42 protein-coding genes, 1 pseudogene and 1 riboswitch are annotated in these 49,303 nt (G+C 34.8%); of the genes and pseudogenes, 27 read left to right on the top strand and 16 right to left on the bottom strand.

The window, feature by feature from the left end:
- Together MRY82_00385 and MRY82_00380 are read left to right on the top strand one after the other, a co-directional pair.
- Window positions 1–262: hypothetical protein (locus tag MRY82_00385; protein ID MCI5071386.1), on the top strand; the 262-nt coding region annotated here is incomplete at its 5' end.
- Between the two features lie 21 nt (window positions 263–283).
- Window positions 284–844: an FHA domain-containing protein gene (locus tag MRY82_00380; protein MCI5071385.1), complete on the top strand. Its 561-nt coding sequence runs from the start codon at window positions 284–286 to the stop codon at window positions 842–844.
- Window positions 845–907: 63 nt separating this feature from the next.
- Here the strand turns inward: MRY82_00380 and MRY82_00375 are convergent, their stop codons facing one another.
- Window positions 908–1,984: a hypothetical protein gene (locus MRY82_00375; GenBank protein MCI5071384.1), complete on the bottom strand. Its 1,077-nt coding sequence runs from the start codon at window positions 1,982–1,984 to the stop codon at window positions 908–910.
- Window positions 1,985–2,154: 170 nt separating this feature from the next.
- On the opposite strand from MRY82_00375, the gene nadC reads away from it, so the two are divergent.
- The 10 genes from nadC to MRY82_00325 all read left to right on the top strand — a co-directional run bounded on the left by nadC (window position 2,155) and on the right by MRY82_00325 (window position 15,498).
- Window positions 2,155–2,988, top strand: a complete 834-nt coding sequence (gene nadC / locus MRY82_00370; protein MCI5071383.1) for a carboxylating nicotinate-nucleotide diphosphorylase — start codon at window positions 2,155–2,157, stop codon at window positions 2,986–2,988.
- Window positions 2,989–2,996: 8 nt separating this feature from the next.
- Window positions 2,997–4,583, top strand: a complete 1,587-nt coding sequence (gene nadB / locus MRY82_00365) for an L-aspartate oxidase (GenBank protein ID MCI5071382.1) — start codon at window positions 2,997–2,999, stop codon at window positions 4,581–4,583.
- Between the two features lie 67 nt (window positions 4,584–4,650).
- Entirely contained in the window at window positions 4,651–5,697 is a 1,047-nt protein-coding gene (locus MRY82_00360) for a glutamine synthetase beta-grasp domain-containing protein (protein MCI5071381.1), read from the top strand.
- Window positions 5,698–5,831: 134 nt separating this feature from the next.
- The gene (locus MRY82_00355) at window positions 5,832–7,961 is read left to right on the top strand and encodes a hypothetical protein (GenBank protein MCI5071380.1); all 2,130 of its coding nucleotides are present in this window, start codon (window positions 5,832–5,834) and stop codon (window positions 7,959–7,961) included.
- A 131-nt stretch (window positions 7,962–8,092) separates the two neighbouring features.
- A complete protein-coding gene (locus MRY82_00350) occupies window positions 8,093–9,805 on the top strand; it encodes a VCBS repeat-containing protein (GenBank protein MCI5071379.1) in 1,713 nt (570 codons plus the stop codon).
- Window positions 9,798–10,307: a hypothetical protein gene (locus MRY82_00345; GenBank protein ID MCI5071378.1), complete on the top strand. Its 510-nt coding sequence runs from the start codon at window positions 9,798–9,800 to the stop codon at window positions 10,305–10,307. Before MRY82_00350 ends, MRY82_00345 begins: the two co-directional genes overlap by 8 nt.
- 2 nt (window positions 10,308–10,309) lie before the next feature.
- Window positions 10,310–11,032: a hypothetical protein gene (locus tag MRY82_00340; GenBank protein ID MCI5071377.1), complete on the top strand. Its 723-nt coding sequence runs from the start codon at window positions 10,310–10,312 to the stop codon at window positions 11,030–11,032.
- Between the two features lie 148 nt (window positions 11,033–11,180).
- Entirely contained in the window at window positions 11,181–11,720 is a 540-nt protein-coding gene (locus MRY82_00335; GenBank protein MCI5071376.1) for a hypothetical protein, read from the top strand.
- A gap of 206 nt (window positions 11,721–11,926) precedes the next feature.
- A riboswitch (adenosylcobalamin (AdoCbl) riboswitch) is annotated at window positions 11,927–12,051 on the top strand.
- 62 nt (window positions 12,052–12,113) lie between these two features.
- A complete protein-coding gene (locus tag MRY82_00330) occupies window positions 12,114–14,459 on the top strand; it encodes a ribonucleoside-diphosphate reductase subunit alpha (protein MCI5071375.1) in 2,346 nt (781 codons plus the stop codon).
- Window positions 14,460–14,490: 31 nt separating this feature from the next.
- Window positions 14,491–15,498, top strand: coding sequence for a ribonucleotide-diphosphate reductase subunit beta (locus MRY82_00325; protein MCI5071374.1), 1,008 nt, complete (start codon window positions 14,491–14,493; stop codon window positions 15,496–15,498).
- 27 nt (window positions 15,499–15,525) lie between these two features.
- Here MRY82_00325 and MRY82_00320 read toward each other — a convergent pair whose 3' ends face one another.
- Window positions 15,526–16,272: a 3'-5' exonuclease gene (locus tag MRY82_00320; protein ID MCI5071373.1), complete on the bottom strand. Its 747-nt coding sequence runs from the start codon at window positions 16,270–16,272 to the stop codon at window positions 15,526–15,528.
- 49 nt (window positions 16,273–16,321) lie between these two features.
- Between MRY82_00320 and MRY82_00315 the strand changes: the two genes are divergently transcribed.
- Window positions 16,322–17,179 carry an EamA family transporter gene (locus MRY82_00315; protein ID MCI5071372.1) on the top strand — a complete coding sequence of 286 codons (858 nt, stop codon included), beginning with the start codon at window positions 16,322–16,324 and terminating at the stop codon, window positions 17,177–17,179.
- A 23-nt stretch (window positions 17,180–17,202) separates the two neighbouring features.
- On the opposite strand, the gene MRY82_00310 is transcribed toward MRY82_00315, so the two are convergent.
- The gene (locus tag MRY82_00310; protein ID MCI5071371.1) at window positions 17,203–17,805 is read right to left on the bottom strand and encodes a tRNA (guanine-N(7)-)-methyltransferase; all 603 of its coding nucleotides are present in this window, start codon (window positions 17,803–17,805) and stop codon (window positions 17,203–17,205) included.
- A gap of 14 nt (window positions 17,806–17,819) precedes the next feature.
- Entirely contained in the window at window positions 17,820–18,485 is a 666-nt protein-coding gene (locus tag MRY82_00305; protein MCI5071370.1) for a hypothetical protein, read from the bottom strand.
- Window positions 18,486–18,543: 58 nt separating this feature from the next.
- Here MRY82_00305 and MRY82_00300 point away from each other — a divergent pair, with 58 nt between their 5' ends.
- Both MRY82_00300 and MRY82_00295 read left to right on the top strand, forming a co-directional pair.
- Complete coding sequence (locus tag MRY82_00300; protein MCI5071369.1) at window positions 18,544–19,593, top strand: hypothetical protein; 1,050 nt, start codon at window positions 18,544–18,546, stop codon at window positions 19,591–19,593.
- A gap of 72 nt (window positions 19,594–19,665) precedes the next feature.
- Window positions 19,666–20,064, top strand: a complete 399-nt coding sequence (locus MRY82_00295; GenBank protein MCI5071368.1) for a hypothetical protein — start codon at window positions 19,666–19,668, stop codon at window positions 20,062–20,064.
- On the opposite strand, the gene MRY82_00290 is transcribed toward MRY82_00295, so the two are convergent.
- From MRY82_00290 to MRY82_00270, 5 genes are read right to left on the bottom strand one after another with little or no spacing between them, the layout of a single operon-like run.
- The gene (locus MRY82_00290; protein ID MCI5071367.1) at window positions 20,034–20,588 is read right to left on the bottom strand and encodes a GNAT family N-acetyltransferase; all 555 of its coding nucleotides are present in this window, start codon (window positions 20,586–20,588) and stop codon (window positions 20,034–20,036) included. The genes MRY82_00295 and MRY82_00290 overlap by 31 nt on opposite strands.
- A gap of 13 nt (window positions 20,589–20,601) precedes the next feature.
- Window positions 20,602–21,183, bottom strand: a complete 582-nt coding sequence (locus MRY82_00285; protein MCI5071366.1) for a hypothetical protein — start codon at window positions 21,181–21,183, stop codon at window positions 20,602–20,604.
- Window positions 21,173–21,520 (bottom strand): hypothetical protein, encoded by a 348-nt coding sequence (locus MRY82_00280; protein ID MCI5071365.1) that lies wholly within the window; start codon window positions 21,518–21,520, stop codon window positions 21,173–21,175. Before MRY82_00280 ends, MRY82_00285 begins: the two co-directional genes overlap by 11 nt.
- Window positions 21,521–21,538: 18 nt before the next feature.
- A complete protein-coding gene (locus MRY82_00275) occupies window positions 21,539–22,759 on the bottom strand; it encodes a hypothetical protein (protein MCI5071364.1) in 1,221 nt (406 codons plus the stop codon).
- Between the two features lie 11 nt (window positions 22,760–22,770).
- Window positions 22,771–24,243 (bottom strand): hypothetical protein, encoded by a 1,473-nt coding sequence (locus MRY82_00270; protein MCI5071363.1) that lies wholly within the window; start codon window positions 24,241–24,243, stop codon window positions 22,771–22,773.
- A gap of 461 nt (window positions 24,244–24,704) precedes the next feature.
- Between MRY82_00270 and MRY82_00265 the strand changes: the two are divergent.
- Window positions 24,705–24,788 (top strand): annotated as a pseudogene (locus MRY82_00265) (histidine biosynthesis protein HisIE).
- Window positions 24,789–25,052: 264 nt separating this feature from the next.
- On the opposite strand, the gene MRY82_00260 reads toward MRY82_00265, so the two are convergent.
- Window positions 25,053–25,385, bottom strand: a complete 333-nt coding sequence (locus MRY82_00260) for an integration host factor subunit alpha (GenBank protein ID MCI5071362.1) — start codon at window positions 25,383–25,385, stop codon at window positions 25,053–25,055.
- A 244-nt stretch (window positions 25,386–25,629) separates the two neighbouring features.
- Here MRY82_00260 and MRY82_00255 point away from each other — a divergent pair, with 244 nt between their 5' ends.
- Entirely contained in the window at window positions 25,630–26,316 is a 687-nt protein-coding gene (locus MRY82_00255) for a DUF255 domain-containing protein (protein MCI5071361.1), read from the top strand.
- A 1-nt stretch (window position 26,317) separates the two neighbouring features.
- Here the strand turns inward: MRY82_00255 and ligA are convergent, their stop codons facing one another.
- A complete protein-coding gene (ligA, locus tag MRY82_00250; GenBank protein MCI5071360.1) occupies window positions 26,318–28,366 on the bottom strand; it encodes an NAD-dependent DNA ligase LigA in 2,049 nt (682 codons plus the stop codon).
- Between the two features lie 147 nt (window positions 28,367–28,513).
- Between ligA and lat the strand changes: the two genes are divergently transcribed.
- The 3 genes from lat to MRY82_00235 are packed head-to-tail and all read left to right on the top strand — an operon-like array spanning window position 28,514 to window position 32,019.
- Entirely contained in the window at window positions 28,514–29,872 is a 1,359-nt protein-coding gene (gene lat / locus MRY82_00245; protein MCI5071359.1) for an L-lysine 6-transaminase, read from the top strand.
- 32 nt (window positions 29,873–29,904) lie between these two features.
- A complete protein-coding gene (locus MRY82_00240) occupies window positions 29,905–31,518 on the top strand; it encodes an aldehyde dehydrogenase family protein (protein MCI5071358.1) in 1,614 nt (537 codons plus the stop codon).
- A 9-nt stretch (window positions 31,519–31,527) separates the two neighbouring features.
- On the top strand, window positions 31,528–32,019 hold the full coding sequence (locus tag MRY82_00235) for a CAP domain-containing protein (GenBank protein MCI5071357.1): 492 nt from the start codon (window positions 31,528–31,530) through the stop codon (window positions 32,017–32,019).
- 206 nt (window positions 32,020–32,225) lie between these two features.
- On the opposite strand, the gene MRY82_00230 is transcribed toward MRY82_00235, so the two are convergent.
- Window positions 32,226–33,386 (bottom strand): deoxyguanosinetriphosphate triphosphohydrolase, encoded by a 1,161-nt coding sequence (locus MRY82_00230; protein MCI5071356.1) that lies wholly within the window; start codon window positions 33,384–33,386, stop codon window positions 32,226–32,228.
- A 52-nt stretch (window positions 33,387–33,438) separates the two neighbouring features.
- On the opposite strand from MRY82_00230, the gene MRY82_00225 reads away from it, so the two are divergent.
- The 4 genes from MRY82_00225 (at window position 33,439) to MRY82_00210 (ending at window position 37,888) form a co-directional block, all read left to right on the top strand.
- Window positions 33,439–34,671: an OmpA family protein gene (locus MRY82_00225; protein MCI5071355.1), complete on the top strand. Its 1,233-nt coding sequence runs from the start codon at window positions 33,439–33,441 to the stop codon at window positions 34,669–34,671.
- A 72-nt stretch (window positions 34,672–34,743) separates the two neighbouring features.
- The gene (locus MRY82_00220; GenBank protein ID MCI5071354.1) at window positions 34,744–35,238 is read left to right on the top strand and encodes a hypothetical protein; all 495 of its coding nucleotides are present in this window, start codon (window positions 34,744–34,746) and stop codon (window positions 35,236–35,238) included.
- A 44-nt stretch (window positions 35,239–35,282) separates the two neighbouring features.
- Entirely contained in the window at window positions 35,283–36,569 is a 1,287-nt protein-coding gene (locus tag MRY82_00215) for an insulinase family protein (GenBank protein ID MCI5071353.1), read from the top strand.
- Window positions 36,570–36,571: 2 nt separating this feature from the next.
- Complete coding sequence (locus MRY82_00210) at window positions 36,572–37,888, top strand: insulinase family protein (protein ID MCI5071352.1); 1,317 nt, start codon at window positions 36,572–36,574, stop codon at window positions 37,886–37,888.
- A gap of 8 nt (window positions 37,889–37,896) precedes the next feature.
- Here MRY82_00210 and speA read toward each other — a convergent pair whose 3' ends face one another.
- Window positions 37,897–39,768: a biosynthetic arginine decarboxylase gene (speA, locus tag MRY82_00205; GenBank protein MCI5071351.1), complete on the bottom strand. Its 1,872-nt coding sequence runs from the start codon at window positions 39,766–39,768 to the stop codon at window positions 37,897–37,899.
- Between the two features lie 66 nt (window positions 39,769–39,834).
- Here speA and speB point away from each other — a divergent pair, with 66 nt between their 5' ends.
- Window positions 39,835–40,737, top strand: coding sequence for an agmatinase (speB, locus tag MRY82_00200; GenBank protein ID MCI5071350.1), 903 nt, complete (start codon window positions 39,835–39,837; stop codon window positions 40,735–40,737).
- 10 nt (window positions 40,738–40,747) lie between these two features.
- Here speB and MRY82_00195 read toward each other — a convergent pair whose 3' ends face one another.
- From MRY82_00195 to MRY82_00185, 3 genes are read right to left on the bottom strand one after another with little or no spacing between them, the layout of a single operon-like run.
- On the bottom strand, window positions 40,748–42,568 hold the full coding sequence (locus MRY82_00195) for a tetratricopeptide repeat protein (GenBank protein ID MCI5071349.1): 1,821 nt from the start codon (window positions 42,566–42,568) through the stop codon (window positions 40,748–40,750).
- Entirely contained in the window at window positions 42,568–42,969 is a 402-nt protein-coding gene (gene mce / locus MRY82_00190; GenBank protein MCI5071348.1) for a methylmalonyl-CoA epimerase, read from the bottom strand. The genes MRY82_00195 and mce overlap by 1 nt, the downstream gene beginning before the upstream one ends.
- Window positions 42,966–46,415: a hypothetical protein gene (locus MRY82_00185; protein MCI5071347.1), complete on the bottom strand. Its 3,450-nt coding sequence runs from the start codon at window positions 46,413–46,415 to the stop codon at window positions 42,966–42,968. The genes mce and MRY82_00185 overlap by 4 nt, the downstream gene beginning before the upstream one ends.
- Window positions 46,416–46,536: 121 nt before the next feature.
- Here MRY82_00185 and MRY82_00180 point away from each other — a divergent pair, with 121 nt between their 5' ends.
- Window positions 46,537–47,928 (top strand): hypothetical protein, encoded by a 1,392-nt coding sequence (locus MRY82_00180; GenBank protein MCI5071346.1) that lies wholly within the window; start codon window positions 46,537–46,539, stop codon window positions 47,926–47,928.
- Between the two features lie 60 nt (window positions 47,929–47,988).
- A partial coding sequence (locus tag MRY82_00175; GenBank protein ID MCI5071345.1) for a cyclic nucleotide-binding domain-containing protein occupies window positions 47,989–49,303 on the top strand: 1,315 nt, incomplete at its 3' end.

Below are 49,303 nucleotides of genomic sequence, written 5' to 3'. Positions count from 1 at the left end.
CAAAATCATTGAAATGCAATTGGTGCAAAAGCGTTTGGCCGATATCACAATAGACTTATACCTGATGGTGGCCTGTGTTTCACGCTGCTCAAAGCAAATCAAACAAGAGGGGAAAGATATTAAACAAACTTTGCAAATGACACAGATCTTTTGTGAGCAAGCACATCAAAGAATAAAAATTAACTTTAAGCATATGGACATCAATATGGATGAAACCATAAAAGATTTAGCAAATGTAAGCCAAAATCTTGAAATTGTTTAAAGTTTAGCTGATACTAAAATTATGTCGCAATCACTAGCCATAGAAATCCAGCTTGAAGGTAAAGTCATTGAAAATATTTTGTTAGAACCTAACATCACCTATGTTGGACGTTTGGCAGAGAATCATATAGTTTTAGATGATCCTGAGGTGTCGAGGTCACATATGTGCATTATCTATGATGAACTTAGAGGCTATAGAATAGAAGATCAAGCCAGTGAAAATGGAACTTATCTTAACGGTCAAAAAGTTAGTAAAGCGCCTATCGCTTTGGGTGATAGAATTGAGTTGGGACGATACATATTAAGGTTGATAGAAAATACACAGGCTAAAAGAGCTGTTCGCATAGAAGAAGATGATGAGGAAAATACCATGAACCTCAACACAACCATGAATATCAATGAAGCTAACTTAGGCGCTGTAACGGGCAGTTACAACCCAAAAGTGCAAATGTTTTTTGAGATGGGTTCGCGTATGATTGAAAAAGAAGTAAGTTTTGAAGAAGAAGTCAACGGTATGCCCAATTACGTAGAAGTAGAAATGGTGTTTGGTAGCAAACGTATTCGTAAAAGAATTAGTATTTAACAAACAATCAAACCAGTGTGTCGCTTCGGTTTAACACTGGTTCGATTGCTTTTTTATATTATATTAAAAGCATTTTGGCTTTTGAACAACATAATCTGAAAGCTTACTGTTGTTAAGCAAAGTTCTTAAACCTCTAACATGGTTTGCACCTAAAATAACATGCAAGTTTTGGTCATTGTCAAGGCACTCCCATATAGATTCAATATTTTGTACAAAACTGTGATTTCGTAAATCAACATTGATAGTGTTTTCAAAAGATAACCAGAAATAATCAGAATACGAGTTTCCTAATGTGATTTGAATTTGATCATTGCTTTGCATAGCCTTGGCCCATGCATCGATTTTTTTTATGTTTGTATGTCCTAATAGCATGTTTAATTTGCTGATGACAGAGTTCATCTCATTTTCATGAACAAGTTGGATATAATCATACAATGCAAAAAACAATCTTTCATAAAATGGTTTAAGTTGCATAATCCATGAATAGCTTTGATTTAAATTACCAACTTGTCCGTTTTGGTAAATATCATTGTAAATATCATCAACATGATCAGAAAATTGATTCAAATGGTAGGTTGAATAAAGAGCATTGAATTCAGGAGAAGCGCTTTTTAGGCTTTTTAAATTGATATAAAGACCTAAAAAGTTTGCAAAATAATTTTTAAGAAAATGACTTAAGTTTGGATCATTTTGAATGTTTTTGAAACCATAATTTCTGATATCCATAGTAATAATTTGAGCATCAGAAGCACCATGAATACTGCTTGATAGCATCTGAACCAACTTATCTTCAAGACCAAAGAGTTTTGATTTTTGAAGATCATTTAAAATATCTTTTGCTGCAAAGTCTTCTAAAGGTGTGTTTTTTTGCAAAGTCCGTAAAAACGATAAATGGAATGTATTTTTAATGGATTCATATTCTCTACTGAGTAAGTCCATGCCATAATTGGAATCAAAAAAAGCACCTTCGATGACAGTAAAGTCTTTTTTTGACTCCATGGATTGCTCAAATAAAGATTCCCTTTGTAAAATACATGCTTGCGAATCATGTTTTTCTGGATAGATATATATTGTTTGTGAAAATACAGAGTTGACTGCAGTTATTAAAACTAGCAGTGCCGTTAAAGTTATCTTATTCATTTTTTTCCCCCATAGGTACCAATTAATTTGTATAATTTTGTTATTTAAAAAGCTATTGCTTTTTTAAATACGGATACTCTATTGAGATGAACCTAACATGAATGAAACTTTAAAACAAGTGGGTCGGATAGTTGACCTAAGATCTAAACTAGCATAACTCAGTACGTGTTTTGAATTTTAGCGAATTTATCCATTATGCTTTAGAAGAAGATTGCCCTGAAGGGGATGTTACTTCTGAGTCTATTATCCCTAAAGAGCAATTTGCAAAAGCAAGACTATTATGTAAACAAGATTTAGTTTTGGCGGGCATAAAGCATGCGCAACAGGTCTTTCATGCCGTAGACAGTGCTGTTGAATGCTGCAAGCTTGCGAGTGATGGCCAATTGTACAAAAAAGGTGCGTATATCTTAGAAGTTACAGGTAAAGCACAGAGCTTGTTAAAAGCTGAGCGGCTGGCTTTAAATATTCTGCAGCGCATGTGCGCAATTGCTACCCAAACCAAAGAATATGTTGATGCTTGCCAGGGTACGCAAACAAAAATCTTAGATACCCGCAAAACCACGCCATTAATGCGGAATCTTGAAAAATATGCTGTTTTACAAGGGGGAGCTTGCAATCACAGACTTAGTTTATCGGATGAAATCATGATCAAAGACAACCATTTGGAAGTTCTTAACTATGATTTTAAGCAAGCTGTGGGCAAGGCTCATGAAAAATACCCAGATAAAACACTGGTGCTGGAAGTTACTCAGCTGGAACATGTAAAATCCATATTGCCTTTAGCCAACAAAATTTCACGTGTCATGTTGGATAATATGAGTAATGAATTGATTAAAGAATCTTTATCGATCTTGAATGGCAAGATTAAAGTTGAAGTGTCCGGTGGCATTACATTGGAAAGAATTCCAAGTTTGTGTCGATTGGGCGTTGACTACATATCCGTGGGAGCATTGACCCATACGGTCAAAGCTGCTGACATCAGTATGGAAATGCAATACACTTAAAGGCTGTTATGAGTGACTTTATCCATAAAACAGATGTCCTTATTGTGGGCAGTGGGTTATCCGCATGCACAACGGCTTTTGCTTTGTTGAAAGAAAATCCTAAAGTTCAAATTACCATTCTTAGCAGTGCCAAAGACTTAGAGTACAGTGCCAGTGCTTGGGCGCAAGGGGGTATTGTCTATAAAAATCCAGATGAGCAAGCCAATGATTTGGTCAATGATATTTTAAATGCCGGTGCAGGTCTTTCTAATCCTAAAGCGGCAGAGATTGTTGCCAAAGAAGGTCCTACATTAATCAAAGATATTTTATTGGATGTGCTAAAGGTACCTTTTGAAAAAAATGAAGAAGGCTATAAATTAACAGAAGAAGCAGCCCATTCTTATCCAAGAGTATTGTATTGTGCAGATCAAACGGGATTAAGCATCCAAAATCATTTTCTTCATTATCTTAAAGAGCAGAAAAACATAGCCTTTTTAAGTTCGCATACAGCCATTGATTTACTGACGCCTTCGCATCATTCTACCAATCAGCTGGATCGTTATGCGCCACAAAAGTGTGTGGGCGCCTATGTTTTTGATGAACAAAAACAATGTGTGAAAACTATTCTTGCTCATCACACAGTTCTGGCTACAGGAGGCCTTGGGAGGTTATTTCTAAACACAACCAATCCCAAACTTTCTCGGGGTGATGGCATTGCCATGGCATACCGTTTGGGTGCAAGGATAATGAATTTAGAGTTTATTCAATTTCACCCCACAGCCTTTTACAAAAAAGGCAGTAAAAAGTTTTTAATCAGTGAAACCCTTAGAGGCGAAGGGGGTGTGTTGATTGATCACTCTGGTCATGCTTTTATGAATGCTTATCATCCTTTATCTGATCTTGCGCCAAGAGATATTGTAGCAAGAAGCATTCATAATGAAATGCTAAAGCAAAATGTTAGCAATGTATATCTTGATATCAGCCACAAAAAAGAAGCCTGGCTGAAACAGCGTTTTCCTTATATTTATAAACAATGCTTAAAGCAGGGCGTTGATATCAGTAAGGATCCTATTCCTGTCGTGCCTGCAGCCCACTATTCTTGTGGCGGTGTTTATACCAATGAATATGCTCAAACCAGTATTGAGCAATTATGGGCCGTTGGAGAAACAGCTTGCACTGGTCTGCATGGCGCAAATCGATTGGCAAGCACCTCTTTGCTGGAAAATATTGTTTTTGGTTATCGTGGTGGACAAGCCATTGCTAAATCTTTGAAACAATCACCTTCTCCTCATTTTGTGGATATTTCACATTGGAAAAACGGTGAAGTGGATATTGAAGACGAATTGCTTGTTCAAGATTGGATCAGTATCCAGCACACCATGTGGAATTATGTAGGCTTGGTTCGAACCCCGCAACGTTTGGATAGAGCGCAAGGGATTATCAGAACATTAAGTGAAGATGTTTCTAAGTTTTATGCTAACGGTAAGTTGTCACAAAATCTTTTAGGTTTAAGAAATGCCGTCACCGTAGCCCAGCTCATTGTCACAGCCGCACAAAGAAATAAACATAGCCAAGGCAGCCATTATTTAAAAGTCAAAGTCGAGACAAAAAAATAAAGACAATTTCATCAAGTCTGTATATAGATAATCTATAGGGTATTATTTCAATCAAGGAGGCGTTTTTATGTTGGCAATGGCAGAGTATATTTGGATGGATGGAGCAAAACCAACACAAAAGCTACGTTCAAAAACGCGTGTTATTGATATCCCGGTTGATGAAGAGTTCAGCATCGAAGTTTTTCCTGAATGGGGGTTTGATGGTTCCAGTACTTATCAAGCAAAAGGTAACAACTCTGACCTTGTTTTAAAACCTGTAAACTTTGTTCATGATCCATTTAGAGGAGAAGGCAGTTTTTTGGTGATGTGTGAGGTTTTTAATGTTGACGGTAGCCCACATGCAAGCAACACAAGAGCTGCATTGAGAGAAGTTTTGTTGGCTGGCGCTCAAGATGAAGAACCTTGGATTGGATTTGAACAAGAGTACACTTTATTTAAAGGCAGTACCCCTTTGGGCTGGCCTGAAAGAGGTTATCCCGCTCCACAAGGACCGTTTTATTGTGGTGTGGGTGCCAATGAAGTATTTGGCAGAAGTTTGGTTGAAGATCATGCTGCGGCTTGTTTAGAAGCCGGAGTGATGTTGTATGGTATCAATGCTGAAGTAATGCCCGGCCAATGGGAGTTCCAAATTGGTTACCGTGGGGTAGAGGGTGAGTCGGCTGACCCGCTAACTGTATGTGACCATGCTTGGTTTGCGCGTTGGATATTGTACAGAACGGGTGAAAACTATGACGTTACGGCCACATTGGACAACAAACCGGTAAGAGGTGATTGGAACGGTGCTGGCCAGCACACCAATTTTTCTACCAAAGCTATGCGTGATGCTAAAACAGGTAAAGAAACCATTGCCAAAGTCATTGAACGTTTGTCAAAAAAACATTCTGAACATATTGACGTTTATGGACATGGTTTGTCCAGCAGGTTAACGGGTGAACATGAAACCTGTCATATCGATGAGTTTAGATCAGGTGAGTCAGATAGAGGAGCATCCATTCGTATTCCTGTAAAAGTGATTAAAGATGGTTGCGGATACTTGGAAGACAGACGTCCAGGAGCCAATGCTGATCCATATCAAATTGCTTCAAGAATTTTAAAGACCATTTGTGACTTATAGAAGTATACATTAAATACGCTGGCTTTATTACGCAAAATTTGCAGACTAGCTGTTGATCTCCACAGATGGACCCAGATAACTAGCTGTTTTTATTTAAAAAATAAATGGTTTGGATTTTGCTTTAATTATGTTTAATGATTTTAGCCAAACATAAAAAATTCAAACAATTATTACTTTTAATAAGTTTTCTACTTTTTAATGCTTGTAGCAGCTTAAAATCACAAAATGCTAATGAAATTCTTGATCCTTCTTATCAAGATAATGTTACTGAAAGCGCTAAATCCAACGCTTCCCAGTTTCAACAACATCGCTTTTTACAACAAGGTTCAAGTTTTTCTTATGAAGGTCCTATTCAGGTTTTAATTTCAGATAATTTTGCTGAGCATACGCATGAAAAAAAATTCAGAATTTTAGATCCAGATACTCAAAAACATAAAGAGGTAATATTTGCTGATCATATTGATAAAGAATTATTAAATTCAACCATGCATATTCAGGCTGAAGGTAAAGTTGAAAACAATGCTCTGATGATTAACAACTTAAATATTGATGAGCAAAGCTTGATGAATCAGTTTATGGTGGCTTCCACAGTCAATGTGAGAAATATTGTGTATGTTAGAGTTAATTTTTCAAATGGTCAACAGAGTCAATTGTCTGAATCAGGAGTTACAGCACATCATAATCGTACCAATCAACAGTATTATGAAGGCAGCTGGGGATATTTACAGTTTGATAATGATCCAGATGCTGATGGTAATCCAGAGATTTTTAGCATAACATTAAACTCAGGATCTTCGTGGTGTAGTTCTGGAGTAGGTTTGGACACCTTTGTTCCTCAAGCAAGAAGCGAAATTTTAAATGATTATGGTGTTGATATCAATACTTTTGATAATATTGTTTTAATAACTCCTAATATGTCCAGTACTTGTGGTGGTTTAGGAGGTTATGCAGAGTTTGGTTCACCTTCTACAAGTCAGACCATGCGAGCTATTATCGTAAGGCTTTTTGCCAGCAGTAATCATAGTGTTGTAATTCCACATGAAATTGGTCACACCATGGGACTTGCTCACGCTGCAAATAATAGTCAAACCTACGGCGATGATTCATCGGTCATGGGTAACGGCAGCAGCATTGGTTTTAAAACCATGTCGATGAATGCTGTCAATGTTGATGAATTACAAGGCTTTAGAAACTACCAAAATAGAATTGGTACGGTACAATCCGGATTTTATACCATTTATCCCTTAAGAGTTGATCCAGCTATGTCTGATGGCCCTCAAGCTTTACGTTTTTTATTAAGTAAAACCATTTATCTTTCTTTTAGGACAGCCGTTGGCTTGGATGCTAATTTAACCAGTTCATACTTAAATCAAGTCAGTTTTCATGAAAAAGGTACCTCCTTGGCGTTTGATTCACAAATTAAAAAGACCATTGAGTTGGGTGAAACGTATAATAACTCTAATGGTATCAGTGTTAAACTTAATGAAATAGGCCCTGGTAACGCTTGGGCAAAAGTAGAAGTAACGGTTAACGGAGTTCCTGCAAATAATGCCAATAATCCAGCGCCTGTCGCCAATGATCAAGTTGTTGTTGTCAAGCACAATGATGAAGTATCGTATTCACTGGATTACAATGATGATAATTATGGTCCTGGACCCTATACATACCGTACTGAAGAAAATGTTGTTAAAGGCAGCCAAACAGGATCTGGTGTCTACAAAACCTATCAAGCTCCCAGTAATTTTATTGGAACCGATACCTACAAATGGAGCATGAATGATGATGATAAAGACTCCAATGAAGGGACAGTAACCGTTAAAGTATTGCAACCCGGTGAACCCAGTGACGCCTTTGATAATGCTGTTTTGCATGCAAGTTTTGGTGCTGATGGGAAAGTAACGTTTAACCTAGATTCCGGTAACGCCAGCGCTCTATCTAGCTGTGATATGCAGTTTGGTGATGGTAGCAGCAATGAAAGCTGCGCACCCAATAAACAACATATTTATGCTGATGGTGACTATGAAGCCTGTGCATTGTTAGAAGATTCGCAAAGCAAAGTAATGATTGCTTGCACACAATTTAGTATTGTTGATGGTGGAGAAGCAATCAATAATGCTGGAGAAATGGTAAACTTTGTCAACTTTAAAGCTTGTCAATCAAGTACACAGGAAAATGCAACTGGATTACTGTTTTTAATTGCTTTTGTACTGCTAATCAATGCCGGACAAACCATAAGATTAAAAAGAAATAACAGTATTAATTAATATATAATACAAGGTGTTTTAATTATAAACACTCTGTTCATAAATTGAACAAAATTCACATCAATGAAAGCTTAAATATTTAAAAGTATAAGTATTTTTTTGTTGGCATGGACTGTGCAGAAGTCCTGAACATGTTGTCGATAAAAAAAATGAGTTTATTGCTATTGCTTGGCTTATATTCTGCTTGTGGTTTCAGGTCGCCGGCAGAGCTAGAACAGCCCAAAATTAATTTGAGTTTTGATTACATTATAGGTGATGCTTATACAGCCATACCTATATTTGATGGTATTCGATTCAACAACAACTTTAAACTTTATTATCATATTCACAGTTCAAAGGCTTTGAAGCAAATAAAAATTAACTTAGGGAGTTTAGACTTAAACTATGGTGATCAGCCTATAAAAGAAGGTTCACACTGGATTGATCTGGATAATATTGGTGTGGATGGCATGTATGACTTAGATGTTGTTGTTATTGATCAAGATGACCGAGTCACTCACAAATCTATCAAAGTATTTAAAAACACGCATCAGTATGAATATCACAATGAACACTCTTTTATAAAAGCAGAAAATATTGGTCAACATGAGGCTAAATTTTTTGAAGTTGGTGACATCAATTTAGATGGTTATATGGATGCATTTTTACATATAGATAGCCAACCAAAAATTTTATTAGGCCCAGATTTTCAAAATCAGTGGGATGTTTCCGAAGAGCATTGGTATAGCTCAACGTATAACTGTGACGTTAATGGAGATGGCATTCAAGATATAGTTTTGGGAAATCGTTATCATGGAACTGCTGGAAAAATTAAAGTTTATTTTGGACCCATGCTTAATAATAAAACTTTTACTGAATCGGCTGAGTACCATGGCGCACACACTTACTCTGCAGAAACTGGATACTTTTATGAGTATGCAGGAGCTAAAATAGGCTGTGCCAATTTAGAAGGCGGTTCAAAAGGAAGAATCATGCAATTCAACGGCAATGCCTATCAAGAAAACTTTACGGTATTGCCAGCAAAGTTGGATTTCTTTGTCTACAATAAAAACAGTAACACTTTAAGTAAAGATGATTATACAGAGTATAGTAGTTTACATAGTCAATATCCTTCAGGAATTTTTGGTGATGCCAATACCTACTTTTCCAACTCAAAAGATATCAACTTTGATGGTCATGATGATATCATCATCAATGGTTGGTATAAGCCCGACAGCAATGACCAAGAAAAAGTAATGACGGTTCTTTATGGAGGAAAAAACAAGTCTTATTATTTAGGTGAGGCCATCCATTCACGCCATATTTTTGATGACATTCTTGACCAAGGCATTGCCCCATATGTAACAAGCAATAGTTTTCCTAAAGCGCGAGTTTCAATTCTAGAAGATGTGAATTTAGACAGTCACTTGGATTATAATTTGATTTACAATCAATGCATTAGCTCTCAAACTTCATGTAATTATTCAGATTTTAATTACCTTGAAATGAATCAGATTGTATCTGATCAACAAACCGTTTATCTTAACTCGCATAATATTGTACAAGATGAATATCACCTTCAAGTTAAGTCTTTTGACTTTGATGGTGATGGCTTTTTTGATTATCTTTTCCTAAATCGGAATCCATCCAATCATGCGCTGTTTTTTGATGTTAAATTATCCAACAGCAATGAAACTTTAAACTATTTAACAGACTTACAGTTGGGAGAGTCTAATGAACAAGCAGTATTTTTACCCATCAAAAATAATTTGAATGAACGGTTTTTACTGTTTGTACAATCCAATAGTCAGGGAAACTGGCAAAACCCTTCAGTTGTTAACATCAAAATTTATAAAGATGAATAGATTAAACAGCCTCAAACTTTTCTTGCTTTATAAAGTGTTCTTAAGCCTGGCTATCTTATTATATACTAAAGCCAATGCTCAAAATATTAATCAACATCTTCTAGGGTTAAGTGTAGGGGATAGTTATTATTTTCAGCCCAAAAAAGAAGCCGGTGATTTTAACATTGGATTTAATCATATTGTTCAACTGCAAAAAAATTATCAATTTGAAACCCATGTCTCATATGCTGTTGAAGGTTTAAATGAATTTTGGTTGCAGCCCAGGTTAAATATTGTTTCCCATCAATTTCAAGTAAAACCTTATTTTAGTTTGGGGGCACTTGTTCAGTTTCAACCCACACAAAACTATGGTGCAAGCATAGGATTTGGCTTTATTTTTCCTGTAGACAGTCTTTCTCCTTTTTTATCATTGCGTTTATCCAATCAAGCCATTGTTATGGCAGAAAAACCCCATGAATTGATTTGGGAGTTTTTTCAACTATCTGCATTGATTGAGTTTTAACGATGGCAAGCTTACGGCTATTGATGGGTTACCTTTTTTGTTTTATGCCGGCTATGCTTCATGCAAAAACATACACTTTACAGTATGGCCAGAGTAAAACCTGTATTATTCATTTAAATCAGGTCATAGACTCGGTAGAATACAAAGAGTTAAACAATACAAAAGTTGATATAGACACTCAGAAATACAAAACATTAAAGATTCATTTTAAAAACAATCACAAAGCAACAGCTATGGTTATTGTCTCTGGACAACAAAGACATAAGATTATCTACAAATACAATAAATATAAGCGTAAACCTTGCGCATTGTTTATCAAGAATCGTAAAAAAAGTTCTATTAACTTAAGTCAGTTCAGTACTGAAATATCGAATACAAAACAACAACAAGGTGCAGTTTCTGTAGAGTTAAAACAGTTAAAATACATTCATCAGCATATGATTATAGAGCTTAAAATCAACAATCAAAAGAGTAGGGCCTTAGAGAATTGTGATTTTGAAATCAGTACTTTTAAACGAAGAGGCTTTTTAGCGTTAAAAACAAAGCCTATAAAGTATTTTAGAAACTTTAAAAGTACATGCAATGCTGTTGCGGCCAAATCCAGCAAAACCTGTCATATCTTAATAAAAAATTTTTATAAAAAAGGCTACGGTTTGAGTTTAAAAGTCTATATCGATCGCAATAAAAATAAAGATTTTCAATTGTATCATAAATTCAATTCGTAAGTAGGTTATAAGGGTAATAAACCTGCCTGAGTGTTTCTGTATTTTATGATTTACATCTTATTGAGTATTTAGGTATAATAGTAATGAGTAATAAATAAATACGTTTTGTGGGGGAACGATAATCAAATTTTTAAATAGCAGGCTCTTTTTGAAAAAATCATTGTGTATAATGCTTTTTATAGCTTCATACAGTTTTGGACAAAATATATGTGAGTTTTTACCTTCTAATGAAGTAAGAATTTATACAGACTTTAACGAAACAAATGATTTGATAGATTATTTGAACAGTCAAAAAGGTAAGCCAATAAAAGATGAAATGATAAGGATTTATTCTGAATACAGAAAGATTGCTTATCAAACAGGTAATTTACATCATTGCGATACAACCAGTCAAAAATTAAATAGTGCTTTACGAAAGCATAGCCAATTAAAATCCAATTTACTTTTTTATCATCCCAATGGGCAGGTTGATAATACTCAAATATTTCATGCCGTAGTTATTGTAAAATTTAACAATAGGAGTTTTATTATTGATATTACGCATGACCAATTTTTTTGTTCCAATGAAGGAATCTTGGTTGCTGAAGAAAAAAACTATACGCCAAGAATAAATGAACTGGGTTATGCAAGAAGGTCAGAAATAATAAATCGTGCACCAAGAGGCCAATACTCAAATATTAAATACTAAGTGCATCCTGAAATATATTCTACTTCTGATAATGTATATTATGTTAAATTATATTTGAGAAAATACATGCTTGATCTCAAAATCAGCCTTCTTCAAGTTATGTCAGGCCTCATACCTTCTTTTTGGGAACGAATTTGGTCATATTTAGCTGTAGAGTTTAAAATTAATTTTATTTCTTTGACAAGATCCTGCACTGAATTTATGTAATCTAGATATTGATCAATTGACTGAAGTTTGGTGAAAATCCAACGCTGTCCCGCAACGGTAAATGCATAAGCCCGATCGTTGATTGATTTAACCTTTAATATCCCGAGGAGGAAGTGTGAAACAGTTCTGTTGTTCATTATCTCGTAGCCCTATTATCCAAATATTTTTAGCTCAGAAGGTAGAATTATGAGAGTTATCAAACGTGACGGTTCTTATGAAGACGTCAAAATAGAAAAAATTCTTTATGCCGTGGACAAAGCCTGTCGCGGAATTGATAATGTAGAATCCATTGAAATAGCAAAAAAGACCATCAGTGGCTTGCATGAAAACAGCACCACGGAAGAATTGGATAAATTATCCATTCAGAATGCCGTGATGTTGATGGCTGAAGAACCCGCTTACTCAAAAGTTGCAGCACGCATGCTTGCTGACATGATTAGAAAAGAAGTTGGGCGTGACACTTCTTTCCGTGAATACATTCAAAACGCCTATGACCTTAATTTATTGAGCAAAGAAGTGTATGACCTGGCCAGCCAAGATTTTGACCGCTTAGAATACAGCATTGCCCACCAAAGAGATGATTTATTTGAGTATTTTGGCTTACAAACTGTGTATGATCGTTATTTGTTAAGACATCCCAAACAAAGAACCGTCATCGAACGACCGCAGTGGCTATACATGCGCGTCGCTTTGGGTTTAAGCCAAAATACAGATGAAGCACTTGAGTTTTATGAGCTGATGAGCACCTTTAAATACTCTCCAGCCACCCCTACTCTTTTCAATTCCGGTACGCAAAGACCGCAATTGAGTTCATGTTACTTGTTAACCGTTGAAGATGATAGTCTAGATGGTATTTACAGTTCCATTACCGATTGCGCCAAGCTTTCTAAATTTTCTGGCGGTATTGGCATTGATTGGACCAAAGTCCGCTCATCCGGTTCATTGATCAAAGGAACCAATGGTTTAAGCAATGGTATTATTCCATTTTTAAAAGTTTTTGACTCTTCAGTGCATGCTGTCAATCAAGGTGGAAAACGCAAAGGCGCAGCAGCCATTTATTTAGAAAACTGGCATGCAGATATTGAAGACTTCTTGATGTTGCGTAACAATACCGGTGCGGAAGAGCGAAGAACTCATAACCTTAACCTTGCTCTTTGGATTTCTGACTTATTCATGCAGCGGGTTGAAAACAATGAAAACTGGAGCTTGTTTTGCCCCAGTGATGCCCCTGAGCTTAATGAGCTGTATGGTGAAGCATTTAATGAAAAATACAAAGCCTATGAGGCTCAAGAGCTTTATAAAAAACAAATTCCGGCGCGTGAACTGTATGCAAAGATGATTAAAACTTTGGCTGAAACCGGGAATGGCTGGATGTGTTTTAAAGATAAAGCCAACTTAAGATCTGCGCAAACCGGTAAAAATAATAACATCATTCACAGTTCTAACTTATGCACTGAGATTTTAGAAGTAACCGATTCACAGCACACTGCTGTTTGTAACTTAGGCAGCATCAATTTAGCGAGCTTTGTTGTGTCTAAAACCGAGTTTGACTTTGAAGGCTTGAAACAAACCGCGCAAACCGCCGTAAAATATTTGGACAGAGTGGTTGATATCAACTTCTATCCTACCGCCAAAGCCAAAAACTCCAATCAACAATGGCGTCCTATTGGTCTAGGGATTATGGGCTTGCAGGATGTTTTATTTAAAATGAACATCCCCTTTGAAAGCGATGAAGCTAAAATTTTGTCTGATAAAATATCTGAGTGTGTGTATTACCACGCGGTTGAAAAAAGTGTTGAACTTGCTCAAGAGCTTGGATCGTTTGAAGAGTTTGACAACTCTAAATATGCCAAAGCCATGCTGCAACCCATGCTGGCTTCTGAGTATCAACAACACATGCCTGCGCTTAATTATGATTGGCAAGCTTTGGCTGAAAAAGTAAAAAACCAAGGTATTCGCAACAGTTTGATGATTGCCATTGCACCTACGGCAACCATTGCCAGTATACAAGGCGTCTATGAAAGCATAGAGCCGCAAACGGCCAATATCTTTAAACGCGAAACACTCAGCGGTGAGTTTTTGCAAGTTAATAAGTATCTGATTGAAGCCTTAAAAGCTGAAAAACTCTGGTCACACAGTCTAAGAGATAAAATTGTCATGCATGACGGGTCTGTTCAGAACATTGAAGAAATTCCACAAAAAATAAAAGATGTATACAAAACATCCTGGGAGATCTCTCAGAAGCAGTTGATTGATATGGCCGTTTCTCGTTCAGCTTTTGTTTGTCAGTCGCAATCCCTCAATTTATTTATGGAAGCGCCTGATCTGAATAAATTGTCTTCCATGTACATGTATGCTTGGAAATCGGGTGTGAAAACCACCTATTATTTAAGATCAAGGGCAAAAACCAGCATCAACAAAACCACGCAGCACGAGAACTCAAACAGTCAGAGCTTGCCGGACGCTCGTTTAAGTGAAGAAGCGCTTGCCTGCTCTTTGGAAAACCCAGAGTCTTGTGAAAGCTGTCAGTAAGTCATTTCTGGACTGATAAGGAGAATAAAAAATGATTCTTGACCCAAAATTAAATTTAACCTTAAGACCCATGCAGTATCCACAGTTTTTTCAACTGTACAGAGATTCTATCAAAAACATCTGGACCACAGATGAAATAGACTTCTCAATGGACATTGAGCACTTAAGAGATAAAATCCAGCCTTCTGAAGCTCATTTAATCAGACGTTTGGTGGCTTTTTTTGCAACTGCCGATAACATTGTGGCACACAATTTAGTGCTTAATTTTTATAAACACGTCAACTCTCCCGAATATAGAATGTTTCTTGGCAAACAACTGTTTGACGAAATGCTGCATGTTGAAACCTACTTGCTTCTGGTTGATAATTATATTCCAGATCCAAAAGAAAGAAATGATGCATTTTCTGCCTACATGCAAATAGAAAGCATCAAAACCAAAGCCGATTTTTGTTTTAAATACATGGATAGCATTGACCAATTGCAAGCTACTCAGACAACAGAAGAACGCCAAGCCTTTTTAGAAAACTTGATTTGTTTTGCAGCTGTGATTGAAGGATTATTTTTCTTTGGCTCATTTGCCTATGTGTATTTTTTAAGAAGCAAAGGCTTATTGCCTGGCTTGTCCACAGCCACCAACTGGGTGTTTAGAGATGAAAGCATGCATATCAATGGTGCCATGGCCGTGATTGAGGTCATCAAAAAAGAATATCCAGAGCTGTTTACAGAAACGCTTAAAGCAAAGGTTCATGCCATGTTGGAAGAGGCCATTGAAGCGGAATTGCTGTTTTGTAAAGATGCCTTAAGTTTTGGTGTGACGGGTTTAACCGAAAAAGATATGAAACAGTACTTGCAACACATTGCCGATGTTCGCTTAACACAATTGGGCTATGACAAGCATTACAAAGTAAGCAATCCTTTTTCATTTATGATTTTGCAAGATGTTCAACCTTTGACCAATTTCTTTGAAAAAAGAGTAACCGAATATCAAAAAGGCTTGAACACCAATGTCTCTGATATAAGCTTTGATGCTTCGTTTTAAGTTTTGATAGAAAATAAAATGTTTAGGCTAGAGCTCAATGAGCTTGCGTAAGATATTTTTGGTATCGCTGGGAAAATCTGAGTTCAGCATCCACTTGGCATAGTCTGGATGGTTTTTTACCGGTTGATCTTTGTGTTTGCCAAAGGTAAAGACAATGTCGCCTTGCGGATTTTTTTTAAGCTTTCCACCGTAATCCACCACACCCGGACGTGTACAATAATCATGCAGCTGATGGATATTCATTTGTGCAATGTCTTCGTATTTTTGACATTGACCCACAAACACATCAATGGTGGCTTCAACATCATTTTGTGCATCATGTGCCCCTTCTAAATCTTTATTGGCATAAAATTTAAGGGCTGCGGTTAAGGTTCTGGGTTCCTTTTTTCTAAAAATCACGCTCATATCAATGAGTTTGGCGTCTTCATGTGGAAAACTCATGTTGGCTCTGGCAAACTCTTCAATGAGCAGTGGAACATCGTACTGATTGGAGTTGTAACCAGCAATATCTGCGCCAGCAAAAAACGCTAAAATCTCTGCCGCTAGGTCTGGAAATTGTGGACAGTCTTTAACCTTTTCATCCGTTATACCATGCACAGCTATCGATTCTGGAGGAATAGGCATGCCTGGATTAATGTATTTTTTATAAATGTCTCTTGTGCCATCTGGATGTAATTTGATGATGCAAATTTGGACAATTTTATCTTTAACCGTACTGACCCCTGTGCATTCTAAATCATAAAAACAGAGAGGACGCTCTAATTTAAAATTCATAAAGATTCCCTACCATAATTTATTTAAAAAGTGTATTTGCTCTAAAAGCATGTTGTATTTATTTCTGGTTTCATGTTTGTGGGCTTTTTCTTTTCCACTGATCAAGCTCTATCTTGTAGGTATCGATAGCAGTCTTGTGGCCATGTTGCGTTTGGGTATCTCTTTACTATGTTTTTTACCCTTCATAAGTTTTAACCTTGGTCACAAAGATAAACTAAAACTTGTTGCTTTAGGCATGATTCAATATGGCTTGATGTATGCGCTCTATATTCAATCTTATCAGCACTTAAAAAGTTATGAAGTGGCTCTGTTTACCATAACCACCCCACTTTGGGTTGTTTTATGCGCACAATTGATGCATAAACGTTTTTCTTTGTTGGCTTGGATTATTGCTGGTTTGGCCTGTATCGGAGCGCTTGTTTTAGTGTACAATTCTGAAAATATATATTCATTGAGCCAAGGCTTTGTTCTGGTGCAAGCAGCCAATATCTGTTTTGCTTTAGGCCAGGTTTATTATAAGCACTGGTGGCAAAACTTACCCAAGTATAGTGCGCTTAAACAAGCTCAGGTTTTTGCCTATTTGTTTTTTGGAGCTACCCTTTTCAATTTTATGTTTCTTGTTTTGAATCAAAAATTAAATCATATCAATAGCATCAACAATAGTCAGTGGTGGATCTTACTTTATTTAGGAGCAGTTGCTTCTGGTGTAGGTTTTTATTTATGGAATTATGGCGCTACTTTGGTCAAACATGCAACATTGGCCAGTTTTAACAACTTAAAAATTCCATTGACCATTTTAACGGCAATTGTTGTTTTTCATGAAGAAGGCAATATTCTTAAATTGCTAATGGGCTCAGTGTTGATCACTGTGGCAATCATTTTTGCAAAATCTAAAGCTAAAGATTAGAAAACATAAATAATTTATTAATATTATTTTATTTTTTGAAAACTAAAATGGTAACAGCTCTCACCACGTAAAATATATTTTTCTTCAAAGTGTGTATGGTAATGGTTGGGTAAATTATCTTTATTGTAGATCTCTTGCTTAACAACCTTACACTGCCATTGGCTTTGCATCATGTGTTCTGCTTCTTTTGCATAAAACTCCATATTGGTGGCCAAATGAATCTGTCCCCCCTCAATCAGTGTATCCAATACATGTTGCATAAACGGCATGTTATGCCAGCGTTTGTTGGCTTGCCCCTCTTTAGGATAAGGATTTGGGTACAATAAAAAATAATTTTGAACGCTATTGCGAGGAATATGATGGGTAATGAATGAAATAGCATTGCTTTGAATGGGGATAATATTCTTAATATCCATTGCATGAAGCTGATCATTGAACTTTCTAAAACGCATCGGAGACTTTTCAATGGCCAATAAAGTTTGCTTTGGGTTTTTTTTTGACCATAAAATAGGATGTCTGCCCACTCCACAGCCAATTTCAATATTGAGTGGCTTTTTCAGAACTTCAATGTTTGGGTAGCTGTGATGGCTGGGATTGGGAACCAAGTTTTTATTAAATGCGCGCATGATAGGTATGGGTCTTATGTGAATAAGCGATAGGTTTCTGGATAATTTTGACTGGCTTCTGCCTCAATGCTTAACCATTTTTCATAGGTGTCCTCTACCAAGTCATGATCAAATATTTTTTTGGCTTCCGTAATGTAAACTTGTGCATGGCCTTTTTCACCCAAAGAAAGTCGTTTAAAAAACATTTGCCACTCTGGCTCTGGATGGTGAATGGCCAATAAACCAAAACGTTCCATACCTCGGGTTTCAATCATGCTGTTGATCATCAAATGGTCCAATAAACGTTCTTGACCACCTTCTGCTGCGCGTCTGTGCATGTATCTGGCATACCTACACTTTTCATCAGCTTGTAGGGGGTAGCCGAGCTTACGCATTTTTTCAAACACCAAAGCAAAATGCTCAATTTCATCTTGAGCGATTTGCACCGCAACTGCAACCAAACTCAATTTATCTGGATAACGTACCACCAACTCCATAGCAATAGAAGCAGCTTTGCGCTCATTAGAAGCATGATTGGCTAAAAATAAAGGAAAATCATTCAGTACTGCCTTTACCCAATGCTTGGATGTATGGTGTTTTAAAGGAATTCCTTGTATAAGAGCTTCAATCGCAGAAACATCCACTGTTTTTGCAAGCGAAGAGGAAGAAGTTTTACTGATGTTTTGTGTTGCCTTTGTCATACCTTGTTTTAATGAAAGAGATTGGATAGGAAGTACCCTCGCCAGTCTGCAAGCCAGTATGAGATATACTGTTTTACAAAAAAATCAAGTGCATGCAGTATTTGTGATCAATCATCCAAAACATGCAAGCAAAGAACATTTAAAAAACAATCAAGACAGTTTAAGCTATCTTAATATTTTTCAAAACCAAGCCAACTTTACCCTTCATATCTTGCATGAAGAGCAGGCCTTGCTTCACGGTGTGGGCCAAGCTAGAAAAATAGGCATGGACTATGCCTGCCAGCATATCTTACCTGATGAACCACAATCTTATCTTGTTTCTTTAGATGCCGATACCCCTCTGCATGCAGATTATATCCACCAATTACAACAATTGCCGGCACAGCAAGCTTGGTCCAGTTATTTTGAACACCCTACTTTACAGTTAAGCCCTAGAGAAGAAGACTATAAAATAAGATCTTATGAATTGTATTTACGCTACTTGGCCCAAGGTTTAAAATATGCAGGATCAGCTTTTAGCTATATCCCTATAGGCAGTGCTTTTGGTTTGAGCAAAGAGCTTTATTTAAAATCCGGTGGAATGGTAGAAAAAGACGCTACGGAAGATTTTCATTACCTCAATAAATTAAGAAAAATAAGCCCCATTGCATATTTACCACAATTAAAAGTTATACCGGCTGCAAGAAAATCTAATCGGGTTTATTTGGGAACTGGTTTTTATTTAAGTCAAAATGATCAAGCTGTTTGGCTACCAAAACTGCAAGCTTTTACTGAGCTTAAGTATCTTCTATATGAAGTTAAAAGTTTTTGGCACACTCAACGCTTGTCTTTGCAAAGCTATTTAAATGATAAGCAACTAGAACATGTTAAAAAACTAGAAATAAAATTGAATAAACAATTACAAAACTGCAAAAGCGAACAGTCTTTTACCAAAAGAATTCCGCAAAGTTTTGATGCCTTAGAACAAGTGCGTTTTTTAAAGTTATCTTCATATCAAGAGAACAGCTGTTTAGATGAAAATTTTTTAAACCATGCTTGTAAACTTAAAAATATTGAAAAAAACAGCTTAAAATATGTTTTAAGTTATTATAGAAAACTTAATTATTAAAAACAATTTCAGATCTTTAAATTAAATAACCATCATTGACACAGTGCATTTTTTTTGCTACCAGTTTTGATCATGAGTAATAAATTTATATACATAATGATTTTAACACTAACTGTTCTTTATAGTAATATAACACAAGCAAAAGACTTTGATGACCTTTCATGCGACTATATCGTAGTAATTAGTGGTTTAAGTGCAGAAAGTGCTATATCAAAAAAAACAGTCTCTAAAGATATTTCAACGGTATTAATTGATAAAAAAATCACCTTAGATCATAACTCTTCACTTTGTCCGAGTTTTGTTGATATTCTAACACCAGAAAATGAAACTCTTTTGCGATTAAATCTTGCAGAATATAATGATCAAAAATCTAAATGTTCATTTAGTTCACAATATTTGGAGGTGGATCCTAATAATTCAAACAATGTTATTAAGCTACTTCATACGTTAACATGCAGCAATAAAAACTGATCTCGACTGATCTCATATCTAAACGCATCGGCGGGACCGGTTTTTAATTTAAAATAATTTTTTACAACTCCAGCTTTATACATTGTGCACTTTTCCATGACTTTGGCAGAAGCCTTATTTTCTGTATGGCATAAGGCAAAAACAAGAAGGACATTGAGTGCTTCAAAACTATGTTTTAATAAAGTCAAAGTCGCTTCGGTTGCTATACCTTGCTTTTGGTAGTCAGGGTTAACCGCATAACCAATATTGGCCACTTGACTGTGTTCACAGACTTTTCTTAAAGAACAACCGCCAATAAGTTTTTGGCTAGATTTGAGTGTGATCGCAAATTCATACTCATAGGCATTCTTATTTGAATTTTTTAAAATACAGTCCTGAACAAATTTTTTTGAATCTTGCTCGGTATTGGGTCCCCATACATCGTATTGCGCAAAATCTTTCAGTTTTGCATAAGCATGAACGCTTGACCAATCTTCTTCTTTATAAGGCCTTAATAACAAGCGTTTTGTTTCTAACAAGAGCATGAAAATAGTATAGCTATATTTTATGAATGATGGCAAATCCCATGGAGCGGTTTTCTAACTGATATTTGGCTTGAAAATTTGTTGTATATGCAAAAGGTTCAACCACTTTAAAGCTAAACTGCTCCACAAAATCATTCATGAATAACTTTTTTACATCTTCAAAATACTCCAAATAATCTGTAGCAAAGTAAATACAGCCCTTATCTCTGAGTATTGTATGAAAGTGTTTGATATTATCAGTACTAAAAATTCTTCTGGGCAAATGCCTGCGTTTTGGCCATGGGTCAGGAAACAAAATATGAATGGCCGCTAAACTTTTATCTTCAAGGTATCCGCCAAAAAGTTCTTCCGCATAGGCATGAATCAATACAACTTGATCATTGAGACCTAACTTTTTATGAACTTTTTCTTCTGCTTTTTTAAACCATTTGATGGATTTTTCTAAGCCAATAAAATTTAAATCCGGCCTATCTTGCGCAATTTCCTTAAGATAACGACCCTTGCCAACCCCTATTTCTAAATGAATATCTTGGGTTTTAGCAAAAAGATCTACAAAATTTAAAGGTTTCTTAAGTTCATCTAGACTATGAATCATCGTCTTCTTCAGATTTTAAACTCGCAAAACTTTTTCCAAGTTTTTGTGCATTTTGCTGTAAAAGATTAAGCTCTGAGTTATTGCTTTGATAACCGTTATCTGAACAGGCCCGGTACAAGAACAGATCACCTTGCTCAACAGCATAACGAACAATATCATTTAAATAAGCCTGCTGTTTATCTTTAGATTCCAGCTTAGAAATATAAGCTAAGGCTTCATGAAAAAACTGATCTTTTATAGCCTGCTCAACAATGGCTTCTATTTTTTGTTGGCTGATTTTAACCGCCGTATAAAGAATTTTTTGTTTTTCTTGCCATTTGGGAAGTGTCCACTGCATAATGGCCAGATAATCTTTTCAAGATGATTTGTCAACTGACACCGAGTATTTTTTCTGTATATATCTTAAGAGATCTTGCCTGTTGTTGGTCAGTTTTTTAAGCCTAACTTGTTCCGTCAAATCATGCAGAGCTTTTCCGATAAGTTGGTGATACTGTGGTTCCTGCAAAATATTTTTAATATCTTCTCCATTAATTGATAAATCAGACTGAGCAAATAGTTTTTGCTGCTTAAGCATTAATTTAAGCTCTTTAATATAATCACTCTCATACCCCTCATATAAGAACTCGTAGATTTGTTGCCAGTCATCAAGACGCAGGGGTTCTAAATTTAATAAAAATTCATGCTTTAAGCTTAAAGATTTTTTAGACGGCTGATAATACTTTAAACAAAGTTGTAAGTGTTTAAGTTTATGTTGATATATTTTTTGCCATGACCATTGCTGTATTGTTTTGGATGTTTGATCAATATTATTATTTAAAACCTTTAACAGTCGACACACCGCTTGATAGTCCTTAGATAAAACTTTGGAAAAGGCCTTTGAATTAACTTTTGTATGTTGAAAAAAGATAGATTGTGTAAGTTGTGTTTGATTGCAAAAATCTAAGGCTGTGACGCTGCTTTTTGCTTCAAATATTTTTAAAAATTCTGCACCAATTCTTTCCTGGCTAATTCTGGTGATTTTTGTTGATAAGTTTTTGGATGCATCGACGATATCTTTTGCTATTTTTAAGTTAAGTCTCGTTGCAAAGCGAGCTGCTCTTAAAATACGTAAATAGTCTTCACTGAGTCGCTCTTTTGCCAAACCGACTGTGTTTAATTGCTTTGCACTGAGATCTTTTAAACCGTTGAATGGATCAATCAACTTATGTTTTATATAATCATAAGCCATAGCGTTTATGGTAAAGTCTCTCCTTTGAAGGTCATCATGAAGGTTTTTACTAAAAGAAACTATTTTTGGATGCCTATGGTTATCATAATCTGATTCTATCCTGTATGGCGTAACTTCTATGGAAAAAGGATTCTTAAAAATACTGATGGTTCCATACTTTTTATTCTTAAAAATTCCTTTTGGAAAAAGAGATAACAACTGCTGTGGGTTTGCATTGCAAGCAATATCCCAATCATAGGTTGTTTTGTTGATCAAACTATCTCTGACAGCGCCACCTACAATATAAGCTTCAAAACCATGGGCAGTCAGTTTTTTTAAACAGGCTGTTACATCGTTGGGTATAGCCATGAACATAATTTTCACTTCTTCTTTTTAGAATCTTTTTTCTTAAATAAGCCTGCAAAGGGTAATTTTTTTTCACTTTTTTCTAATTTAAAAATACCGGATGAATTCGCTTTATTTTTAACAAGTTGGGTTTTTAACCTCATAACTTGTTTTTCTAACAATAGATCTTCTGGATCATTTTTTAATGCTGCAACTAAAATAGACAACTGTTTTTTCTTTTTACCTACCATTTTGTAGTATTGTGCAAGGGTCAGTAGAACTTCTTTATCTGTGCTATCAACTTCTAGCATTGCGTGTAACTCTTGACCTATTTTTTCTGAAGGTTGTTTTTGATTTCTCTCGCAAAAATACAAAACAATTTCATACATAAAAACTTTAAATTTATTATTTTTTGGAGCAAGCTCTATAGCTTTTTTAACTTTTTCTAAAGCTTCATTAAGCATATTCTCAGTAAAGAAAAATTTAGCTTCTGTATAAAGCAAACAGCTTTTAAGCTCTGAATCTTCTTTTAAGGTATAAGCTTCATTATTGTTTATGGCTTTATAATAAGCTTTACTCTGCTCTGGAGAAGTTAATATATAAAGTGACTTAATCAGATTGTCGTAAAATTTTTTATAATTATGCTTTGAAAGGTTTGAAAAAATATCATATCGTTTTATGAGTTTAATTGTGTTTTTATATAGAATGGCTTCAGATAAATTTCTATCTGCACCAATCAAAATATGTGGAGGGGCTTTTAATAGACGCTCTACTTGTCTTTCTTTTAAGTCGTCAACTGTATTTAAATCAAACTCAGACTTTGATATTTGCGAAGCTTCAACATCTGTAGCTTTGGTGTTTTGACCGATAAAACCTAAAATAAATAAAAAATAAAGAAATGTATAGATATCTCCTGATTTTTCAGCAATATGCAAGCTCTCTAAACTTTGTTTTTTTTGATTTAGTAAATCAAGAACTTTTCTGAAGTTTGTTTTTAATTTTATATTGGCAAAGATATCTTTATGATGATCAGAAAGATAAAGTTCTTGCTGCTTATCAATAAGATCATTTTTTTGAGCATATTTTTCAATAAACCTTAAAACAATTGGAAATGTTTGAATATCAAAACTTAATGGAGATTGAAGTTGTTCTTTTTCAACTGTAATATTTTCATAGCTTTCAAAAAATGTACTGTATAAACTTTCCTCTACAATTTTTTGTCGATTTAAAAAAATATCTTTTGCATTCAAAATATTGTTTTTAAGAATGTACTTTTGCTGCTCATCAATAGTATTGAAAGCTTCAAGGTCTTCAATATCTTTTTTTTTTAATTGAATCTGACTGAGTAATATTTCTAAGAATAAGTTTTTATCATCATGACTATGAGCAAAAATGATCTCACCATATTTAAAAAACAATTCTTTTTGCTTTTCTTGCGATCTTAATGTGACTTTGCCAGAAAATCTATTGATAAAAATGCTGATCAGTTTATTTTGTAACTTATTCATGCAACAGTAGATAGTATAAGCTAAATATTAGCCTTTGCCTATACAATCTTAAGTTTGTTTATTGAAAATAGTCACACAACTTTACTTTCATTAATGCTATAAAAAAATAATACTCGGGTGAGTTACAACAATAAATGTAAAAACATTGGATAAATTGTTGTAAAGATAATTTTTTTTTCTTATAATAAAAGAATCTAACATTAACCTACACAATTAATTTATGGAGATTTATAATGCCAAAGAAAAAAGCAACGAAGAAGAAAACAACTAAAAAAAAGGTGACTAAGAAAAAAGCCAAAAAGAAAGTAGCCAAGAAAAAAACAGCTAAAAAGAAAGTAGCTAAGAAAAAGACTAAAAAGAAAGCTGCCAAGAAAAAAACAGCCAAAAAGAAAGTTACTAAGAAAAAAGCTAAAAAGAAAGTAGCTAAGAAAAAGACTAAAAAGAAAGCAACCAAGAAAAAAGCTAAAAAGAAGGTAGCTAAGAAAAAAACTAAAAAGAAAGCTGCTAAGAAAAAAACAGCTAAAAAGAAGGTAGCTAAGAAAAAAGCTAAAAAGAAAGTTACCAAGAAAAAAACAGCTAAAAAGAAAACAAGCAAAAGAAAAAAGTAAGTTTTTAAGTAAAGACCTACTTTGATTAAACCCTCTTTAAGGACTTATCTTAAAGAGGGTTTTTTGTTATATGAGAAAAAATTTTTTAAAACTACTTTTATTCAGACAGATATTTTTTTAAGTCTATAAAGCAACAAGATGATTTAGAATAATCAAGTCAGTTTAACTGTAAATTTATAGGGAAAAATTTAGAATTTTTGCTTACTCATCTTCATCAGCAAACTCATCATAACCATAAGCCCGCTCAGACTCTTCTTCATCAAGAATATCTCTAAGTACTTGACTGGTTTTAAAGGTTACAACCCGTCTTGCAGAAATTTCCATAGCTTCACCGGTTTGCGGGTTTCTTCCCAGCCTAGCTTTTTTATTACGAACCAAAAACGATCCAAAACCAGAAATTTTTAAAGACTCTCCATCAATTAAGCAATTTTTCATGGTATCAAATAAAAACTCAACAACATCTGTTGCATCCTTTTTGGGCAATCCAATTTTTTCACAAATTTCTTCTACAATCGTTGCTTTGGTAAAGGCCATTTTATCTCCACGTGTGTTGTCATTGGTTTATTATGATAATCGTAAGTATCTAATATATTTATAATATGTTTGAATGAAATAAAAAACAAGTATTTTTTATCAAAAAACAGATATAAATGCTTGAATTCATATTCTTTTTTTTATTTATCTAAAAAAGATTTCGTAAACTGTTTGAACATGATTTATAATAAAAACTAAATGTATTCCAATAAGATAAAGCCTTTCGTCTGGACAAACAACAATAATGATCAATAATTTTAAGCACTTAACCATACCTTTTTATATTATTGTTGTTTTTACCTTATGGTACTTACAATCGGAACTGTACATCAACGCTATTTTTTATAAAGTTGCGATAATATATTTCTTTTATGTTCTGTGGCGTGAAACAGAACCTTTATTCAGTACTCTTAAAGTTAACCCTTCATTCAAAAAAAAACTGGTCTTTGGCGTAAAAATGTTTTGGGCGAGTTTATTTTTTTTGGCTTTGTACATTTTTATTTTTCCTCAAGTTTCAGTTCTTATCAATAGTAAACAAAAATATGCTGCTGCAAAACATAACAATGAAATTCAATGGCATAGTGCAAAAGAGCCTGCTTTTAAACAAGCAAGAGCAGAAAACAAACCTTTAATTATAGAATTTTTTGCTGATTGGTGCATGCCCTGTAGACAAATGGAAATCAATACTTTTTCTGATCAAAATGTTCAATCCATGATTGGTCAAAATTATATTCCTCTTAAAGTAGATGCCACTCAACCGAATAAACTTTCCAACCATATGATGCGTACTTTTAGAGTGAATGCTTTCCCAAGTATCATTCTATTGGATCAACAACAAAACAAACAAAAAAGATTAACTGGTTACATTGATGCGTATCAATTGAAAAAAGCACTCCAGAGTTTTTTAGAACAAAATTATCTTGAATACTAATTTATGAGTGTTGGATCATTTCTTGAAGGTTTTTTTCATTAATGATGCGTGTTCCATACTTTTGAGCTGCAGAAAGTTTATTCTGCCCTACTTTTTCTCCTGCTAAAAGATAATCTGTTTTGCTACTGATACTAGAGTTGACTTTGCCACCCAAAGACTCTATTTTTTCTTTCATTTGATCGCGAGAAACACTCAGTGTTCCAGAGATACAAAAAATCTTATCTTTAAAAGAAGGATTTGTATCCTCTGGCTGGTTTTGAACATCTTTTGGGTTAATGCCCTGATCAAGTAAGGTCTGCAATAGCTGTTTAGCATAGTCTTGATGAAAATATTTTTTAATGGACTCAATCAGTTTTGGACCAACACCATGGATATGTTCTAATTGATCAAGTTGATCAGTGATTACATATCTTTCCCATAAAGACTTTAGACTTTTTGTTTCTTTTGCAATTAACTTGGCCACAACATTACCCATCAAGGGTATGCCAATAGCAGTTAATACTTTAGCATAAGTAATATTTTTTTTAGCTTCGGTGATTGAATGGATTACATTTTGAGCTGATTTTTCTCCCATGCGCTCTAAGTCTTTTAAGTCATCAACATTTAATGCAAATAAATCACCTGGATTTGTGATTTTTTTGTAATTTATCAATTGATCTATCAATGAAGGCCCAATGTTCTCAATATTAAATGCCTGTCTTGAACAAAAATAACGAACAGATTCCTTAAGCTGGGCCTGACAATTAAATCCATTTAAACAGCGTACAGCGACATCTTCTTCAAAGAGTTTGCCCACTGGGGAATGACAAACAGGACATTTTTCAGGGATTTTGATTTTTTTAACTTGCTTAGAACGATTTTCAAGGTCAACTTGCATAACTTTAGGAATAATTTCACCTGCTTTTTCTATCCATACAAAATCATTTAATCGAATATCTTTGCGTTGAATTTCTTCAAAATTGTGCAGACTGGCTTTGGATACGGTAGTCCCTCCCAGCTCTATACTTTGTAAATCAGCAACAGGAGTTAAAACGCCTGTCCGCCCTACTTGAAAACGTACATCCAAAATTTGAGTATAAGCTTGTTCACTTTCATACTTGTAGGCAATGGCCCATTTAGGATATTTGGCCGTAAATCCAGCTTCTTGTTGTAATTTAATTTGATTAACTTTTATAACCAAACCATCTATTTCATAGGGTAAACTTTCTTTTTTTTCTTTCCATAGCTCAATAACATCAAACAACTCGTTTATTGTTTTGCATATACTGTAATCTTTATGACTAGGAAAACCGAGTTGTTTTAGTTGCTCTAAATTTTGGGCATGGGTTTGGCCTATTAGTGTTTCATCACTCATAAGATGGTAAAAAATAGCCTTTAAAGGCCTTTTGGCTGTGATTTTTGCATCTAAAAGTCTTAAAGAACCTGCTGCAGCGTTGCGCGGGTTTTTAAAAAGTGATTCTTGTTGTTGCATGCGTTGTTGATTAAGCTTTATAAAATCACTTTTATCGATATACACTTCCCCTCTTACTACCAACTTTTGTTTATTGAAACCTTGCCTGAGTTGTAAAGGAATAGAGTTTAAAGTCTTTAAGTTTTGGCTAACATCCTCTCCTACCCAACCATCACCACGAGTTGCCCCTACACTAAAAATACCGTTTTCATAGATACATTCAATAGCCAAACCATCAATTTTGGGTTCACACACATATTCAAGTTCAGAATTGGCTTCCAAACCCAGTTGATCTAGCAAACGTTGATGAAAATCGCTGAGTTCTTCCTTAGAATAAGTATTATCCAAAGACATCATTTTTTCTGCACGGGTCACTTTTGTAAAGTTATCTAAAGGCTTCCCCCCAACTCTTTGTGATGGCGAATCCGGGCCAATTAACTCTGGGTAGTTCTCTTCTATACTGATGAGATCTTTATACATTTGATCATATTGGCGATCACTTATTTTTGGATCATCCAAAACATAGTAAGCATAATTATGTTCATGCAATGCGGATTTTAATTTTTTGTACTGCTCAGATACAGATTTGGGTAAGGCCATAACTAAAGCCTAAATTAACCAAGCTCTTTTAGAAAGACAATGAAAATCGTTTTTAAGCCAGTTAAATGCAAATAATCGCTAGTTTAAAAAACAATGTTTTTCTGAGCAAGTTTGACCTTCATAAAAGAGCGCTATAGTATACGCTTCATGTTAAAAGAAATATTTACCCAGCCAGAATCAAAAATAAAAATAGACCCTAACAATGTTCATAAAACGCTTAGTCGTTATATTTTAGCCGATGGCTTGCCTATTGTTTTTGATCAAGCCAATAGTCATGGTGCCTACATTCGTGATGCTAGAACCAATAAAGACTATTTAGATTTGTTTTCTTTTTTTGCCTCACAACCCATTGGATTTAATCACCCAAAACTCAATACAAAAGCTTTTAAGGAAAAGTTGGGTGAGATTGCCATTCATAGACCTTCTTTGTCTGATGTCTATACACAAGATTTTGCAGCAGCTATAGAAACATTTGACAAAATTGCCAATCATCAACAAGCATTCAAGCATTTCTTTTTTATTGAAGGTGGTGCCTTAGGTGTAGAAAATGCTTTAAAAGTCGCTTTTGATTGGAAAGTCAGAAAAAATCAAGCAAAAGGCATAAGCGGTGAAGTTGGGAGTAAAGTCATTCACTTCAAAAAAGCATTTCATGGCCGTTCAGGGTATACTTTGTCTTTAACCAATACCCACGATCCTAAAAAATACATGAACTTCCCTAAATTTACTGATTGGCCAAGAGTCACACCTCCTGCCCTTAACTTTCCCCTTAATGAAGATAACCTACAAGCATGCATTAAAGTTGAGCAACAAGCACTTGACGAAATTAAACAGGCTTTAGATCAAAATCCCAATGATATTGCAGCCCTTATTATTGAACCCATCCAAGGTGAAGGTGGAGATAATCATTTTCGAGATGAGTTTTTTGTAGCCTTAAGAAAACTGGCGGATGAACATGAGTTTATGTTGATTTTTGATGAAGTTCAAACAGGTTTAGGTTTAACCGGTAAAATGTGGTGTTTTGAGCATTATTCAATCAAACCTGACATTATTGCTTTTGGTAAGAAGGCTCAAGTTGCCGGATGTGCTGTTTCAACGCGAGTAGATGAAGTTAAAAACAATGTGTTTGAACTGTCTAGTAGAATCAATTCTACTTGGGGCAGTAACCTGGTAGATATCATGCGTATGCAAAAAATGTTAGATATTATTCATGAGGATAAACTTCTGGATAATGTTAACAGCATGGGCCAATACTTTATGACGCAGCTTCAAGATTTTGTTGATGCTAGCCCTCATTTAAGCAATCTAAGAGGCAAAGGTCTAATGATTGCCTTTGACTTTAAAGACGCCGAGCAAAGAGATGCCTTTAGAGAGCATGTTTTTAATCAAGGTGCAATCATGTTAGGTTGCGGTGAAAAAAGTGTGCGTTTACGTTGTCACCTAGACTTTACGCAACAAAATGCAGATCATGCGCTTCAAATCTTTAAAAAGGCTCATGATCAACTTTAATTTTAAATTGAAACCAGCAAGAAAGATCAATCATGTTAAATTATACTGACTCAGAACAATGTAACAATCAATATGGCAAAACCATTGTCTGTAAAAACATCATCATGGGTGAAGATATCACCAGTGATGCAAGCTTTGATTCACGCAACCCATCAGACTTAAGAGATATTGTGGGGCAAGTGTATCAAGCCAGCGATGATATCATTAAAAATGCTGTAGATGCCGCCAATCAGCAAAAAAAACTATGGAAAAACACACCTGCGCCAGTCAGAGCGCAAGTAATAGGTAAACTTGGTGAGTTATTGACAGAACATAAAGAAACTTTATCTTACCTGGTAACACGTGAAATTGGTAAGACCTTAAAAGAAGCGCGTGGAGAAGTGCAAGAGGCCATTGATACCTGTCACTTTTTTCAAAGTGAAGGTCGGCGTTTGTATGGACAAACGGTTCCTTCTGAAATGCGCAATAAAGAGTTATACACTTACCGACGTCCCTATGGTGTTGTTGCTATTATTACACCCTCAAACTTTCCAATCGCGGTAGCTTCATGGAAGTTTATTCCAGCATTATTGGCCGGCAATACAGTTGTTTGGAAAACCCCTCCAGAAGCACCTGCTATTGCCTATGTCTTTGCTAAATTATGTAGCCTTGCAGGCTTACCTAAAGGTGTTCTCAACGTTATTCATGGCAATGGTGAGGTAGGACAGAAACTCTTGGATTACGTGGATGCGGGTAAAATTGATAAAGTTTCATTTACCGGTTCTACTCGAGTTGGCAAAATAGTGGGTGAAATCTGTGGCCGTAATTTACATAATCCTTCTTTAGAACTTGGCGGTAAAAATCCTTTGATTATCATGGAAGATGCTAACTTGGATTTGGCCATTGAGGGTGCTTTATGGTCATCTTTTGGTACAGCCGGTCAAAGATGTACATCAGCAGGCAATATTATTGTCCATCACAGCATTGAACAAGAATTTACCCAACGCTTTCTTGAAAAAGTAAAACAAATTCACATAGGCAACCCTTTACTGGATGAAACAGCCTTGTATGGTCCAATGATTGAAGAGCATTATATGACTCATTTTTTTGAACACTTTGAACAGGCTAAAGAAAATAATGGACCAACTTTGGCCTATGGCCAGCAAAGAATTACCCAAGATAATAAACCTCATACTTTCAAGCATGATCCCCAACAGGGATTTTATGTCTGGCCAACCGTGTGGACAGACGTCAAGATTAAGCATTGGATTGCTCAGAATGAAGTGTTTGGACCTACCGTAGGAATATTATCGGTAAAAGATATCAATGAAGCCATTGATGTTGCTAACGGAACAGCTTACGGTTTGTCATCAGCAATTTACACCAATAACAGAATGTATGCTTACCAATTTAAAAATGAAATTGAAGCCGGTATGAGCTCTATCAACAATTCAACAACCGGTGCTGAAGCCCACCTTCCCTTTGGTGGAAGAAAGTCTTCTGGTAATGGTACCCGTGAATCCGGTATCTGGGTCATTGATGCTTACACTGAATGGCATGCGGTCAATGATGAGATGTCTGGAAAATTGCAGTTGGCACAAATGGATACTGAAGGTTTGGATCAGACACAAAACTCTCAACTGGATTTAAATGATATTATGCCGTAAAATGAAGTGATGATTTTTAATTCTTGTAAAGGTCACATTTTATTATTTTTTGCGCTGATTTTATCTTTGGCGGCATGTTCAAAATCATCCTACCCGTATCCAAGCTATGCCATAACACCTGAAGAACAGAGCAGTATAGATGATTTTATTCTGCGGGCCAATCAACACCGAGAAAATATAGGTTGCACGGAAGATTTAATCTGGGCTGATGATTTGCATACTGTAGCTCAATTGCATAGTTTAGACATGCAACAAAACAGCTACTTTTCTCATGTCGGTTTAAATGGTGATCAGTTTTGGGATAGATTGACCAATTATAATGTTTTTTATGTTGAGGCGGCAGAAAACATTGCCATCAACTCCATGCAAGGCATAGATGTTTTGCAGGCGTGGATTGATAGTCCAGGCCATAAATTCAACTTAGAAAACTGTGATTATACCCATCATGGCGTAGGACTCGCGTCACCTGGCGTATGGACACATGTTTTTACCCGCCGTTAAAAAAATATCTGGTACATTTGCTCTTTCGATTAGGTCTATAGTTATAGCAATAAAACTTAGGACAATAGCTTTTCAAGTAAGAAAAAATACTACTTGTACAATGAGTTTTGGTTGGCTTTGTCTGCCAACTGTTTGAACCGGTAAAGATGCATTTTTTTTACGCCCGAATTCTATGTTTTAATGACTATTCTTTTTAAAGAAGCCTATTATACTTTAGCTTGAGGATTAAATAACTTCACATGCTCTTGTGTTGCAAATCTATCGGTCATTCCAGCAATATAATCACATACCATTCTTGCTGTGTTGTTGGGTTCAGGGTGCTTTTGTATAAAGTCTGATGGAATTTGCCCAGGTCTTTGAAAAAAAGTATGAAACAAGTCTGTAATAATTCTTTTGGCTTTTTCTTCCATTCTGACCACACGATAATGCGAATACAGTTTTTCTCTCAAAAATATTTTAAGTTTTTGATTGTTCTCATAAATTTCAGAAGAAAAGCCCGCTATGGATTGATTATACGCACGAATATCATGATAGTTTTGTACCCCACTGTTTTTAATATTCTTTTGTGTTTGCTCAATCAGATCAGAAACCAAAATACTCATCATACTGGAAATGCACACATATTTATTATCGGGCCAAGCTACATCTGGATATTTTTTTTGTGCTGATTTTTCAGCCATTTGCCACAATGAAACGCTTCTTAGATCTTCAATATCAATCATATTAGAAGCCAAGCCGTCATCAATATCATGATTATTGTAAGCAATTTCATCAACATAATCAATGAGCTGCGCCTCTAATGAAGGATGTTCTTTAGGTAAGAGCTCACTTGGAATTTTATCTTTTTGCCAATTGGCTGAATGCTTTATAATGCCTTCTCTAACTTCAAAGCTTAAATTTAAGCCCCTAAAATTGGGATAGCGCTGCTCTAAAACGTCGACAATTCTTAAGCTTTGCGCATTATGCTCAAAACCACCATAGTCTAGCATCAATTTTGCCATCATATCTTCACCGGCATGACCAAAGGGTGTATGCCCAAGATCATGCGCTAAGACCAAAGCTTCAATTAGATCTTCATTGAGTTTTAAGGCTCTGCCTACAGTTCTACCAATTTGTGCAACTTCAAGACTATGGGTTAACCGTGTACGGTAATGATCGCCTTCATGGTTCACAAAAACCTGGGTTTTATACTCCATTCTTCTAAAAGCGGCACAATGTAAGATACGATCACGATCACGTTGAAATAAACTTCTATGTTCAGCAGAATCTTCGGTAATTTTTCTGCCTTTAGAATGTGCTGTTTTAACGGCCAACTCTGACAGCTGATTTTCATAATGTTCAAATATGGGTACTGAGTTCAAATTCATTTTGCTTTATTTATCCTTTGCCTAAGCTTTACAAGTAATATATACGATGAAAATGCAAAATAAAACGAAACAATACTCAATTTTGTTATTTTTTCTGTTATTTTTTCCATTTTTAAGCTCTGCTCAAGAGCAAAGTCCTTCCAAACCAGAAGTATCTGAAAGCTCATATTTTTACAGACCTGAGCGTGGTTTTACGTTTTCGCCCAGCTTTGGCGCCTATTATGAAGGATTTGAACAAACCTTCACATCAAATAGTGATCGATGGTCAAATATTTGGGCTTATGGTTTCAGATTAGGTTATGTATTTAGTCCTGCTTTTGAAGTTGAAACCAGTTTTATGTACAGCAATACTAGAAGAGGCGTCAATAGACAGACTGTTTACTTATATGGTGGGCACGCTTTGTACAACTTCAATTTTTTTCATGATCAATTTGCGCCATATATTCTTGCGGGTGCCGGCAATTTAAGCATGGTGAATCAATTTGCATTCAATTATTATGATTTCTCTGCTTATTATGGCTTAGGCTTACGTTATTTTTTAAGTCCTAAAATGGCGGTTCGTGCAGAATTTCATGCTATCAATAACTTTGATAAATCACATACAGGCTATTGGTCTGGCCTTCTCCTAACCGTTTATACAAACAGTTCTTCAAAATACAAACAGGTTAAAAAAGTAGATAAGTCAACTCTAGACTCTGATGGTGATGGCATCATGGATGACAAAGATAACTGCCCTTTACAACCTGAGACAATCAATCAATTTGAAGATGAAGATGGTTGTCCAGACACTTTGCCAAAACATATGTTGGACTCCGATGGCGATGGTATAATGGATGATCAAGATCAATGCCCTCTTCAACCGGAAACAAAAAATGATTATCAAGATGATGATGGTTGTCCGGATCAAGTTCCTAATGACTTAAAAGCTTTTGTTGGACGCATAGAAAATATCTTCTTTGAGTTTGACTCAGCGACCATTCGTAAAACCAGTTATGGCCACTTGAATCAGTCCATCAAAACCTTGCAACGTTACCCAGATTTATTTGTTCTTATTGAAGGTCATACAGACTCAATAGGTTCACATGAGTACAATGATAAATTGTCTTTGGCTCGCGCCAAGAGTGTTAAAAATTATTTAATTGAGCGTGGTTTAGATGCTAAACGTCTTGCCGTCAAAGGCTATGGATCTAAAAAACCCATGGCTAACAATGATACTGATGAAGGTAGAGCCCAAAACAGACGAATTGAATTTAAACTGCTGACCAAACCCAGTAAAACCCAATAATTTTCGATGCATTTGTTTAATTCATCCTTTAAAAAAAATGTGTTGCGATTTTGTTTTTGCCTTTCAGTACTGGTGATATTGCAAGCATGTACTTGGTTTTGGACAAAGTATGAACATCCTTCATTCTTTTTTAGCTTTAAACATCCTAAGTCTTGGAAAGTTTCTGAAGAAGCAACATTTCAAACGCAATTGAGTATTTTGATGGATATAGATGACCCTATATTCAAACCTAATATTAATTTTGTTATTCAACCCTCTTCCAAACTTAATCTTGAACAGTTGGCTTATTTAGCTAACAAACAACTCAGTACACTCTTGTCTGAATTTAAACATCTATCTGAGACTGATATTAAGGTTTCTGGGTATCCTGCCATTGAGTTGCGCTCAAAGTATGAAGCTCTTAATGACCCAAGAATTATCAGAACCACTATTTTTAAGACTGAAGATCTTGAATATACAATCACATTCACGTGTAGAAAGAATCAAGAAGAACAATTGCTTCAAAACTATTTAAAGTTCATTAAAACATTAAAAATACCTAAATCGGTTGCAAGTATAAGAAAATAATTTATGCTTTTGACTTATCATTCAATTTGAAACCCAAGGAAAAAATGCAAATAAGCCAAGAAAAAAACTACAGCTATCAACAACTAAATATTCATGAAGTAGACTTTTCCAATGGTCTTAAATGTTTATTTTTACCTGATGATTCAGTACCTGTTTTTGCTTATCACTCATGGTTTTCTGTTGGATCAAAAGATGAAAAAGAAGGCATCACCGGGATTGCACATTTGTTTGAACACTTGATGTTTAAAGAAACCAGCAATTACAAGGAAGGTGAGTTTGATAAAATTTTAGAGCAAGAAGGTGGATCCATCAATGCAGGTACTTATCTAGATTGGACTTACTATAGACAATGTCTTCCTAAAGAAGCTTTTGATATTTCTGTAAAATTAGAAGCAGATCGAATGGAAAATGTTGTTCTCAATGAACATCAATTGAACAGCGAACGAGAAGTTGTCGTCAATGAACGTCGATTTAGGGTTGATAACTCTCCTTCTGGCACCATGTACGAAGAATTATACAAACTATGCTTTACACAGCATCCCTATCATTGGCCTATTATTGGTTGGATGAAAGATATTAAGTCTATATCCCTGCAAGATTGTATGAACTTTTATAAACAATACTATGCGCCTAATAATGCTTGTTTGGTTTTTGTAGGTGATTTGGATAAAGACACAATCGTAAAAAAAATCATTCAGTATTATGGCCACATGCAAGCTTCAGAGATTAAGCGTAATCCAAATATTATTGAGCCAAAACAAACCGAAGAACGTTACAAAGAACTTTCTTTAACCATTGCTTCAGAAAAGCTTATTTGGGCTTTTAAAGCACCTTCTATGCGGCATGAAGACTATATTCCATTAACTGTATTGATGGCTATTTTATTTGATGGCAAAAGTTCTCGTTTTGATAAGCTTCTGGTTTCAGAAAAAAGTTTATGCAATGACTGCTCTGGCTGGGTTGATCAAACCATGGACCCTGGCTTAATTCATTTTGCATTCACTTTACAAGGTGAAAAATCACATAAAGATATAGAACCCTATATTCAAAAACAAATTGATACTGTTCAAAATACTTTAGTATCCGAACAAGAATTAGAAAAAATAAAAAATATTGTTGAAGCCTCGTTTTGGGGTAATTTCTCTACTGCTGATGATAAAGCACAAGCCTTAGGCTTCTATCAAACTGTTTTTGGAGACTTTAGAGAGCTATTTAAAGAAATGGAAAAACTGAATAACGTTACGGCTCAAGATGTGATGCGTGTAGCAAAGACTTATTTGAATAAAAATCAAAAAAATGTACTTTTAGCAAAACCAAAAACAGGAAAATAATTATGAATACTTATACTTGGAAAAAACATGCGGACATACCTTACATTCATATTGAAAAACATGATCGCCCTATTGTAGATTTTTATATTGCCTTTAATATTGATCAATTAAGTCTTAATAATAAAAGTGTTTTGTATCTGATGGCTCAAATGCTCCTTAGAGGAACCCTTCGCTATGATGAAGAAAGTTTTAATGAAAAGATAGATGCGATGGGTGCTTCTCTTTCTGTGTCTGTTGGTAATCATAGTATAGCTTTAGAGGGAGAAGTCTTAAGTAAAAATTATTTTCAGCTTATAGATTTATGTTTGTCTGCATTATCAGAACCTATGTTGTCAGAAAACGAATTTAAAAAGCTTGTATCAAAAACCAAAAGTAAATTAAAACAATCTTCAGAATCCGATGCATCATTAGCTAAAAAAGGGTTTTTAAACTTAATTTATGCAGATCATCCTTATGCTGACCAAGCATGGGGAACATTAGAAAGCCTGGAACAAGTTGGTATTCATGATATCAAAGACTGTTACAATAACTTCATATCAAATTTACCTTTAACTTTTGGTTTTTCAGGGGCTATAGAAGACAGTCATATTCATAAAACCCTTGATCTATTTTCCAATCAATTTGATATACAATCTTTTTGGAATGTCCCTGAAAAAAAGATTTCTCATCAATACAACAATCAAAAAAAACTACTTATTGTTGATAAACCCAACCGCTCACAATGTCATTTTTTTATTGGTCACCCTTGCTTTAACTATCAACATCCAGATTACTACGCTTTAAAAACATTTATGATGGCTTTTGCTGGAGGTATATTTCAAGCAAAATACATGCAAGAAATCAGAGTTAAACGAGGTTGGGCCTATGGGGCCTATGGATCTTTAAGTTTGCATAGAGATTTAGGATCATTGTTCTTGTATACTTATCCAGAAGAAAAAGACACTGTTGATGCAATGAAACTTTCACTAGAACTTTTACAACAAGCTGTTGAAGGAGATTTATTGGAAGATAAAGATATTGATTTTGCTAAGAACTATATGATGAAATCTTTCCCATTTAAAGTTGATACACCACAAAAGATTATGTCAGAAATGTTATATCATAAAATGCTCAACTTAGATGAGGATAGACTGTTTAAATACAAAAAAGCTATTCATACTTTATCAATCAATGAAATAAGAGACGCCGCTAAGAAGCACATCCACCAGAACCAACTTTCTATTAGCCTTTTAGCTACTGCAGATAACCTGTCTAAAAAGCTTGAAGAGAATTTTAAGGGCTGGGATATTACTAAAAAAAATTACTTAACTACTTTATAAGACCTACCTTAATCCATAAGGTAGGTGTACATATTACAATAGTTTAAAATATCTTTTTTCAGATCACTTTCATCTTTTTCTGTTAAATTTTTGTTTTTTAGATTGTTGATAATTTTTTCAGGAAAGTAATCAAAAATTGCGATGGTATCTTTAATTTTTTCACCTTCATAAATTTGATCGATCTTCATTGTATTGTCTTTGTTGATTGTGACAGATAACTCATTGACTTCTCCAAATAAATTATGCATGTCACCCATGGTATCTTGGTAGGCTCCTACAAATAGAAAAGCCAAGTGATAATCTTTGTAGTCATCAATTTGATGAATATCTAAGTAAGATTTAATATCTTTTAGATCAACAAATTTATCAACTTCTCCATCTGAGTCGCATGTTATATCGACAAGTGTTGCTTTTTGTGTCGGTTTTTTTTGTAAATGTGAAATTGGCATGATTGGAAATAACTGATCCAAAGCCCAATGATCTGGAAGTGATTGAAATAATGAAAAATTACATACAACCTTTTCATACAAATGCTCTCTAAGCTCAACAAATTCATCTGCTATGTATTTTGCATTTTGACTGTATTTGACAGCTTTTTCTGCGATCGCCCAAAATAGCCATTCTCCTTTAGATCTATCTTCAATTGATAACAGACCTAAATGAAACATGGCTTGTAATTCATCTTTTTTAACCAAACTGTCATGATAAAACTCACGAAAATTTTTTGCGGTCATATTTTCATCAATATACAAGATATCCTGAATAATTTTACTCTCTTGTTTTTTAAACTTAGGTGGGTTGATATAACGTTCATGGTATTGATCTCTAACATCAACCAGCAATACGGCATGATACGCTGTTAAGAAACGACCACTTTCGGAGATTAACTGTGGATGAGATACTTGTTCGTCATTACAAATCTCTAAAACATTGTAAACCACATCATTGGCATACTCTTGTACGCCATAGTTAACTGAAGCATCTGAAGAAGTTTTACTTCCATCATAATCAATTCCCAGACCTCCCCCAACATTGAGAAACTCCAAGTCTAAACCTATTTTTTTACATTTTGCATAAACTCTAGCCGCTTCTCTGATGGCTTGTTTGATTTTACGAATATCTGTAATTTGAGAACCAATATGAAAATGAAACATTTTTAAATGCTCAATTAAATCATGTTTTTTAAGCCACTCTATAGCTTGCAAAAGCTGACTCATTGAAAGACCAAACTTACTGGCACTCCCACCTGACTTTTGCCACATGCCAGAGCCCTTAGCATCAAGCTTAATTCTAAAACCTAAAGAAGGAATAGCTTTTTTCTCTTTTTTAAGTTGCAATAAACCATCCAGTTCAAACGGTTTTTCAATCACAGCCAACATATTGCGACCCAGTTTTTCACCTGTCGCCATGATATTGTAATAGTCTTTATCTTTAAAGCCATTGCATATGGTCATCGCTTTCTTATTCAACTTTAAGGCAAAAGAAGCTACCGCTTCGGCTTTGCTCCCTACTTCAATATTGATTGAGTTGCTATAACCGGCTTCCATAATAGCATCCACAACGCTCTTTTTTTGATTCACTTTAATTGGATAAGCGGGAGTGTACTGATTTTTATATTTGTATTCTTTTATGGCTGTTGCAAAAGCATTGTTAATGGCTTGAACTTGACCATGTAAAATTTGAGGAAATCTTAATAAAATGGGCGTTGAAATATTTTTTTTCTGGGCTTCCTTTAAAACTTGCGTCAGCGGTATACTTGATTTCACATTTTTAGTTGGCATGGCCGATAAATAGCCTTTTGAGTCTATGTCAAAGTAGCCTGCTCCCCATGAATCTATGCCATACAGTTCTTTTGCAGTTTTAATAGAAAATCCATCCATATAAAAAGTCTCACAATTCCTAAAAATGGTTGATAAAGCTTGGAAATAACCTTAAAGACATTCCTTATGCAAGCCGATATCAAAAATATAGAAAAAATGCAGTTTCTTTTTGGTCAAGAAAGCGATTTTTCTCTTGAAGACTCTAAATACGTTATTTTACCCATTCCAATGGAGAAAACGACTTCATACATGAAAGGGACTCAATTTGGACCTCATAAAATTGTAGAAGCCAGTACTCAACTAGAGTATTTTGATACTGAGACAAAAACAGAGCCTTGTCACTCCGGTATTTTCACAGATTGGTCATTAGGGAAAGACCCTGAGCATTTTAATCAAGCAGAAAGTAAGGATATCGTTAAAACAATCAACCAACATGTTTCTCGGCTTCTAGAGCAAAATAAATGTGTTATCTCATTGGGTGGGGAACATACAATCAGTGTAGGTACAGTGCCCCCTTTTGTTGAAAAATATAAAGATAATATTACCCTATTGCATATTGATGCTCATGCAGATTTAAAAGAAAGTTATGAAGGCAGTCAATTAAGTCATGCTTGTGTAATGAAGCGTTTATTGGGGCAATTACCTATAGTTTCTGTAGGTATTCGGAGCATCGATAAGGAAGAGTTTCAATTAATTGAGTCAAGTGAGGGGCTTGATGTAATGTACTCAGAAGAAGTCCATCAAAACCCAAATTGGATTGACAAAGTTCTTAGTCAAATTAAAACAGAAAATGTCTACCTTAGTTTTGATTTAGATGGTTTGGATCCATCTGTTGTTCCAGGCTTAGGAACTCCTGAACCGGGTGGTTTGGGTTGGTTTGATGCATTAAATTTAATTAGAAAAACATGTGCAAGACACACGCTTGTAGGTGCTGACTTTAATGAGATTTGTCCTAGTCAAATACCTTTATATTCTGAAATTACAGCTTGTAAATTAATTTATAAAACAATTGCATACACACAGTTATAAGAAAATATTTTTATTCTTTTAGTTTCTTCTTATCTTGTTTAGAGTTTTTTAAATTATTATTAGACGCGATTTGTTTTTCTAAATTTCTGATGAAGATTTTTATTTGTGAATTTTTTTCTGATAAAGCCAGAGCTTTTTTAGCATAATCCAAAGCTTTTTTATCTTGTTTGAGTTTCAAGTAAGCTTTTGCAAGATAAAAGGTGAAAATAAAGTTATTTTGATTATCTTTCAATAATATAGAAAATTCATTGATGGCATTTTCATATTGCTTGCTTTCATAATATGACAGCGCGATATTTTTTTGCAAAGCCTCATTAGGTTCTAATTTATATGCGCGTTGATAATAATCTATTGCATTATAATATCGGCCCAATCTAAAATATGAGTTGCCAATATACTTTAAATTGATCAGTGTATTAGGAGAAGCTTTATCTGCCTCTAAAAAAAGTCTGTTGGATTGAAGATAGTTTTTATTGATATAATGTGCATAAGCTTGTTCAAATAGATAGGTGTAGCGTTGTTTGTTATCTAATTTTTCAATATTTAAGTCATTTAAAACTCTCAAAGCTTCTGTGGATTTACCTGATCTAGAAAGCGCTTTGGCTAAATTAAGTTTAATTACAGTATCATCAGATGAGTTGGAGTTTTCTTGGTATAGCTTTGCTAAAGCTGCCCATTCATTTTCATGGTTGTAAGCATAAATGGCTTTTTTAATAATTTCTGGGTGAACATTTTTTGAAAAGACCATTTTTTTATAAAGTGTTGCAGCTTTTGAGTATTCTTTTGCCTCAAACAAGAGATCACTATAAAAATGATTAACAAGATAATGTTTTGGTGAGATAAGATAAGCTCTATGTAAAAGAGTTCTTCCTTGATCTTTATTTTTTAAGCGATAAACCAACATTGCATAAGTAGCTTGAACAATAGGATCATTTTGAAAAATATCTTTAATAAGTAAAGCCTGTTGATAGGCTTTTTTATAGTCTTCTTTGCAATACAATGCAAAAGCCATAGAGCGTTGCCATTCAGCTGTTTCTGGATATGAATTGTTTAGTTTTATTAAATTCTCAATAGCAAAGGTATTTAACTCGGGTTTATTTTCAATATAACTTAAGTAAGAGTACAGTTCAGACAAAATTATATTACTGATGTACTTATGTTCAGGTGTGGTATTGATATATTGTATAATCAACTCCCGAGTTCCTTTTATTTGATCGATTTTAAATGATTCATAAACTTCTCGAATATTTTTTGGTAATTTAGAGTATCTTTTTATATAGTCAGAATATTGTTTTGAGTGGTTATAACGCTTTGCTTGTAATGACTGGTTGACTCTTGATTGACTTCGGGTCGTGGTTTTTTTTAACTCATCAGAAGCTTCAGTTTTTAAATCAACAGAGTCTTCTGTTGAAATATCTAAAATAATTTTTTGCTTATTATAGTAAATTTGTTCTTGACCCAGTTGTTTTTTAGAAAGGGTTTTATATTTACTTAAGCTGCTTTTAAAGACAACTTTAATTATCAAAAAACTAATAATGACTACAATGAGAAGACCAGAAATAATACTCACAACTGGAATAAATTTAGATTTTATATTTTTTTGTGAAGGTTTTAAGTTGTTGACTGAATTTACATCAATTGCCACATGTGTATCAGGATCATCGTTGATTTTTTCATGAGTTTGTTTTTTTAAGATCTCTGGGTTAATGATGACGTTTTCATTACACATTGAACACTCTAACTCAAAACTTTCTCTGGGTAAGAAGTTTACGTCTAGCTTATCCAAAGCACCACATAAATTATTTTTTTCACATGGGTAATATTTAGGCATTAAGAGCTATCTTTTTTTTCACTAAGTTCAATCAGTACACCACTGCTATATTTTGGGTGAATGAAAGAAACCCAACAATTGTGAGCACCGGATCTCAGTGCTGGTTCAATGAGTAGATTCTGATGATTTTCGCTAAAGTTACTTATTTGGTTACAGTCAAAAGCTACATGATGAACACCTTCACCCTTTTTTTTAATAAACTTTGCTATTGGTGAATCATCAGAAATAGCTTCTAGCAATTCTATTTTACTTTCACCAATCGAAAAAAAAGCAACCTTCACACCCTCTGATTTTACCAACTCCTGTCCGATATAATTAAGTTTTAGAGTATCTTTGTAAAAAGGTAGACTTTGTTCAATAGATTTTACGGCAATGCCTATGTGGTTTATTTTTTTTATCATAGTTGTAAGAAACAAGGTTCACTGTTATCAACATCTTTTAATTGGGCAAAGTTTTTTGTTGCTGAGGATACTTTACGAATTCTAATCTCATAATCACCCGTACTACCTCCTTCTCCACCAACAATTAAAGTATAACTTTTTCCTGGAACCAATTTTAATTTGGTTTCTCCACCGTCATTGCTGTAAATACCTTGGTTAAGAAAACCACTACTTGAACTGTTGTAATTAAAAGCGATGTGTTCTAGCATTTTATTATCTTCGGCCATTAACATTGCGCCTTCTCCACCTCCTCTGACCGTATAGGTATTCATATTATGGGTTAAATCTGAGGTTGAACAGCCGCTATCAAGGTCTCTACTATCTCCATCAATAATAAAGATATCAGGAGTATCGTATTTGGGGTCAAGCACAGCACTTTCTGCTTGACTTGAACTAGAAAATCTAAACCTGGACATTTCAGCTAAAACTTGCTGTGCAAGCGTTGACACTTCAACAGAAGCCAACTCTTGATAGGAAATAAAATCATCTGGAGCGTCTGCAATAAGATCAATGTCACCACCTGTTTCTATATGACAGTTTAGAGAAAGATCATTAACGGCTCTTGGATCATAAGGAGGGTTGTTTTCATCACCCAAAAAAGGGTACTCAGGTGAAACTTTCAAAAACTCACGATCAAACAAGACCTTAGGATAAGGTGAACCGTTATAACTGATTTGCATAAAAGAATCACTCCATGGATATTGTCCTAAGCTCGAACCAGAAACCTCAATATTTGTCACAGGATAGGCATCATAATCACCATAACCCAAACCATTGACTCCAAAAGCAGCAGGTAAAGCATCGCATTCACCACCAACAATATTACCATCCCAACTTCCTAAAGAAGTACTCAAAGCACCTGTATTTTCAACAAAAAGTTCAGGATCAAAAATAATTTTTAATGAATCATCTTCACCTCCAGGGACACAGTCCACTCCTGTATTGGTTGCTGTTAGTGTAGCATCTGCATCTCCCATCGCGTCTCCCTGACCATCACCACATATTAACTGAGAAGTTCTCCAGCGATATTGTTGACGAGTATCCGTCCCTCCTAAGTCATTATTTACTACATTTCTAATAGGATGAGGAACATAAGGGTAAGGAACATCTTTAGATGAAACGATAGCTAAAAGAGGATTAAATCCAGTTGAGTCAAGACCAGCGTCAAAACGTCTTCGAATACTAATACTCAAGAGGCCTTCATCTCCTCTCCCAAGATCAGGAACTGTAAATATATATTTGTCTGTGTCTTGTACAGTTTCATCAGAACAATCTTCAGTAAATTCAGGACAGACAAAAATAGATTGTGAAGCATCAATTTCACCAACAATGGAAATAAAGTCTTCCGATGTTTCTCCAACACTTGGATTTGACTCAATCATACCTGCTAAATTTATTCGCTTGGCATTTTCAGCTGGACCTTGATTTTCCCAGAAGGGGTTTGGACCAATCTGATCTAAATCTTCATGCATTTGATTGATCGCGCCATAAATACTTTCATGGTATGTTTTTGGATACGTTAAATCAGGTCTACGAACTAAAAATCCTTTTAAAGATGTTGAAGAAGAAAACAATCCTACAGACTGTTCAGACATCAATAAGCCTGACATTCTGACAAACATAGCTGAATAAGGATCAATATAACCATTCATTGAGTTCCCTGGCGCATAGACATATTCATCTGCATTTTCAAATAAAACTCTATCCTCTTCATTATAACGATGTAAATCGAGACCGATCAAGTTTTGTGTCATATCACCATCCAAAAGGTCGCCATCATTCAAACTTACTGTTATACCGTCTGCTCCAGCTCTAACAGAACCATTACTATCACTTATTTGAGAGCCGTAGACCAGAGGGTTATAGTTCAAATAATACTTTAACGCAGTTTGACCACTTTGTTGTAATGCGGCTTGGCCAGAGCCACTGGTTAACAAAGCAATAACGTAATCTTTAAATAAGCCATCAAACTCACTTTCAATCTCTGGATCATATAAAACATCTACATGTTCAACCAAGTTTTGCGGACCAACACCACTAGCAGCATAAACCTCAGATAGAAACTCTAAATCATCATCAAAACCATCGGTGTTTGTATCTTGTACCGTATCATCTATATTTGATTGAACATAATAGAGCATAAATAAATACTCTGCTCCTTGCCCAGAGATTGTTTCAAAAAGATCTGCTTTCCTTAAATCGTCAAGTTGTGGAGCAGCTAAATATCTCCAAGCAGCTCTTCTAAACAAGTTAAACCCACATAAATCGGCCATAACCGCCCCAATACCGTCATCGATCCAGTCTAATTCGGGAGCACCGCCATTGATAATTACTTTTTGATTATAACTGATAATCTTTGGTAGCTGAAAGGCCAACCAGCCATTGAACAGTTTATTTTTGAAATATGTTTCAACATCAGTATTGTTTCCACCGGATGAGTAGTTGGCTAATGAATCTGGAGCATACATAAAAATAAACTCACCTTCATTGGAAACAGGATTACTGATTGGGTTATATTCTGATACATTTCGAGCATCTACATAGCTTGCGGCTGAAATGTTTCTGTTAATAATTGGAGTAATAAGTACATTGATTCTTGTGTTCCCATCTATATCAGAGGGTTCACCCAGTAATGTGGTTACCAAGGGGTAAATATTTCTATCAAAAACTTCCACAGCATGATCTAAGTCTTGTTGTTCTGGAGAATCGGCATGAATTCCCCCCATTGGGACATCTCTATCAACAAACAAATTAATATAGGTTCCTTGTGCTCTTAGTATTGCGGAGGTTGTTATAAAGGTATTGGTATCGGATGGATCACTTAATACTCTTAGCTCTACCTCATCTCCTAAAACATATTCAGAAACCAGTGCATTAACCACCGGACCGTCATTAAAATAGTTATTTTGACCTGCCAAGGGTAAATTAGCAGCTTCAAGAGATGTATGGACCGCACCAATATCATAATTTTTAGGTTCAACACCCAAGGTAACAGGTTTATCATAAGCATCTTGGCTACTATAATTGGTATTAGAAAAGCCAAAGGGGTTAACTGCAGATGGAGAGTCTACTCTAAATGCAATGGGTGATTCAGTTGTGTTGAATAAAATCATACTGTACTCTTCCAAACGATTATCCTTTGCTGGAGTACAAGGAAAATCATCGGAGACGAGTGAAAAACGCGCGCTACCAGCTCCTGAAACACCGACTCTGGCAGTATCCCCAGAATTGCATAACCCAGGGTCACCAATAACAATGGTTTCTTCTTCTCCAGGCTCTGGTGGTTCAATGATATCAACTATAGGAGGCGTAGGTATAGGGTTTCCTCCACCAACAGTTGATCCACTTTGTTGACAAGAGGATAAGATAAAAACGCATACGAGTAATAAAGAGTATATGTAGGGCATATTTATTATAATAATAGTATCAGTAGCGTTTGACTAGAAAATTTTTTATTTGATTTTTATCTAAAACTTTATGACTTTAGCATTGATATAAGTTTGAGATAGTACTATATAAGTGGCTCTTATGCAGTCCGCCAATTTTGAAATACCCTCTTTAAATGCAGACTTTGGTAAAAACATACCTATCACAGGCAGTTTAATCAAAATTCCGGCCTATATTATTATTTTAAACAGCTTCAAAAATAAGTTTAGCGGTAGAATCATTTTTGAAAATAAGCAAAGAATTAAACATGTTTACTTTCATCAGGGTCATATTCTTAATATTCATTCAAACCTGCAAGATGAATCTTATAAAAATATTATTTTGAAGAAACAACTGCTTGAACAAGATAAAATTAAAAAAAGTGCTACTAAACTGGATGAAATAGAAGCCTTTAGAAAAGAAAATATTCTTGAACACCATGAACAAGCCAAATACTTACTCAATATTAATAGTGCTCAAGTTGCATCTATAGAAAAACACGTATGTTTAGAAAAATTACTCGACCTTTTGGGCTGGTTTCAAGGAGAGTTTTTAATTCAGGAAAACTACTCTCATAGCCTTCCAGACCAGCATTTCGGTGTTTACTTGGAAATACTCTATAAAAATTTACAAAATTTTTTTCTACATGCTTTGCCACTATTTGAACATCAATACCAAAGCCCTAAACTAGAAAAGTCCAAATTTAAGCATAAAAGTCAGCTTATTTTTACCTGTATTTCCAATGTTCTTTCAAGCTTATCTTATTACAATGCTACAGGTACTTTAACCTTAAATAAAGATGACTTTACGAAAAAAATTACATTTAAGAATGGGAATATACAACATATTGATTCCAGTAAACCCCATGAATCTCTAAAAACAACCCTATTGCGCTGGAACTTCTTGTCTTCAGAAAAGATTAATTTTGTTTCAGGTTATACGGATCAAGAGATGGAGAAATTGCTACTGGAAGATAAAAGTTTAACGGCTCAAGAGCTTAATCAAGCAAAAAAAATATTGAAATTTGAACAGTATTTACAGATTTTTCACTGGAAAGTTGGTTATTATCATTTTGAAGGCGATTTATCTGCAAATGATACTCAACCACTCCCCTTAGATTTACAAAGTTCAAACCACTTAGCCAATCAAGATATACTAAAAACAATTCATACTCTCAAAAGTGATGCCACGTTTATTGTATTTAAAAAAAATCTTTCTTTATTTAAGACTTTATTTGAAGACTTGGGTTTTGTAGTGATTGAAAGTTCATTTTTAGATAATGAAGATTTCACCATTGCTCAAGACTCTGTAAACGATCCTGCAACCCAGGGTATACATTACATGACATGGGAGAAGCTGCCCTTTTATACTTCTCAGCCTAACAATGCTGTATGCATTTTACATCAATCAATGGATGCACACTTTCTAAATGAAGTAAAAGAAACCCTCGAAGAAAGCTCCATCAACAACTTAGGTTTTTTTATTTTAAACTAACCATGTTTTGATAAATGCTTTGCTTGCCTATACAAATGCCGTATACTCAGTAAAAGCTCTATGGATGAGATAAATCTAAATAACTTTCCTTCTATTGATCCAGATGACCAAATTGAAGTCATACAGTCACTTTTTGATATGGGTAATACGCGTAAAGCTTTAGAAGTTTGCGATATTGCTTTAAAGTATCATCCTAACAATACAGCTTTAGCTATTTTAAAAAACACTCTTTTTGAAAACCTTAAACAGGAATCATCAAAAGAAATTGACTTGAAGCCAAATGACTTAAAGCACAAAAAACTTTTAATTCATCGTATTGAAAGTATTGCTAATGTGTTTTCCAAGGCCAATAAAACTCAAGATGCCATTACACTCTATACAATTTTAAAAACTATAGATAAGGAAAATTTTTTGGCTTGTTTTCGATTAGGTCAGATTTATTTTGATAACAATACTTTTGCTCAAGCAATCAAAGAGTTTAAGTCTGCTAATACGATTGATCCTTTCCATATATTTACATTAAAAAAACTTGGTTTGGCCTGTTACATTCTAGGTGAAACTTTTGATGCTTTAAAGTATTGGATGGACGGCTTAATTTTGACCATCCCAACGCAAAACCAAGAAGATATCGTGTTTTTTAAAACACATATTCGTAATGCACAAAATAAAGTTGCTGGCTTCAATAAGTCTGACAGAAATATGCTCTTTAAAAAAAGACAAAAGCGCCTTCGCCAATTGATTAATGACTTAAAAAGCGCTCTTCCTTCCAATACAACTGTTGATGTAAGTGATTCACTGGATCATTGGTTTGTTGCAGATGAAGATCAAGACTTAAGCATGAATTCAAGCTCTACAAAAATGACAAGTCTTGCAGACTTACCAGAAACATCTCAAGTTTCTGTTGTCCAAGAATTTAAAAAAGACCCAGACTTGAAGTTTCATAAAAGCAATGAAGAACTCAAAGAAATTGCTGAAAAACTAAACCAATATACACTGTTTAAAAATCTGAGTCCCCAAGAACGCTTAACCATTGCTAACTTCACATCATTTATAAGTCTAAGAGAAGATGCTTATGTCTTTCATGAAAATGAGCCTTGTTATGGGATATACTTTATTGAACGGGGTTTGATTGAATACTCCAATCAAAATTTCAACCTTTTTTTTACGGAGGGTCAGCTTTTTGGCCATGAAAATATTCTTATTCATGAGAAAAGTATGTTTACAGCAAAAGTAAAACAAGAGTGTGATTTAGTTTTCATTGATAAAGCTGGCTTAGCTTTAATTTTTTCTAGAAATAAACCTTTGGCCATGCATTTTTTATGGTATTTTTGGAAGTCTCTCAGCTTTCAGTACCAAGAACTCAAGCACATTTTAT

The organism is bacterium (genome assembly GCA_022763185.1).
GTDB lineage: Bacteria > Bdellovibrionota_G > JALEGL01 > JALEGL01 > JALEGL01 > JALEGL01.
This window is presented reverse-complemented; position numbering and strand designations above follow the sequence as displayed.

Coding starts and splice junctions, on each gene's coding strand:
- MRY82_00240 (MCI5071358.1), top strand. CDS start 29,905: ATGTTAAATTATACTGACTCAGAACAATGTAACAATCAATATGGCAAA.
- MRY82_00340 (MCI5071377.1), top strand. CDS start 10,310: ATGGCAAGCTTACGGCTATTGATGGGTTACCTTTTTTGTTTTATGCCG.
- MRY82_00275 (MCI5071364.1), bottom strand. CDS start 22,759: ATGGCTATACCCAACGATGTAACAGCCTGTTTAAAAAAACTGACTGCC.
- ligA (MCI5071360.1), bottom strand. CDS start 28,366: ATGGCCTTACCCAAATCTGTATCTGAGCAGTACAAAAAATTAAAATCC.
- MRY82_00185 (MCI5071347.1), bottom strand. CDS start 46,415: ATGCCCTACATATACTCTTTATTACTCGTATGCGTTTTTATCTTATCC.
- MRY82_00350 (MCI5071379.1), top strand. CDS start 8,093: ATGTTGTCGATAAAAAAAATGAGTTTATTGCTATTGCTTGGCTTATAT.
- MRY82_00210 (MCI5071352.1), top strand. CDS start 36,572: ATGAATACTTATACTTGGAAAAAACATGCGGACATACCTTACATTCAT.
- MRY82_00195 (MCI5071349.1), bottom strand. CDS start 42,568: ATGCCTAAATATTACCCATGTGAAAAAAATAATTTATGTGGTGCTTTG.
- MRY82_00290 (MCI5071367.1), bottom strand. CDS start 20,588: ATGCTCTTGTTAGAAACAAAACGCTTGTTATTAAGGCCTTATAAAGAA.
- MRY82_00380 (MCI5071385.1), top strand. CDS start 284: ATGTCGCAATCACTAGCCATAGAAATCCAGCTTGAAGGTAAAGTCATT.
- speB (MCI5071350.1), top strand. CDS start 39,835: ATGCAAGCCGATATCAAAAATATAGAAAAAATGCAGTTTCTTTTTGGT.
- MRY82_00330 (MCI5071375.1), top strand. CDS start 12,114: ATGAGAGTTATCAAACGTGACGGTTCTTATGAAGACGTCAAAATAGAA.
- MRY82_00180 (MCI5071346.1), top strand. CDS start 46,537: ATGCAGTCCGCCAATTTTGAAATACCCTCTTTAAATGCAGACTTTGGT.
- MRY82_00360 (MCI5071381.1), top strand. CDS start 4,651: ATGTTGGCAATGGCAGAGTATATTTGGATGGATGGAGCAAAACCAACA.
- MRY82_00320 (MCI5071373.1), bottom strand. CDS start 16,272: ATGAATTTTAAATTAGAGCGTCCTCTCTGTTTTTATGATTTAGAATGC.
- MRY82_00285 (MCI5071366.1), bottom strand. CDS start 21,183: ATGATTCATAGTCTAGATGAACTTAAGAAACCTTTAAATTTTGTAGAT.
- MRY82_00310 (MCI5071371.1), bottom strand. CDS start 17,805: ATGCGCGCATTTAATAAAAACTTGGTTCCCAATCCCAGCCATCACAGC.
- MRY82_00270 (MCI5071363.1), bottom strand. CDS start 24,243: ATGAATAAGTTACAAAATAAACTGATCAGCATTTTTATCAATAGATTT.
- nadB (MCI5071382.1), top strand. CDS start 2,997: ATGAGTGACTTTATCCATAAAACAGATGTCCTTATTGTGGGCAGTGGG.
- MRY82_00225 (MCI5071355.1), top strand. CDS start 33,439: ATGCAAAATAAAACGAAACAATACTCAATTTTGTTATTTTTTCTGTTA.
- MRY82_00375 (MCI5071384.1), bottom strand. CDS start 1,984: ATGAATAAGATAACTTTAACGGCACTGCTAGTTTTAATAACTGCAGTC.
- MRY82_00300 (MCI5071369.1), top strand. CDS start 18,544: ATGAGATATACTGTTTTACAAAAAAATCAAGTGCATGCAGTATTTGTG.
- lat (MCI5071359.1), top strand. CDS start 28,514: ATGTTAAAAGAAATATTTACCCAGCCAGAATCAAAAATAAAAATAGAC.
- MRY82_00215 (MCI5071353.1), top strand. CDS start 35,283: ATGCAAATAAGCCAAGAAAAAAACTACAGCTATCAACAACTAAATATT.
- MRY82_00230 (MCI5071356.1), bottom strand. CDS start 33,386: ATGAATTTGAACTCAGTACCCATATTTGAACATTATGAAAATCAGCTG.
- MRY82_00280 (MCI5071365.1), bottom strand. CDS start 21,520: ATGCAGTGGACACTTCCCAAATGGCAAGAAAAACAAAAAATTCTTTAT.
- MRY82_00345 (MCI5071378.1), top strand. CDS start 9,798: ATGAATAGATTAAACAGCCTCAAACTTTTCTTGCTTTATAAAGTGTTC.
- MRY82_00235 (MCI5071357.1), top strand. CDS start 31,528: ATGATTTTTAATTCTTGTAAAGGTCACATTTTATTATTTTTTGCGCTG.
- MRY82_00260 (MCI5071362.1), bottom strand. CDS start 25,385: ATGGCCTTTACCAAAGCAACGATTGTAGAAGAAATTTGTGAAAAAATT.
- MRY82_00315 (MCI5071372.1), top strand. CDS start 16,322: ATGTTGTATTTATTTCTGGTTTCATGTTTGTGGGCTTTTTCTTTTCCA.
- MRY82_00325 (MCI5071374.1), top strand. CDS start 14,491: ATGATTCTTGACCCAAAATTAAATTTAACCTTAAGACCCATGCAGTAT.
- MRY82_00295 (MCI5071368.1), top strand. CDS start 19,666: ATGAGTAATAAATTTATATACATAATGATTTTAACACTAACTGTTCTT.
- MRY82_00355 (MCI5071380.1), top strand. CDS start 5,832: ATGATTTTAGCCAAACATAAAAAATTCAAACAATTATTACTTTTAATA.
- MRY82_00255 (MCI5071361.1), top strand. CDS start 25,630: ATGATCAATAATTTTAAGCACTTAACCATACCTTTTTATATTATTGTT.
- mce (MCI5071348.1), bottom strand. CDS start 42,969: ATGATAAAAAAAATAAACCACATAGGCATTGCCGTAAAATCTATTGAA.
- MRY82_00305 (MCI5071370.1), bottom strand. CDS start 18,485: ATGACAAAGGCAACACAAAACATCAGTAAAACTTCTTCCTCTTCGCTT.
- speA (MCI5071351.1), bottom strand. CDS start 39,768: ATGGATGGATTTTCTATTAAAACTGCAAAAGAACTGTATGGCATAGAT.